This window comes from Brevundimonas sp. ALps5 (assembly GCF_058681645.1).
Genome location: NZ_CM178744.1, coordinates 2,084,122 through 2,138,898, shown reverse-complemented (window position 1 = coordinate 2,138,898; position 54,777 = coordinate 2,084,122). Strand labels below are relative to the sequence as shown.

General features: G+C 67.6%; 56 protein-coding genes and 1 tRNA gene (2 of these 57 cut by a window edge). 27 read left to right on the top strand and 30 right to left on the bottom strand.

The genetic code is table 11. From position 1 onward, the window contains the following. From ACW172_RS10385 to ACW172_RS10355, 7 genes are all read right to left on the bottom strand, one after another. On the bottom strand, nt 1–460 hold the 5' portion of the coding sequence (locus tag ACW172_RS10385) for a CC0125/CC1285 family lipoprotein (RefSeq protein WP_492031457.1). 131 nt of this gene lie to the left of the window's left edge; 460 of the gene's 591 nt are visible here — the first part of the coding sequence; it begins with the start codon at nt 458–460; the stop codon falls past the left edge of the window. An 81-nt stretch (nt 461–541) separates the two neighbouring features. After that, a complete protein-coding gene (locus tag ACW172_RS10380; protein ID WP_492031456.1) occupies nt 542–1,174 on the bottom strand; it encodes a LysE family translocator in 633 nt (210 codons plus the stop codon). Nucleotides 1,175–1,327: 153 nt separating this feature from the next. After that, on the bottom strand, nt 1,328–1,921 hold the full coding sequence (locus ACW172_RS10375; RefSeq protein WP_492031455.1) for a hypothetical protein: 594 nt from the start codon (nt 1,919–1,921) through the stop codon (nt 1,328–1,330). Nucleotides 1,922–2,014: 93 nt separating this feature from the next. Continuing rightward, entirely contained in the window at nt 2,015–2,497 is a 483-nt protein-coding gene (locus ACW172_RS10370) for a hypothetical protein (RefSeq protein WP_492031454.1), read from the bottom strand. A 9-nt stretch (nt 2,498–2,506) separates the two neighbouring features. Then, complete coding sequence (locus tag ACW172_RS10365; protein WP_492031453.1) at nt 2,507–2,974, bottom strand: translation initiation factor IF-2; 468 nt, start codon at nt 2,972–2,974, stop codon at nt 2,507–2,509. Between the two features lie 48 nt (nt 2,975–3,022). Further along, on the bottom strand, nt 3,023–4,258 hold the full coding sequence (locus ACW172_RS10360; RefSeq protein ID WP_492031452.1) for an argininosuccinate synthase: 1,236 nt from the start codon (nt 4,256–4,258) through the stop codon (nt 3,023–3,025). A gap of 97 nt (nt 4,259–4,355) precedes the next feature. Further along, nucleotides 4,356–5,264 carry a MurR/RpiR family transcriptional regulator gene (locus tag ACW172_RS10355; RefSeq protein ID WP_492031451.1) on the bottom strand — a complete coding sequence of 303 codons (909 nt, stop codon included), beginning with the start codon at nt 5,262–5,264 and terminating at the stop codon, nt 4,356–4,358. A gap of 113 nt (nt 5,265–5,377) precedes the next feature. Here ACW172_RS10355 and ACW172_RS10350 point away from each other — a divergent pair, with 113 nt between their 5' ends. Continuing rightward, on the top strand, nt 5,378–6,364 hold the full coding sequence (locus tag ACW172_RS10350; protein ID WP_492031450.1) for a DUF2268 domain-containing putative Zn-dependent protease: 987 nt from the start codon (nt 5,378–5,380) through the stop codon (nt 6,362–6,364). A gap of 7 nt (nt 6,365–6,371) precedes the next feature. On the opposite strand, the gene ACW172_RS10345 is transcribed toward ACW172_RS10350, so the two are convergent. Together ACW172_RS10345 and glmS are read right to left on the bottom strand one after the other, a co-directional pair. Further along, entirely contained in the window at nt 6,372–7,250 is an 879-nt protein-coding gene (locus ACW172_RS10345) for a UTP--glucose-1-phosphate uridylyltransferase (protein ID WP_492031449.1), read from the bottom strand. A gap of 104 nt (nt 7,251–7,354) precedes the next feature. After that, nucleotides 7,355–9,175, bottom strand: a complete 1,821-nt coding sequence (gene glmS / locus ACW172_RS10340) for a glutamine--fructose-6-phosphate transaminase (isomerizing) (RefSeq protein ID WP_492031448.1) — start codon at nt 9,173–9,175, stop codon at nt 7,355–7,357. A 130-nt stretch (nt 9,176–9,305) separates the two neighbouring features. Here glmS and glmM point away from each other — a divergent pair, with 130 nt between their 5' ends. Beyond that, nucleotides 9,306–10,655, top strand: a complete 1,350-nt coding sequence (gene glmM, locus ACW172_RS10335) for a phosphoglucosamine mutase (RefSeq protein WP_492031447.1) — start codon at nt 9,306–9,308, stop codon at nt 10,653–10,655. A gap of 16 nt (nt 10,656–10,671) precedes the next feature. On the opposite strand, the gene ACW172_RS10330 is transcribed toward glmM, so the two are convergent. Further along, nucleotides 10,672–10,929: an Lrp/AsnC family transcriptional regulator gene (locus tag ACW172_RS10330; protein ID WP_207870513.1), complete on the bottom strand. Its 258-nt coding sequence runs from the start codon at nt 10,927–10,929 to the stop codon at nt 10,672–10,674. Between the two features lie 44 nt (nt 10,930–10,973). On the opposite strand from ACW172_RS10330, the gene ACW172_RS10325 reads away from it, so the two are divergent. Together ACW172_RS10325 and ACW172_RS10320 are read left to right on the top strand one after the other, a co-directional pair. Then, entirely contained in the window at nt 10,974–11,777 is an 804-nt protein-coding gene (locus ACW172_RS10325) for an alpha/beta hydrolase (RefSeq protein ID WP_492031446.1), read from the top strand. Between the two features lie 92 nt (nt 11,778–11,869). Further along, the gene (locus ACW172_RS10320) at nt 11,870–12,547 is read left to right on the top strand and encodes a bifunctional 4-hydroxy-2-oxoglutarate aldolase/2-dehydro-3-deoxy-phosphogluconate aldolase (RefSeq protein WP_492031445.1); all 678 of its coding nucleotides are present in this window, start codon (nt 11,870–11,872) and stop codon (nt 12,545–12,547) included. A gap of 142 nt (nt 12,548–12,689) precedes the next feature. On the opposite strand, the gene ACW172_RS10315 is transcribed toward ACW172_RS10320, so the two are convergent. After that, nucleotides 12,690–13,109, bottom strand: coding sequence for a hypothetical protein (locus ACW172_RS10315; protein ID WP_492031444.1), 420 nt, complete (start codon nt 13,107–13,109; stop codon nt 12,690–12,692). A 236-nt stretch (nt 13,110–13,345) separates the two neighbouring features. On the opposite strand from ACW172_RS10315, the gene ACW172_RS10310 reads away from it, so the two are divergent. Together ACW172_RS10310 and ACW172_RS10305 are read left to right on the top strand one after the other, a co-directional pair. Beyond that, nucleotides 13,346–16,156: a M16 family metallopeptidase gene (locus ACW172_RS10310; protein ID WP_492031443.1), complete on the top strand. Its 2,811-nt coding sequence runs from the start codon at nt 13,346–13,348 to the stop codon at nt 16,154–16,156. 6 nt (nt 16,157–16,162) lie between these two features. Further along, nucleotides 16,163–16,387: a hypothetical protein gene (locus ACW172_RS10305; protein ID WP_492031442.1), complete on the top strand. Its 225-nt coding sequence runs from the start codon at nt 16,163–16,165 to the stop codon at nt 16,385–16,387. Between the two features lie 28 nt (nt 16,388–16,415). Here ACW172_RS10305 and ACW172_RS10300 read toward each other — a convergent pair whose 3' ends face one another. Genes ACW172_RS10300 through ACW172_RS10290 form a run of 3 tightly spaced genes read right to left on the bottom strand, consistent with a single transcriptional unit; the run spans nt 16,416 to nt 18,608 of the window. Next, complete coding sequence (locus ACW172_RS10300; RefSeq protein ID WP_492031441.1) at nt 16,416–16,766, bottom strand: DUF6559 family protein; 351 nt, start codon at nt 16,764–16,766, stop codon at nt 16,416–16,418. Between the two features lie 14 nt (nt 16,767–16,780). Next, on the bottom strand, nt 16,781–17,563 hold the full coding sequence (locus ACW172_RS10295) for an SseB family protein (RefSeq protein WP_492031440.1): 783 nt from the start codon (nt 17,561–17,563) through the stop codon (nt 16,781–16,783). Between the two features lie 52 nt (nt 17,564–17,615). Next, a complete protein-coding gene (locus tag ACW172_RS10290) occupies nt 17,616–18,608 on the bottom strand; it encodes a hypothetical protein (RefSeq protein ID WP_492031439.1) in 993 nt (330 codons plus the stop codon). Between the two features lie 94 nt (nt 18,609–18,702). Between ACW172_RS10290 and ACW172_RS10285 the strand changes: the two genes are divergently transcribed. From ACW172_RS10285 to ACW172_RS10275, 3 genes are all read left to right on the top strand, one after another. Beyond that, nucleotides 18,703–19,047, top strand: coding sequence for an ArsR/SmtB family transcription factor (locus ACW172_RS10285; protein WP_492031438.1), 345 nt, complete (start codon nt 18,703–18,705; stop codon nt 19,045–19,047). Between the two features lie 89 nt (nt 19,048–19,136). Next, nucleotides 19,137–19,748: an aquaporin gene (locus ACW172_RS10280; protein ID WP_492034972.1), complete on the top strand. Its 612-nt coding sequence runs from the start codon at nt 19,137–19,139 to the stop codon at nt 19,746–19,748. Further along, complete coding sequence (locus ACW172_RS10275; RefSeq protein WP_492031437.1) at nt 19,745–20,170, top strand: arsenate reductase family protein; 426 nt, start codon at nt 19,745–19,747, stop codon at nt 20,168–20,170. Before ACW172_RS10280 ends, ACW172_RS10275 begins: the two co-directional genes overlap by 4 nt. Nucleotides 20,171–20,222: 52 nt before the next feature. Here ACW172_RS10275 and ACW172_RS10270 read toward each other — a convergent pair whose 3' ends face one another. After that, nucleotides 20,223–20,765, bottom strand: coding sequence for an OmpA family protein (locus ACW172_RS10270; protein WP_492034971.1), 543 nt, complete (start codon nt 20,763–20,765; stop codon nt 20,223–20,225). 360 nt (nt 20,766–21,125) lie between these two features. Between ACW172_RS10270 and ACW172_RS10265 the strand changes: the two genes are divergently transcribed. From ACW172_RS10265 to ACW172_RS10250, 4 genes are all read left to right on the top strand, one after another. Next, nucleotides 21,126–21,914, top strand: coding sequence for a hypothetical protein (locus ACW172_RS10265; RefSeq protein WP_492031436.1), 789 nt, complete (start codon nt 21,126–21,128; stop codon nt 21,912–21,914). A 211-nt stretch (nt 21,915–22,125) separates the two neighbouring features. Beyond that, on the top strand, nt 22,126–22,956 hold the full coding sequence (locus ACW172_RS10260; protein WP_492031435.1) for an alpha/beta fold hydrolase: 831 nt from the start codon (nt 22,126–22,128) through the stop codon (nt 22,954–22,956). 63 nt (nt 22,957–23,019) lie between these two features. Further along, nucleotides 23,020–23,331 (top strand): GNAT family N-acetyltransferase, encoded by a 312-nt coding sequence (locus ACW172_RS10255; RefSeq protein WP_492031434.1) that lies wholly within the window; start codon nt 23,020–23,022, stop codon nt 23,329–23,331. Nucleotides 23,332–23,424: 93 nt separating this feature from the next. Beyond that, complete coding sequence (locus ACW172_RS10250) at nt 23,425–24,633, top strand: LL-diaminopimelate aminotransferase (RefSeq protein ID WP_492031433.1); 1,209 nt, start codon at nt 23,425–23,427, stop codon at nt 24,631–24,633. Nucleotides 24,634–24,708: 75 nt separating this feature from the next. Here the strand turns inward: ACW172_RS10250 and ACW172_RS10245 are convergent, their stop codons facing one another. The 4 genes from ACW172_RS10245 to ACW172_RS10230 form a co-directional block, all read right to left on the bottom strand. Continuing rightward, entirely contained in the window at nt 24,709–25,437 is a 729-nt protein-coding gene (locus ACW172_RS10245; protein WP_492031432.1) for a hypothetical protein, read from the bottom strand. 177 nt (nt 25,438–25,614) lie between these two features. Continuing rightward, nucleotides 25,615–26,235: an Eco29kI family restriction endonuclease gene (locus ACW172_RS10240; protein ID WP_492031431.1), complete on the bottom strand. Its 621-nt coding sequence runs from the start codon at nt 26,233–26,235 to the stop codon at nt 25,615–25,617. Next, nucleotides 26,232–27,398 carry a DNA cytosine methyltransferase gene (locus tag ACW172_RS10235; RefSeq protein WP_492034970.1) on the bottom strand — a complete coding sequence of 389 codons (1,167 nt, stop codon included), beginning with the start codon at nt 27,396–27,398 and terminating at the stop codon, nt 26,232–26,234. Before ACW172_RS10235 ends, ACW172_RS10240 begins: the two co-directional genes overlap by 4 nt. Before the next feature lie 11 nt (nt 27,399–27,409). Beyond that, complete coding sequence (locus ACW172_RS10230; protein WP_492031430.1) at nt 27,410–27,823, bottom strand: very short patch repair endonuclease; 414 nt, start codon at nt 27,821–27,823, stop codon at nt 27,410–27,412. 73 nt (nt 27,824–27,896) lie between these two features. On the opposite strand from ACW172_RS10230, the gene ACW172_RS10225 reads away from it, so the two are divergent. Continuing rightward, entirely contained in the window at nt 27,897–28,823 is a 927-nt protein-coding gene (locus ACW172_RS10225; RefSeq protein WP_492031429.1) for an HNH endonuclease, read from the top strand. Between the two features lie 3 nt (nt 28,824–28,826). On the opposite strand, the gene lepA is transcribed toward ACW172_RS10225, so the two are convergent. Next, nucleotides 28,827–30,635, bottom strand: a complete 1,809-nt coding sequence (gene lepA, locus ACW172_RS10220) for a translation elongation factor 4 (protein ID WP_492031428.1) — start codon at nt 30,633–30,635, stop codon at nt 28,827–28,829. A 231-nt stretch (nt 30,636–30,866) separates the two neighbouring features. Here lepA and ACW172_RS10215 point away from each other — a divergent pair, with 231 nt between their 5' ends. Continuing rightward, complete coding sequence (locus ACW172_RS10215) at nt 30,867–32,009, top strand: efflux RND transporter periplasmic adaptor subunit (RefSeq protein ID WP_492031427.1); 1,143 nt, start codon at nt 30,867–30,869, stop codon at nt 32,007–32,009. 11 nt (nt 32,010–32,020) lie between these two features. Further along, nucleotides 32,021–35,275: an efflux RND transporter permease subunit gene (locus tag ACW172_RS10210; protein WP_492031426.1), complete on the top strand. Its 3,255-nt coding sequence runs from the start codon at nt 32,021–32,023 to the stop codon at nt 35,273–35,275. A 309-nt stretch (nt 35,276–35,584) separates the two neighbouring features. On the opposite strand, the gene ACW172_RS10205 is transcribed toward ACW172_RS10210, so the two are convergent. Together ACW172_RS10205 and nhaA are read right to left on the bottom strand one after the other, a co-directional pair. Beyond that, entirely contained in the window at nt 35,585–38,197 is a 2,613-nt protein-coding gene (locus ACW172_RS10205; RefSeq protein ID WP_492031425.1) for a TonB-dependent receptor, read from the bottom strand. A 249-nt stretch (nt 38,198–38,446) separates the two neighbouring features. Beyond that, complete coding sequence (gene nhaA / locus ACW172_RS10200) at nt 38,447–39,658, bottom strand: Na+/H+ antiporter NhaA (protein ID WP_492031424.1); 1,212 nt, start codon at nt 39,656–39,658, stop codon at nt 38,447–38,449. 222 nt (nt 39,659–39,880) lie between these two features. Here nhaA and ACW172_RS10195 point away from each other — a divergent pair, with 222 nt between their 5' ends. The 4 genes from ACW172_RS10195 (at nt 39,881) to ACW172_RS10180 (ending at nt 42,979) form a co-directional block, all read left to right on the top strand. Then, nucleotides 39,881–40,228: an ArsR/SmtB family transcription factor gene (locus ACW172_RS10195; protein ID WP_492031423.1), complete on the top strand. Its 348-nt coding sequence runs from the start codon at nt 39,881–39,883 to the stop codon at nt 40,226–40,228. After that, entirely contained in the window at nt 40,225–40,707 is a 483-nt protein-coding gene (locus tag ACW172_RS10190) for an SRPBCC family protein (RefSeq protein ID WP_492031422.1), read from the top strand. Before ACW172_RS10195 ends, ACW172_RS10190 begins: the two co-directional genes overlap by 4 nt. 45 nt (nt 40,708–40,752) lie before the next feature. Then, nucleotides 40,753–42,228: a protein adenylyltransferase SelO family protein gene (locus ACW172_RS10185; RefSeq protein WP_492031421.1), complete on the top strand. Its 1,476-nt coding sequence runs from the start codon at nt 40,753–40,755 to the stop codon at nt 42,226–42,228. A 313-nt stretch (nt 42,229–42,541) separates the two neighbouring features. Continuing rightward, nucleotides 42,542–42,979: a DoxX family protein gene (locus ACW172_RS10180; RefSeq protein ID WP_492031420.1), complete on the top strand. Its 438-nt coding sequence runs from the start codon at nt 42,542–42,544 to the stop codon at nt 42,977–42,979. Here the strand turns inward: ACW172_RS10180 and ACW172_RS10175 are convergent. Then, nucleotides 42,942–43,136, bottom strand: coding sequence for a DUF2256 domain-containing protein (locus ACW172_RS10175; protein ID WP_492031419.1), 195 nt, complete (start codon nt 43,134–43,136; stop codon nt 42,942–42,944). The two genes, ACW172_RS10180 and ACW172_RS10175, sit on opposite strands and share 38 nt — an antisense overlap. Before the next feature lie 50 nt (nt 43,137–43,186). On the opposite strand from ACW172_RS10175, the gene ACW172_RS10170 reads away from it, so the two are divergent. From ACW172_RS10170 to ACW172_RS10160, 3 genes are all read left to right on the top strand, one after another. Next, on the top strand, nt 43,187–43,699 hold the full coding sequence (locus ACW172_RS10170; protein WP_207870485.1) for a MerR family transcriptional regulator: 513 nt from the start codon (nt 43,187–43,189) through the stop codon (nt 43,697–43,699). A 3-nt stretch (nt 43,700–43,702) separates the two neighbouring features. Next, nucleotides 43,703–45,484: an acyl-CoA dehydrogenase C-terminal domain-containing protein gene (locus ACW172_RS10165; RefSeq protein ID WP_492031418.1), complete on the top strand. Its 1,782-nt coding sequence runs from the start codon at nt 43,703–43,705 to the stop codon at nt 45,482–45,484. Nucleotides 45,485–45,653: 169 nt separating this feature from the next. Beyond that, complete coding sequence (locus tag ACW172_RS10160; RefSeq protein WP_492031417.1) at nt 45,654–46,817, top strand: acyl-CoA dehydrogenase family protein; 1,164 nt, start codon at nt 45,654–45,656, stop codon at nt 46,815–46,817. Here ACW172_RS10160 and ACW172_RS10155 read toward each other — a convergent pair. After that, nucleotides 46,814–47,461, bottom strand: a complete 648-nt coding sequence (locus tag ACW172_RS10155) for a DUF3885 domain-containing protein (RefSeq protein ID WP_492031416.1) — start codon at nt 47,459–47,461, stop codon at nt 46,814–46,816. The two genes, ACW172_RS10160 and ACW172_RS10155, sit on opposite strands and share 4 nt — an antisense overlap. A gap of 74 nt (nt 47,462–47,535) precedes the next feature. Here ACW172_RS10155 and ACW172_RS10150 point away from each other — a divergent pair, with 74 nt between their 5' ends. Together ACW172_RS10150 and ACW172_RS10145 are read left to right on the top strand one after the other, a co-directional pair. Beyond that, nucleotides 47,536–47,958, top strand: a complete 423-nt coding sequence (locus tag ACW172_RS10150) for a hypothetical protein (RefSeq protein ID WP_492031415.1) — start codon at nt 47,536–47,538, stop codon at nt 47,956–47,958. A 19-nt stretch (nt 47,959–47,977) separates the two neighbouring features. Next, nucleotides 47,978–48,697, top strand: a complete 720-nt coding sequence (locus ACW172_RS10145) for a 16S rRNA (uracil(1498)-N(3))-methyltransferase (RefSeq protein WP_492031414.1) — start codon at nt 47,978–47,980, stop codon at nt 48,695–48,697. Here ACW172_RS10145 and ACW172_RS10140 read toward each other — a convergent pair whose 3' ends face one another. Next, entirely contained in the window at nt 48,698–49,285 is a 588-nt protein-coding gene (locus ACW172_RS10140) for a hypothetical protein (protein ID WP_492031413.1), read from the bottom strand. A 188-nt stretch (nt 49,286–49,473) separates the two neighbouring features. Between ACW172_RS10140 and ACW172_RS10135 the strand changes: the two genes are divergently transcribed. Further along, nucleotides 49,474–50,835 carry a glutamate--cysteine ligase gene (locus ACW172_RS10135; RefSeq protein ID WP_492031412.1) on the top strand — a complete coding sequence of 454 codons (1,362 nt, stop codon included), beginning with the start codon at nt 49,474–49,476 and terminating at the stop codon, nt 50,833–50,835. A 54-nt stretch (nt 50,836–50,889) separates the two neighbouring features. Then, nucleotides 50,890–50,963, top strand: a tRNA-Gly gene (locus ACW172_RS10130). Nucleotides 50,964–50,978: 15 nt separating this feature from the next. Here ACW172_RS10130 and ACW172_RS10125 read toward each other — a convergent pair. The 5 genes from ACW172_RS10125 to ACW172_RS10105 form a co-directional block, all read right to left on the bottom strand. After that, nucleotides 50,979–52,628, bottom strand: a complete 1,650-nt coding sequence (locus ACW172_RS10125) for an FAD-dependent oxidoreductase (protein ID WP_492034919.1) — start codon at nt 52,626–52,628, stop codon at nt 50,979–50,981. Between the two features lie 292 nt (nt 52,629–52,920). Next, nucleotides 52,921–53,943, bottom strand: coding sequence for a TraB/GumN family protein (locus ACW172_RS10120; RefSeq protein ID WP_492034918.1), 1,023 nt, complete (start codon nt 53,941–53,943; stop codon nt 52,921–52,923). Nucleotides 53,944–53,987: 44 nt separating this feature from the next. After that, nucleotides 53,988–54,575 (bottom strand): hypothetical protein, encoded by a 588-nt coding sequence (locus ACW172_RS10115; RefSeq protein WP_492034917.1) that lies wholly within the window; start codon nt 54,573–54,575, stop codon nt 53,988–53,990. 4 nt (nt 54,576–54,579) lie between these two features. Beyond that, complete coding sequence (locus tag ACW172_RS10110; protein ID WP_492034916.1) at nt 54,580–54,768, bottom strand: helix-turn-helix transcriptional regulator; 189 nt, start codon at nt 54,766–54,768, stop codon at nt 54,580–54,582. Nucleotide 54,769: 1 nt separating this feature from the next. Beyond that, on the bottom strand, nt 54,770–54,777 hold the final stretch of the coding sequence (locus tag ACW172_RS10105; protein WP_492034915.1) for a hypothetical protein. Its footprint extends 451 nt past the window's final position; 8 of the gene's 459 nt are visible here — the last part of the coding sequence; the start codon falls outside the window, past its right edge; it ends in the stop codon at nt 54,770–54,772.

Sequence of the window (54,777 nt, the reverse complement as noted above, 5' to 3'; positions counted from 1 at the left end):
TCTGGCGGACGTCCCAGTCATTGAAGCCCGGACCCCAGCCACGGCCCCACGGGCTGCCCCAGGGGCTCCAGCCGCCGTTGCCGTAGAAGCGCCAGGACGGGCCCCAGTAGCCGCCGTAGCGGCTGCCGTAGAACGGATCACTGTAGGGACCGGCGCCGAGCGTCGAATAGCGGGTGTCGCGGTCGGTGGCGCGGTTGACCGTGGCGAACCAGTCGAAGCCGTTCTGCCTGGTCAGTTCGGCCGAGCGCAGCAGCAGCCCCATCTCGACCTGTTCGCGCGAGGTCACGGAGTTGCCCGCGAAGCTGACCCGGAAGCGATCGTTCTCCAGCCGCTGCTCGGCATAGCCGCCACGCGCGCCGGCGGTGCCGACGGGCTGGTAGGGCGTCGATGTGGCGCAGGCGGCGAGCGCCAGGCTGGCGGCCGCGGCCAGCAGAACCGGTTTGAGGAAACGCGTCTTCATCACTGAACTCCCATGACGGCCGCGCGGCCGCCTTTTCTGCTCAACGGGTGATAACCGTATCCGTTCCGGACCGGTAACCCATTACAATCGTGAAACAATCAGAACCGCGGCAAGCAAAAGCAGGACGCCGACGAAAATCCCGAACCCGCGCCGAAACCGGGGCTCCGACAGGCGGCGGGCCAGTGCGGCTCCACCTAGACCGTAAGCGCTCATGGCCAGCACGTCCATGCTGATGGTGGCCATCGCGAACAACAACAGTTGCGGAACGATCGGCCGGTTCACATCCAGGAATGGGGGCAGGACGGCGGTGAAGAAGAGGATGGCCTTGGGGTTGGCGATCTGGACCATGAAGCCGTTCACGATGGCGCTGCGGTCGCGCACCGTGACGATGGCTTTCGGCTGGCCTTCATTGGCGAAGGCGCCGCGCAGGGCCTTGATCCCCAGCCAGGCGACGTAGAGGGCGCCGCCGATGGCGACCAGTTTGAACACCTGCGGAAAGGCCGCCACCAGAGCGCCGAGGCCCAGGGCCGCCGCCCCGAACCAGACCAGGGTCGCCGCATTCATTCCGACCACGCTCTGCAGGGCCGCCGCCCTGCCCCGCTCCACCCCGACGGCGACCTGGAAGACGTTGGCCGGGCCGGGCGTGATCGCCATCACCGCCATGACGCCCAGAAAGGCGCCGTACAGATGCGGATCGACAGGAAGGCTGGTCATCCGCGGGCTTTCGGCCACGCAGGGTCCTCAGGTCAAGCTTCCCAACGAAAAGGGCCGGCCTTTCGGCCGGCCCTTACCCCGGGTCGAGGTGGGGGAACCTCTTGGCGACCCGGAGGACTGATCCCGTTCCAGTTCTGGGGAGAGTGGGCGGGCTCAGCGGTGCGAATGCGGCGTGTGATGGGCATTCGCGTCAGCGGCGGCGGCTTCTGCGTCCGCCTCCGCATCCCGGGCGGCCTCTGCGGCCTCGGCCTTGTCGTCGTCACCGGCGTCGGCGATCGCGTCCATGGCCTGGTCGACGCCGTACTGGGCCATCAGCCCGTAGGTGACCATCTGCTCCGGATCGTTCTGGGCCCAGGCGCCGTTGCGGGCCATGCCCGCCGCACCGGTCAGGGCGGCCTGAACCTCGGGAGTGTCCAGGGCCTCATGGACCAGGGCGTCGACGTCGATATTGGCCAGGGCTTCCGAGGCGATCTGGCCCGCGTGCTGGCTGACCACGGCGGTGAAGACGGCGACCTCGGGCTGGTACTCCGACCACAGGGTGGCGATCTTCATTTCGCGCTGGGCGTCGGTCAGGGACTTGTCGTCATTGATAGCCTCGGCGCGCGCGCCGAAGGCTTCCATCCGGGCCTCGAAGGCGTTGGCGGCCTCTTCGATGGCGGCTTCGGACGGGGTCTTGCGCTCGTCGGCGACCGCCTGCGTCAGGGGCAGGACGGCCAGGGCGGCGGCGAGGCTCAGGATCTTGATCATGGCGCGGCTTCCTTGCGGGGACCCAGGCGGGGGCCCGAGCGGGGTGTGGGGGCAAAATCCTCCCCGAACCCCGCTACCGCAAGTTACTTCGCGTTAAGGCGCCGGAGGGGTCGTCGCGGGCGCGACGGACGGCGCCGCCAGATGGTGGTCGCGGATCAGCCCGGGCATGTCGCGGATCTGCTGGACCGCCTCGCGCGCCCGGACACCGTCTTCAGGGGCGACGGGGCGGCTGGCGATCAGGGCGGCGACCATCTCGGCGAAGGCGTCGGCGCCGGGCTGGTATCTGGCGACGATGGCGTTGGTGGCGGTCTTCAGGGCGGCGGGGTCGGCGCCCGAGACGATCTTCGCCGTCTCGAGTTCCTTGGCCATCTCGTCCATCCGGGTCTCGAAGGCGGCGGCGGCGGCCTCGACCGCCGCCTCGTCCGGAACCGGCGTCGTCGCGGGTGCGGCCGCGGACGGGGCGGTCCGCACAGGGCCGTCGTCAGTCTGCCTGGCGTCCTGGGCGGTCGCCGCCGACGCCGCGAACACGGCGACGGCGACGGCGACGGCGATGCTCAGAGCCGGAACGAGGCGCACGCGGAGGCCTTACTGGACCGGAGCCGGAGCCGGGGCGGCGGCCGGGGCGGCAGCGGCGCCTTCGAACTGGGCGCGCATCATGGCCGGCAGGTTGCGCATCTGCGGCAGGCCCTGGTCGAGCTCGGCCTGCATCTGGGCCTTCTTGTCCGCCGGCGCGGCCGCGATTTCCTTGTCGGCGAAAGCCTGGACGGCGTCGACGAAGGCGTCGACCTCGGGCTGGTACTTGGCCTGAATGGCGTCCAGATCGGTCTTCTTCTTGGCGGCGTCGGCGCCGTCGGCGGTCGCGGCGGCCTGCATTTCCTGCATCATAGCCTGCATGCGCGCGCCGAAGGCGTCGGCCTTGGCCTCGAAGGCGGCCTCTTCCGGCGACGGCGCCGCTTCGGCCGGTGCGGCCTGCGGGGCCGGAGCGGTCTGGGCAAAGGCTGGAGCCGAGAAAGCCAGGGCCGCAGCGGCCGCCAGCAGGGTCAGTTTACGCATCGCATGTCTCTCGAATGGAGATGAAAGGAGCAGGCACTTGGGTCGGCGTCAGCCCCGCGCGTTGCGCTTGGCCAGCACCCGCAGACGCAGGGCGTTCAACTTGATGAAGCCTGCGGCGTCATTATGGTCATAGGCCTGAACGCCCTCTTCGAAGGTCACCAGGTCCTGGTCGTAGAGGCTGTAGGGGCTCTCGCGGCCGATGATCGTGACATTGCCCTTGTAGAGCTTGACCGTCACCGTCCCCGACACCTTCTGCTGGGAATAGTCGATGGCCGCCTGCAGCATCTCACGCTCCGGGGCGAACCAGAAGCCGTTGTAGATCAGCTCGGCGTATTTGGGCATCAGCTGGTCCTTCAGGTGCATCGAGCCCCCGTCCAGCGTGATGGATTCCATACCGCGGTGGGCGGCCAGAAGGATGGTGCCGCCCGGGGTCTCATAGACGCCGCGCGACTTCATCCCGACGTAGCGGTTCTCGACCAGGTCCAGACGGCCGACGCCGTTATCGTGGCCCAGACGGTTCAGCTCGGTCAGCAGGGTCGCCGGCGACATGGCCACGCCGTCGATGGCGACCGGGTCGCCCTTCTCGAAGGTCATGGTGAAGACGTGCGGCTTGTCGGGCGCGTCTTCCGGCGAAATGGTGCGCTGGTGGACGAACTCGGGGGCCTCGACCGCCGGGTCTTCCAGCACCTTGCCCTCGGACGAGGAGTGCAGAAGGTTGGCGTCGACCGAGAACGGGGCCTCGCCGCGCTTGTCCTTGGCGATCGGGATCTGGTTCTTTTCGGCGAAGTCCAGCAGGGCTTCGCGGCTGCGGTATTCCCACTCGCGCCAGGGGGCGATGACGCGGATGTCGGGCTCCAGGGCGTAATAGCCGATCTCGAAGCGGACCTGGTCGTTGCCCTTGCCGGTCGCGCCGTGACAGACGGCGTCGGCGCCGACCTGACGGGCGATCTCGATCTGGCGCTTGGCGATCAGCGGCCGGGCGATCGAGGTGCCCAGCAGATACTGGCCCTCATAGACGGCGTTGGCGCGGAACATCGGGAAGACGAAGTCGCGCACGAACTCCTCGCGCAGGTCGTCGATGAAGATGTTCTCGGGCTTGATGCCCATCTTCAGCGCCTTCTCGCGCGCCGGGCCCAGCTCTTCGCCCTGGCCCAGGTCGGCGGTGAAGGTCACGACCTCGGCGTTATATTCGGTCTGCAGCCACTTCAGGATGATCGAGGTGTCCAGACCGCCGGAATAGGCGAGGACGACCTTCTTGACGGGCTTGTCGGAAGCTTTGGACATGGCGGAAGACCTTGGGAGCGGCGCGGACGGGTGTTGGGCGCGCTTAAACGGCCTCACGCCCCGCGATGCAAGGGCCGGAATGTGACGGGCCCGGCTTCTACTGCGCCTGCCCCTCCCCCCGGGAAGCCGGCGTGATCACCGATGGGCCCAACAGGGATGTCAGCCGCGCCGACCGCCGCATCACCGCGTCGTCGCCCAGGACGTCCGCCGTTCCCCTGAGAAGGGCGTCGATGGCCGCCATGGCGCCGGCGCCCGCTCCGGTCAGGACGAAGCCGGGCTTGCGCGGCACGATGATACTGATGTCGTTGAATGGAACCAGCGGCGAGTCCGGGCTGTCGGTAATGCCGATGATCGGGACTTTCTGGGCGTTCAGGTCGGCGGCGACCGTCAGCCCGGCCCCGGAATAGCGGGCGAAGGCGATCTGCAGCGCCACATCCTCCGGACCGGCGTCCAGCAGCCGGCGCTGCGCCCCTTCGCCGCCGCCGCTGTCGACGAGGACGCGGCAACCCGGCCTCAGGGCGGAAAGGCAGAATTCCGCATACTGGGCCAGAAACGCGCTGCTTCCGAAGCCCACGAGCCAGACCGTCCGCGCCGTCGCCAGTTTCGACGAAGCCATGGCGAATCGGCCCCAGCCGCCCAAGGGCGCGATCTCCCGCAGCCGGGCGGCGTCGTCCTCGAGCGACATCCGCCAAGGGTCGCCGGAAACGCGCGCCTGGGCCATCACCTCGCCGAATGTCTCGATCGACCGCAGGGTGTCGCGAAGTTCCTCATGCAGCATCCGTTTGAGTTCGGGATGGCCGGACAGGCCGAGACGGCCGCTGAACCGGTTGGCGGTCGCTTCCGAGACACCTGCCGCCCGGGCGAGGTCCTTCAGCGTCATTAGCGCCGCCTCGTGCGGCGACGACAGGATGAACTCTGCGACGCTCCGGTGCCCGGCGCTCAGGTCGGCGAAGCGGGCGGCGATGACGCCGAGGATCAGCGAAGGCGGCGGGGCGGCATCGGTCATCGGGCTGCCTATGAAATTTAAAATTCATTCATTTGTACATCATGCAATTTTAGTTGCATACGCGTTTTCGCAGGCCGGTGGCCGCCCCTTAAAGTCCAGTGTGGAGAGACCTCATGGCCAGATCCCTTTTGCTGTCGCTGCTGATCTGCATTGCCGCGGCCTCCGGTTCGGCCCGGGCCCAGAACGCCGGCGCGCTCGACCCGGCCACGATCGCGGTCGTCGGCGATGACGTGCCCCGCTTCTGGGCCGCCTATGACGCGGTGCGCGCCGAACCGGACGTCGTCCGACAACGGGCCCTGTTCGAAAGCCTCTATGTCGCGCCCGGCACCGACGGCCTGCATGCCTTCATGGAGGCCAAGGGCTATACGGTCGACACCTACCTCGACGCGATCCGAAACTACCCGGCCTACTGGGACACGATCCGCCCTCGTACGGCTCTGGCGGCGCCCGCCCTGACCCGGCTGGAAGGCCATCTGGCCCGCTTTCGCCAACTCTATCCGGACCTGCGCCCGGCCGGGGTCTATTTCGAGATCGGCGCCCTGCGCTCGGGCGGCACGACCCTCGAGGACAAGGTGCTGATCGGAGTGGAAATGGCCACTGGCGACGACAGCGTGGACACCTCCGAAATGCCGGACCGGCTGCGGCGGTTCTTCGCCGGCTATTTCGCCAGCAAGCCGCTGGACAACCTCGACCTGCTTGCGGTCCATGAGTTCGTACACACTCAGGAGCGCGGCGAGCGGCACACCCTGCTGGCCCAGGCCGTCTATGAAGGCGTCGCCGATTTCGTCGCCGAACAGGTCACGGGCCGTCTGCCCGACCTGCCCTATGTCGCCTACGGTCCGGCCAATGACGCGGCCGTGAAGGCGGCCTTCCGGCAGGACATGATGGCCAATGACTATGACCGCTGGCTCTACAACAACACCGACAACGCCTTCGGAACCCGTGATCTCGGCTATTACGTCGGCTACGCTATCGTCTCGCGCTGGTACGACCGGGCGATGGACAAGAGCGCCGCGTTGAAGGCGATGATCGAACTCGATTTCAGCGACACGACCGCGATCCGGAGGCTGGTGGACGCCTCAGGCTATTTCGACGACTGAGCCCGCGTCAGAGCAGGTCCGCGATCGCCGCGCGGGCCGCGTCGCCGAGGGTCTGGTGCTTCAGCGCATAGGCGACATTGGCGCGCAGCAGACCGACCGCGTCGCCGCAGTCATAGGTCGTTCCCTCGTATTCCAGGGCGTGGAAGTCCCTGACCTTCATCAGCCGGGCCATGGCGTCGGTCAGCTGGATCTCGCCGCCCGCGCCGGTCTGCTGATCGGCCAGCAGGGGGAAGATGTCGGGGGTCAGGACATAGCGGCCCGAGATGAACAGGTTCGACGGCTCGGTGCCCAGCGGGGGCTTCTCGACCATGCCGGTCATGCGGTTCAGCCGGCCGTCCTGACCGTCCAGAGCCACGATGCCGTACTTATAGGTCTCGCCCTCGGGGGCGGGCTCGACCACGACGATGTTGCCGCCGGTCTTTTCATGGGCGGCGATGGCCTGACCGAGCGCCGGCGTGTCGGCCATCATCAGCATGTCGGGCAGGATGACCGCGAAGGGCTCGTCGCCGATCAGGTCGCGGGCGCAGAAGACGGCGTGACCGAGACCCAACGGGGCCATCTGGCGCACGAAGCTCATCTCACCGGGCTTGGGCAGGTCGGCCTGGACCAGCTGCAGGATGTCATCCTTGCCCTTGGCCTTCAGGATGGCCTCGATCTCATAGGCGTGGTCGAAATAGTCCTCGACCGCCGTCTGGCCGCGCCCGACCACGAAGATGAAATGCTCGATCCCCGCCGCGCGGGCTTCCTCGACGATGTGCGACAGGATCGGCCGGTCGAAGACATTGAGCATATTCTTCGGCGTGGTCTTGGCGGCGGGCAGGACCCGCGTCCCCAGACCGGCGACAGGAAGCACGGCCTTGCGCACGCGAGGAGTAGCAGACGACATCAAGATCCAGCCCGGGGAGTTCTTCTGACAGCCGAACGATCATAGGCCGGTTTGCGTTGCCGGTGGAACCCGGCCTGCGCCCCGACGTGTTCGGTCAAGCGTCGTTACTCGACCGTGACGGACTTGGCGAGGTTTCTCGGCTGATCGACGTCGGCGCCCTTCACCACGGCCACATGATAGGCCAGCAGCTGGATAGGGGCGGACATCACCAGGGCCGAGACCAGCGGATCGCTGGCCGGGGCCGTGACCACGACGCGGGCGCCTGCGGGTGCGTGTTTCGCCCCTTCCGGATCAGTGATGAAGACCACCTGGCCACCGCGCGCCATGACCTCGCTCATGTTCGAGGCCGACTTCTCGAACCAGCTGTCGTAGGGCGCCAGGATGATGATCGGCGTCTTGTCGTCGACCAGGGCGATCGGGCCGTGCTTCAGCTCGCCCGCGGCATAGCCCTCGGCGTGGATATAGCTGATTTCCTTCAGCTTCAGCGCCCCCTCCAGCGCCAGGGCCGACATCGGACCCCGACCCAGGAACAGGACGTCGCGGGCCTTGGCGATGTCGACGGCGATCTCCTTGAGCGCATCTTCCAGGCCGATGGCCTCGGCGATCAGGCGCGGCGCTTCCAGCATCACCTTGACCATCCGCTCTTCCTCGGCGGCGTCGATCATGCCGCGCGACTTGGCGGCGGCGACGGCCAGGGCGATCATCACCGAAACCTGGGCGGTGAAGGCCTTGGTCGAGGCGACGCCGATCTCGGGGCCACAGTGGATCGGCCAGACCACGTCGACCTCGCGGGCCATGGTCGATTCCTGGGCGTTCACGACGACCGCGCTCTTCATCCCCCTGGCCTTGCAGTAGCGCAGGGCGGCCAGGGTGTCGGCGGTCTCGCCCGACTGGGACATGGCGATGACCAGCGAGCTCGGGCGCAGAGCCGGCTGGCGATAGCGGAACTCCGACGCGATCTCGACGTCGACCGGCAGGTCGGCCAGCTGTTCGATCAGATATTTGCCGATGACGCCGGCGATATAGGAGGTGCCGCAGGCGACGATCTGGATCCGCTCCAGCGCCTTGAAGTCGAGGTCGCCGGGCATGGCGGCGCGCGAGGTCAGGGCGTCGACATAGGCCGAGATGGTGCGCTGGCAGCCCTCGGGCTGATCATGGATCTCCTTTTCCATGAAGTGCCGGTAGTTGCCCTTCTCCATCATGACGGCGGAGGTCGGCACGACCTTCACGGGCCGGGCGACGGCCGCGCCCGAGGCGTCGAAGATGCGGGCGCTGTCGTGGTCGATGGCGACGTAGTCGCCCTCTTCCAGATAGATGACGCGGTTGGTGAAGGGGCCGACGGCCAGGGCGTCCGAGCCCAGGAACATCTCGCCCTGCCCCTCGCCGACCACCAGCGGACTGCCGCGGCGGGCGCCGAGGATCAGATCGTCCGCGCCCTCGATCAGCACGGCCAGGGCATAGGCGCCCGTCAGCCGGTCCAGCGTCGCCTTGAAGGCGTCCAGCGGCGCCAGACCCGTCGCCAGCTCGGCGTCGATCAGCTGGGCGATCACCTCGGTATCGGTATCGCTTTCGAAGGTGCGTCCAGCCGATGCAAGCTCAGCCTTCAGCTCGGCGAAATTCTCGATGATGCCGTTGTGGACCAGGGTCACACGGCCGGCGGTGTGGGGGTGGGCGTTCTTGACGTTCGGTGCGCCGTGGGTCGCCCAGCGCACATGGCCGATCCCATTCTGGGCGACCAGGGGCTGTTCAGCCAGCACGGCCTCCAGGTTCTTGATCTTGCCCTGGGCCCGGCGGCGCTCGACCTTACCGTCCACGACGGCCGCGACGCCGGCCGAGTCATAGCCGCGGTACTCGAGCCGCTTGAGGCTGTCGATCAGCCGGTCCGCGACGGGTTGCGTTCCGACGATGCCGATGATGCCGCACATGATATTCGCTCCACGGGGAATGAACCCAGCTCGCCTCTATGGGATATTAGGACTCCACGCTGCTAAAATGGCGTTTCGGATGATTTCCGGACCCGGATAAGAAGCGGGCGCGACTGCAGGGAGACCCGTCATGGGCGACAGGAAATATTTCGGCACCGACGGCATTCGCGGCAAGGCCAATGTCTCGCCGATGACCGCAGAGGTCGCCCTGCGCGTCGGTCTGGCCGCCGGACGCCTGTTCATGTCGGGCGACGACCGCCGCCATCTGGTGGTCATCGGCAAGGACACCCGGCTGTCGGGCTATATGCTGGAGCCCGCCCTGGTCGCCGGCTTCGCCTCGGTCGGCATGGACGTGCGCACCTTCGGCCCCCTGCCGACGCCGGGCGTGGCCATGATGACCCGCTCGATGCGCGCCGACCTCGGCGTCATGATCTCGGCCAGCCACAACGACTATGCCGACAACGGCATCAAGCTGTTCGGTCCCGACGGCTACAAGCTGTCCGACGAGATCGAGCTCAAGATCGAGGCCCTGATGGACGCCAGCCTCGACGCGGGCCTCGCCCCGTCCAACCGCCTTGGCCGGGTCAAGCGTCACGACGAGGTGCCGGCCCGCTATATCGAGATCGCCAAGTCCGCCTTCCCCAAACGCCTCAGCCTCAAGGGCCTGCGCGTCGCCATCGATTGCGCCAACGGCGCCGGTTACAAGGTCGCGCCCACCACCCTCTATGAACTGGGCGCCGAGGTCTTCCCCGTGGGCGTCGAGCCCAACGGCACCAATATCAACGCCGACTGCGGCTCGACACATCCCCAGACCCTGGCCGACGCGGTCAAACGCTACCGCGCCGACATCGGCATCGCGCTCGACGGCGACGCCGACCGGGTCATCATCTGCGACGAGAAGGGCCAGGTCGTCGACGGCGACCAGATCATGGCCCTGGTCGGCCTCGACTTCGCGCGGCGCGGCCGCCTCAGCGGCGGCGGCGTGGTCGCCACCGTCATGTCCAATCTCGGTCTCGAACGCCGTCTGAAGGCCGAGGGCCTGACGCTGGAGCGGACCAAGGTCGGCGACCGCTATGTCATGGAGCGGATGCGCGAGGGCGGCTTCAACATCGGCGGCGAACAGTCGGGCCACATCATCCTGCACGACCACGCCACCACCGGCGACGGCCTGATGGCGGCGCTTCAGGTCCTGGCCGTGCTGGTCGAGAGCGGCAAGCCGATGAGCGAACTGGCCCGCCAGTTCGACCCCGTCCCGCAACTGCTCGAAAACGTCCGCTTCACCGCCGGCAAGCCGCTGGAGAGCGCCGGCGTCAAGGCCGCCATCGCCGAGGCCGAAAGCGCCCTGAACGGCACGGGCCGCCTTCTGGTCCGCCCCTCGGGCACCGAAAAACTGATCCGCGTCATGGCCGAGGGCGACGACGAGGCCCTGGTCAAACGGGTGGTGTCGGACGTGTCTGCGGCGGTGCGTTCGGCGGGTTAACCCCCGCCCGCGCGCGCTACTTCCCGCTGGGCAGGAATGGCGAGAAGGTAATCACCGTGAAGGTGTCGCGGATGTGCGGCCGGGTCTGGACGGATTTCGTGACGAAGGTCCCGATGTCCATTTCCTTCGGCAGTTGGAACTTGGCCAGCAGGTCGTACTGGCCCGAGGTCGAATAGACCTCCGAGACATTCTCGACATTGTCCACGATGTCGGCGGCGACGTCGTTGGCGTGCCCCAGCTCGCATTTGATGAAGACGAAGATGGCGGTCATCATGGCGGCGGCTCCCGGGTGTTTCGGGTTCTCTAGCGGATGGTTGCGTGACAGACGAGATCGATCTGGAGGCGGAGTACAACAACCGCGCCCGCGTCCCCGACCACATGGAGGCCATGGGGCGGTGGAAGGCGACGGCCGAGGCCGCGCGCGCTGACCATCCGCCCGAGACGATCGCCTATGGCCCGGGGCCGCGGGAGGTCATGGACCTCTTCTCCGCCGGCCCTGACGCGCCGGTCGCCGTCTTCCTGCACGGCGGCTACTGGCAGGCGCTGGACAAGGACTGGTTCAGCGGCCTCGCTCCGGCCCTGCTGCAGCACGGCGTCAGCCTCGCCGTCCCCTCCTATGACCTCGCTCCCAACGTGCGGCTGTCGAAGATCCTCGAACAGGTCCGCGCGGCCGTCGACCTGATCCGCGCCCGGACCGGCAAACGCCCGCTCGTCTTCGGCCATTCGGCGGGCGGCCATATGTCGGCGGGCATGCTGTCCGAGGGCCGCGCCTCGGCCGCCCTGGCCATCTCCGGCGTCTTCGACCTGCGGCCTCTGGTCGGGACCTCGATCAACACGGCGCTGGACCTCAACCTCAACGAGGCCGCCGCCCTGTCGCCGGTCTTCTGGCCCATCCCCAACGGCTCGACCCCCGGCGGCACCGTGCTGGACTGCGTCGTCGGCGGCGAGGAGAGCCCGGAGTTCCTGCGCCAGTCGCGGATGATGGCCGACCACTGGGGCGCCAACGGCGTCCAGACCCGCTACGAGGCCCTGCCGGGCCTGAACCATTTCACCGTCCTGGGCCCGCTGCTCGATGCGGACAGCGCCCTGGTGAAGCGGATCGTCGAACTGGCGAAACAATAAGTTCCGCTTCCCAACCTTCCCCGCAGACCACCGGTTGCGATAGGACACCCCCAGCCCGGACCGACACCGGTCCCACCAGCCAGAGCCTCCCGATGCGCCACAACCGTCTGACCGTCCTGACCGCCCTCGAAGCGCAAGGCGTCGCTCCGGTCTTCTACCATCCGGATCCCGAGGTCTGCCTGAACATCATCCGCGCCTGCGCGCGCGGCGGCGCCCCGGCGGTCGAGTTCACCAACCGGGGCGATTTCGCCGCCGACCTGTTCGGCGAGATCCACCGCGAACTGATCCGCACCGACCCGGAAGTCGTGCTCGGCATCGGCTCCATCGTCGACGCCCCGACGGCCGCTCTTTACATGTCGCGCGGCGCCCGCTTCGTGGTCTCCCCCTGCCTGGTTCCGGAAGTGGCCAAGGTCTGCAACCGCCACATGGTCGCCTATTTCCCGGGCTGTGGCTCGGTGACCGACATCGGCGAGGCCCAGGAACTGGGCTGCGAGATCGTCAAGCTGTTCCCGGGCTCCAGCGTCGGCGGCGCCGACTTCGTCAAGGCGGTGCTCGGCCCGATGCCCTGGACCAAGATCATGCCGACCGGCGGCGTCGACCCGGATGAGGCCTCCATCGCCAAATGGTTCGGCGCCGGCATCGTCGCGGCGGGCATGGGCTCCAAGCTGATCACCGATGCCGCGATCAAGGCCAAGGACTGGGCCGGCATCGAGGCCAATGTGAAGATGGCCGTCGACAACATCGCAGCGTTCCGGGCCAGCAAGAAATAATCACCGTCATCCTCGGGCTCGTCCCGAGGACCCATGGTTCGGCATTTCGGAAGATCGGTTGAGCCGCGGCTTGCAAGCATCGACGTCCCGCGCGCTGGCGTCTGGGTCCTCGGGACGAGCCCGAGGATGACGGATCGTGTGGTCAGCGCTTCCTGAACCGGCTGGCCTCCGCCGCCAGGTTCGAGCCCCAGTCCGTCTCCTTGACGTCCGGCTCGGCCACGAACGGCAGTTCGCCCGCGACACCACGCATCGCCAGCGCCAGCGGCAGGGCCAGATGCGGCAGCAGGCGCAGGGGTTTGCGCTTCTTGTCCGTGACGTCCCAGCCCTCGGCCTCGAACAGTTCGACCATGTCGGACGGCGCCAGCCGTTCGATCCGGTCCCAGTCGGAGGGGCGTTCCGTCTCCTCGGCCGCCTCCAGCGACAGGCCGAACAGGGCGACCGAAAGCGCGTCGATCTCCTCCAACCCCTCGGGCATGTCGGGATCGGCGAAGCGCGGCTTCATCAGCGCCTTCAGCTCCAGGGCGTCGACGCCGGGCAGGTCTCTGAGGGTTCGCGAGGTCATGGCCGACGGTTTAGCGCTTGCCCCCCGCCCCGAACAGGCCCCCGGGCTGTTGAGGCGTCCTGTCGCAGTCGCTGTTACCGTAAATTACAGTCTCGTAACTTCCGCCCCACCGACAGGCTGATACGGTCCCGCATCCCCTGACGCGTCCCGGAGTTCCGCCCATGTCCCGCCTCGCCCCCCTTCGCGGACTCGTTTTCGGTTGTTCACTGCTGGCGCTCGCCGCCGGAGCCCCCGCGATGGCGCAGACCGCGCCCTCCGCCGCCAGTCTGGAGGCCCTGACTCCGCCGCCCCTGAACTTCACCCACCGGACCCTGGCCAACGGGCTGAACGTCTACGCCATGCCTGATGCGACCGCCGGCACGGTGACGGTGCAGGTCTGGTACGACGTCGGCGGCAAGGACGATCCGGAGGGCCGTTCGGGCTTCGCCCACCTGTTCGAACACATCCTGTCGCGCAAGACCGTCAACCTGCCCTACGGCCAGATCTCGACCATGGTCGAGAACGCCGGCGGCGCCCGCAACGCCTCCACCGGTCAGGACACCACCAACTATTACGAGACCGTCCCGCCGCAATATCTGCAGCAGATGCTGTGGACCCACGCCGAGCGGATGGCCCGGCCCGTGGTCGATCAGGCGGTGTTCGACGCCGAACGCTCCATCGTCAAGGAAGAGCTGCGCCAGCGCGTCTACGCCCCGCCCTATGGCCGCCTCGGCGTCTTCATCATCGGCGATAACGCCTATGACGACCACATCTATCGCCGTCAGGTGATCGGCTCGATCGAACAGCTGGACACCGCCACCCTGCCCGACGCCCTGGCCTTCCACGAAGCCTACTATCGCCCGGCGACCGCGACCCTGATCGTCTCCGGCAACTTTGATCCGGCCCAGCTGGACCAGTGGGTCGACCAGTATTTCGCGGGCATCGAGAACCCCGACCGCCCCGTCCCCCATTTCGAACGCCCGGCCTTCGTCAAGCGGACCCAGCCGCGTTCGATCGTGGCCTATGCTCCCAACGTCCCCCTGCCCGCCGTCGCCGCCATCTGGCAGGGCGTCGATGCCTCCAGCGCGGACGGTCCGGCCCTGGACGTCCTGAGCGCCATCCTGTCGCGCGGCGAATCCAGCCGCCTCTACCAGTCGCTGGTCTATTCGAAACAGCTGGCCTCCTCGGCCTTCCTGCGCGCCTCGACCGACGACGAGGAAGGCGGCTCCATCACCGCCCAGGTCACGGTCGCCCAGGGCAAGTCCATCGACGAGGCCGAGGCCGCGCTCAACATTGAACTGGACCGCGTCCGCAACGAGCCGGTGACCGCCGCCGAACTGCTGGAGGCCCAGACCGAGATTCTGGCCCAGGAGCTGCGCGGCCGCGAGACCGCCTCGGGCCGCGCCTTCTCGCTCGGTTCGGCCGTCATCGCCGAACATGATCCGTCCGGCCCCGACAAGCGCATCGCCGCGGTCAAGGCCGTGACCATCGCCGACGTTCAGCGCGTCGCCCGCCAGTATCTCGACGACAGCGGCCGGGTCTCGATCCGCTATCTCGACGACAGCCAGCGCCCCGCCGGCACCCCCGACTTCGACCATCAGACCGGCTGGAAGAACCCGGCCCCGGTCCCGACCTTCCTGACCGTGCCGCCCGCCATCCTGCCGCCCAATGCGTTGAAGCCCGAGGGCGAGCGCGAGGCCCCGCCGCCGCTGGGCGCCGCCCGCCCGGCCGTCGCCCCGGTGATCGCTGAACGCACCCTGTCGAACGGTCTGCGCGTCATCGTGGCGAAATCGACCGACCTGCCGATCATGAACGCCCAGCTGGTCATCGCCGGCGGCGCCGCGGCCGATCCGACCGCCCGTCCGGGTCTGGCCTCCATGACCGCGAACCTCGCCACCCAGGGCGCCGGCGGCCGCACCGCGCCCGAGATCGCCCGCACCCTCGAGGCGCTCGGCGCCAATATCGGCGGCGGGGCCGGGGCGGATTCGACCACCCTGTTCGTCTCGGCGCCCAAGGCTTCGGCCGAGGCCGTCGGGGCGGTCCTTTCCGACGTCGTACAGAAGCCGACCTATTCGCCGGAAGAGCTGGAGAGGTCGCGCGTCCAGTCGGTCAATGCCCTGCGCGTCGCCCTGCGTCAGCCGGGCCCGCTGGCCACCCAGGTTCTCAACCGCATCGCCTATGGCGCCGCCCCCTATGGCGCGCCCTCGGGCGGCACCGTGGTCTCGCTCGGCGCCATCTCGCGCGACGAGATCGTCGACTTCCACGACCAGTGGTGGCGTCCGGACAACGCCGCCCTGATCATCACCGGCGGCATGACGGCCGAAGAGGGCTTCGCCTTCGCCGAACGCACCCTGGGCGGCTGGGCCAGGCCCGCCAACGCCGCCCCGACCATCGGCGCCCGCGCCGGTGACGTTCAGGCGCCGCGCGTGGTGGTCATCGACCTGCCCGGCTCGGGTCAGGCCGCCGTCTCCGCCGCCGTACGCGGTCCGAACCGCTCCGATCCGTCCTTCTATCCGCTGGCGGTCGCCAACGCCGTCATCGGCGGCGGCCAGAACGGCCATCTGTTCCAGGAAGTCCGGGCCAAGCGCGGCCTCAGCTACGGCGCCTATTCGGCCCTCGGCTCGCGCGTCGACAGCGCCCTGCTGACCGCCTCGACCCAGACCAAGAACGAGAGCGCGGCCGACGTCGTCGAACTGGTCCTGACCGAGCTGGACCGGCTGAAGACCGAGACCGTCACCTCGACAGCCGCCACCGACCGCGAGACCTTCCTGACCGGCGGCTTCTCGCGCTCGATCGAGACCACGGGCGGCCTCGGCGGCTTCCTCGCCGACGCCGTGACCCTGGGCCTGCCGCTGGACGAGAGCACGGCCTATGCGACGAAGATCGACGCCGTGACGCCCGAGACGATCCAGGCCGCCGCCGTCGCCACCCTGGGCGCCGACCGGGCCTATGTCGTGGTGGTCGGGGACTCGGCCCAGTTCCTGCCGGCCCTGCGCGAGAAACATCCCGATCTGGTCGTCATCCCGGCCGCGTCGCTCGACCTCGGCAGCCCGACGCTGGGGCTGTAGGGCGCGATGCGGCTGAGGATCGCCGCGCCCGGCTGGATGGCCACGGCGGTCCTCTGGCCGGTCGCGATCCTCATCGCCGTTGGAAACCTCTTGGGCGATTGCGTCCCCGAGGCCGCGTGCCCGACGGAAGCCTCACGCCGCCTGACGGTGCTCGCCATCCTCGCGGGTGCGGCCCTGCTCAACGCGGCCTTGATCGTGCTGATCGCCCTGCCGGGGCGCGACGGGCGCTAGCGCCGCAAGAGGGTCACTCCGCTCCCTCTCAGTGGGGCGCCGATGCGCCCTGGCTCGCCGCATCGGCATTGCTGATGGGCGTGAAGGCATAGGGGCTCGGGCCGCTCCACGGCACGAGGCCGAAGAATTTCCGTCGGGCGGCGTCGTAGAAAATCGGCGACCGCCCCTCGGTGACCGCGTCGAAATCCGTTTCGGTGAGATAGGCGGCGTAGGCGATCGCCCGATAGGGACCTTTGACCTTCAACGCGGCCAATCCCGCGTCGATCTGGCCGACGGTATAGAACTCGGACCCGCCCCATCCCTTTTGGAGAAGCTGCGGCAGCCGGCGGGCCAGACGCCACGCCACCACATTGGCACTCAGCTCGCCCAGCCAGGTCATGTCCGATGTCTCCCTCAGACCACCCGCACCCCGACGCCGTCTTCCTTCGCCGGGCCGACCGCCACGTCCAGGGTGTCGTCGCCGAAGCTGACGCCGTGGACGGCGCGTTGGACCATGGCGCGGATCTCGTCCATCGGCCTCTGGGTGCGGACGTCCAGATACCAGCCAGAGCGCCCGACCTCGCTCCAGTGGGCGCGGGCCAGCCAGGCGGCGGTGATCCCGGTGCCGCCCACGGGGCCGAAGGCGGCGGCCAGTTTCTCGACCAGCACGGCGGGCACGGAGTCCGGAACGCTCAGGCTGACCTTGCCCGACGGCTTGCCGCCCGGCGACATCGTAGCCTCGGCCTGACGCGCGGCGGCGGCCAGAAGGGCGGCGATGTCGTCCTGCTGGAACAGCATCACCCGGGTCGAGCCGGGATTGAGAATGATCGGCCCCTCGCGGAACAGGTGCAGGACCTGACGCCCATTCATGGCGATGAAGGTGGTGTCCTCGCCCCACATCGCCTGCAGCCGGCGCGGATCGGTGAAAACCCCGGCGGCGACGCGGCCGTCATCCAGGGTCACGCCCTTGACGTCCATCCCCTCGTCGGGGCGCAGGGTGCGCATGCCGGTGGCGCCGGGCTGGATGCCGGCCAGGGTCGCCCCGTCGGGCGCCAGGAACAGGTCGACGGTCGGCAGGATGTCCTCGAACGCCCGCCAGTGCTTGGGATCGGCGAAGGCGGCGTCGATCACCTGCTCCAGTCCGTTCAGGGGTTTGTCGAGCGGGGCGGGCGAAGGCGCGGTCAGAAAATCGGTCATTCCCGATCCTTCACCGCCGGACAGGCGCGCGTCAATCGGGTGCGACCGATCTTCAGGCCGCGAGGCGGTCGATCAGCGGCGTCAACATCGAATCGCTCTCGGGCGCCAGTTCCTTCAGGAAGGCGATCAGGGCGCGCTCATTGTCGTCGAACGCCCCGTCGCGGCCGATGCGGTCGACCAGCCACAGCGCCTCCTCCCGATCAACCGGGGCGGCGGTCGTGGCGGCGCGGGCCTTCGCCTCCCAGTGATCCTCGATCAGGGTTTCCGCCTCGGGCTGCTTCAGACCCCAGGCCAGATAGCCGCTGAGCCAGTCGCCCATGCGGCCGAGGGTCGTCGGCAGGGGGCCATGGTCGCGCTCGTACTCGCCGAACGACCAGGCCTTCGGATCGGCCAGCCAGCGTTCGCGACGCAGGGCCTCCTCGCGGCCCACGGGCGCCCAGCCGGCGGCGGCGGTGACGGCGTTGGCCACGGCGCGCTTGAAGAAGTCGGTCCAGACCGGATCGTTGGCCGCGCCGCGCGTGGCGTCGTTCAGGGCGAACAGGGCCTCGGCCTCGACGCGGGAAATGGCCAGCCGGCCGGGGCCGGAGGGGGCGAACATCAGCCGGCGCATCCGCTCGACCTCGTCGGCGGTGATCACCCCGTCATTCTCGACCACGGCGCGGGTCACCAGCGACAGGCCGAAGGCGGACAGGCTGTCCGGCGCGGCGTCGGCCAGTTCCAGCACCCGCACGACCGTCTCCAGCTCGGTGCCGTTGCGGATCCGGCCGTCACGGCCGATGCGGGCGATCAACCAGTCGGCCTGGGCCTCGGTCACATAGCCGACGGGCGCCTGCTGACGCACCAGCCAGTCGGTCAGGGCCTCGACGAAGAACTCGCGCCATTCCTTGACCCGACGCTCGGTGCCCTCGTCGATCGTAAACAGGGCCTCGACCTCTTCGGCGGTCACGGTGATCTCGCCGAACACCTCGCGGCGCAGAGCCAGGACGTCATCGGTGGTCACTTCGCCGCGCGCGACGATGGCGGCGCAGAGGTCAGGCAGGGCCATGGCAATCTCCCGTTTCCCGGGAACCCTAGCCGGGACGCGGTTACGTCCGGACTAACGACATTGACGGCCTCGTTATTTCTATATTACTGGAAATATGGAATCGAATTCCGCCGCCGACATGCTGTCCGCCTTGGGCCATCCTGGGCGGCTCGCCGTCTTCCGCCTTCTGGTCAAGGCGGGGCCGGACGGGATGGCGGCCGGAGAGATCGCACGCACGCTCGAGGTCCTGCCCAACACCCTTTCGGCCAATCTGAACATCCTGTCCCAGGCTGGACTGACCGCGTCCCGCCGCGATGGCCGCTCGATCATCCACACGGCCCGTTTCGACCGGATGCAGGCGCTGCTGGGATGGCTGGTTGAGGACTGCTGCAACGGCCGCCCCGAGATATGCGCGCCTCTGGCCGAGACGGCGCGGGCCTGTGGCGAGCCAATGGCGTGACCGCCCAGACGCTCGCCCGCGCAACGCCGCTCGAGTTCGGTTTGTCCCGGCGGCTGACGGCCGAGGCCCTCGGCTCGGCCCTGTTGCTGATGATCGTGGTCGGCTCGGGGATCATGGGAGAACGGTTGTCCGGCGGGAACACAGGCCTCGCGCTTCTGGCCAACAGCCTCGCCACCGGCTGCGGTCTCGTCGTCCTGATCTGGATCTTCGGCCCGGTTTCCGGCGCCCATTTCAACCCGGTCGTGACCCTGATCGAGGCCCTGCGTCGCGACCTGCCGTGGCGCACGGCCCTGACCTATGTCCCGGCCCAGATCGCGGGCGCGGTGCTCGGCGTCTGGGCTGCCCACCTGATGTTCGGCCTGCCGGTGGTTCAGGTATCGACTCACGTCCGCGCGAGCGACGGCCAGATCGTCGCCGAGAGCGTCGCGACCTTCGGCCTGCTGGCGACCATCCTGGGAACCTCGCGCTTTCGCCCCGAGGCGACACCGGTCGCGGTCGGCCTCTACATCACCGCCGCCTACTGGTTCACCGCCTCGACGTCCTTCGCCAATCCGGCAGTCACTTTGGCCCGATCCCTGACCGACACCTTCGCCGGCATCGCCCCCGGCGGGGTTCCGGCCTTCATCCTCGCCCAGACTGTCGGGGCCCTTGCGGCGCTGGCGGTGTTCGGCTGGCTTCTCGACCCACGGAAAACGTCATGAGCGCCCCGGCCTCCCCGCCCGACTTCCCGATCGTCATCTTTCACAATCCTGACTGCGGCACCTCGCGCAACGTCGTCGCCATGGTGCAGGCGGCGGGCTATGCGCCGACCATCGTCGAGTATATGCAAACGGGGTGGTCGCAGGAGCAGCTGCTCGGCCTCGCGGCGCGGACGGGGCTCGGCCTGAAGGCCCTGCTGCGGACAAAGGGAACGCCCGCCGAAGCGCTCGGCCTGCTCGCCGACGATGTGACCGCCGCACAGATGGTGGAGGCCATGCTGGCCCACCCCATCCTCGTCAACCGGCCCCTCGTGGAGACGCCGAAGGGCGTGAAGCTGTGCCGTCCATCTGAGGTCGTGTTCGACCTGCTGGAACGGCGGCCGGACGTCTTCGTCAAGGAGGACGGCGAGATCGTCCGGGCCTGAAGTCAAAACGGGCGGCGGCCCTCGTACAAAAGCTCCGGGCCGCCGCCGTCGATTACGTCAGGACGACGATGGCCACCCGGCGGTTCTGGGCGCGGCCCTCGCGGGTGGTGTTCGGCGCGACCGGGGTCTCGGCGCCGTAGGAGATGGTCGACATCCGGTTCAGGGCGATGCCCTGACGGCTCAGCGACCGGCGAACCGCCTCGGCGCGCTGGGCGCCCAGTTCCTCGTTGTATTCCGGGCTGCCGGTGGAATCAGTGAAGCCCTGGATTTCGAGATAGACGTTGCGGTTCTCGCCCTTCAGACGCGTGGCCAGTTCGGCCAGACGCTGTTCGGCCTCCGGCGAAAGGTCGTGGGCGTCGGTCGGGAATTTGACCGAGTCGTCCGACAGCACGACCTGATAGAGGAACTTGCCCTCGGCCAGCTTGTGCGCGTCATTGGCGCGTTGAAGCGCCTGCCCCGCCGTGCCCTCGACCTGGGCCAGATGCTGGTCGGTGGCGTCGACGCGGGCGTCGACCACCGCGACATTGTCCCGTACGAAGCGATGTGAGGCGCAACCGCTCGCGGTGACGCCGACCATCATCACGACACCGGCCATGGCCACCGCGCGGGAGCTGAAACGCCCCTTGAAGGTGGTGCTGGGCGCGGCGCCCATGAATGTCGATCTGATCAAGATCAGTCTCCTTATTCCGGCGGAGCGCGACTCCCGCGTGAATGCGCAAGGCTCAGGTGCGGAGTCGGAATCGGCGGCAGAATGACCGGTAAAGGGCGGGATTACGTCAGCTTGACCATTGGATTTATTGGCCTTCATGACCTTTCGCGAAGCGAAAACGTCTGAACTCGCCGCCACGTTCCTGACGCGGGCGAATGATCTTTTTTTCGCGTGAGGACACCAACTTCATCGACACGCTCCGGAACCCGACGCCGACGCCTGGTCGCGATCGTCGCCAGTGTCGCCGTGCACGGTCTGGTCCTCGCCCTCCTCCTGCCCTTTGCCGCCGACGCCCCGACGCTCGAGGTCGAGCCGCCCGTCGTCGTCACCCTGACCCGCCCCGAGCCGCCCCCAATCGCCCCGCCCGCCCCCACGCCCGGCGCCGAAGCGGGCGGCGGCGCTCCCGCCGAAAAGGCCGAAAAGCCTACGCCGCCCAAGGCGCCTGAACCTGCCGCGCCCCTGCCGGCGCCCAAACCCGTCCCGGCTCCCGTCCGCCATCGCCCGGCCCGAACCCCGCCGCCCAGCGTCCCCACCGTCGTCGCGGCCGCCGCTCCCGCCTCGACCGAGGGCCAGATCTCCGTCGTCGGCGAGGCCCAGCTGGCCGGCGCCCTGACCGCCGGATCGGGTCAGGGCGCGGGTCCCGGCGACGGGTCCGGCCTCGGCTCCGGAAACGGCTCAGGCCCCGGCAGCGGAACCGGCGGCGGCCGCTGTGACATGGTCGAACGCCTCCAGACCGTGCTGCGTCGCGACGCCAACATCCGAGCCGTCGCCGCCGGTGCCCACGCCAGCCTCTCAGGCGGTCGCGGGGCTTTGCTCGTCTGGAACGGCGACTGGCTCAGAAATCCCGGGCAGGAGGGCAAGGGCCTGGCCGGCCTGCGTCAGGCCATCGCCGTCGAGGTCGCCTTCGCCCCTGCCGCCTGCCGCGCCCAGGTCGTCAACGGCCTGGTCCTGATCCGCCTCGGCGACGCCCCCGGCGACCCCCGTCTGGCGCTGGGCGCCGGCCGCTGGCGCTGGTCCGACCTGCTGGGCCTCTGACAACCAGGATCACCGTTCGATGACGGTCGCGGAATCCGAAACGGTCGTTTCGGAAACTGCGCCTTTCAGAAACAATGTGTTTCGACCGTTTCTATTTCCGATCCTCAGGGTTCGGGTAGCTTGACGTCACACCGGTCGCGGCGGCGACGAAAGCCCCCACCGGTGAGTGCCCAAGCTTTCGTTCCCCAACCCCACAGTCAGGACCAGAACCATGCCCTTCGTGAACGCCGCCGACGGTACACCCATCTTCTACAAGGACTGGGGCCCCAAGGACGCCCAGCCCATCGTCTTCCACCACGGCTGGCCCCTCAGCGCCGACGACTGGGACGCCCAGATGATGTTCTTCCTGGCCAAGGGCTATCGGGTCGTCGCCCACGACCGCCGCGGCCACGGCCGCTCGGGCCAGGCCTCCGAAGGCCACGACATGGACACCTACGCCGCCGACGCCGCGGCCGTCTATGAAGCCCTCGACCTCAGGAACGCCGTCCACATCGGTCACTCCACCGGCGGCGGCGAGGTCGTCCGCTATGTGGTCAAGCACGGCGCCGGCCGCGTCGCCAAGGCGGTCCTCGTCAGCGCCGTCCCGCCCCTGATGCTCAAGACCGAGGCCAACCCCGGCGGCCTGCCCATCGAGGTCTTCGACAGCTTCCGCGCCGGCACCGCCGCCAACCGCGCCCAGTTCTTCCGCGACGTCGCCGCCGGCCCCTTCTACGGCTTCAACCGCGAAGGCGTCGAACCCCAGGAAGGCGTCATCCAGAACTGGTGGCGTCAGGGCATGATGGGCTCGGTCAAGGCCCACTATGAAGGCATCAAGGCCTTCTCCGAGACCGACTTCACCGAGGACCTGAAGGCCATCACCGTCCCGACCCTGGTGATGCACGGCGACGACGACCAGGTGGTGCCGATCGCGGACTCCGCCCCCCTCTCCGCCGCCCTGGTGAAGGGCAGCCAGCTGAAGATCTACCCGGGCTATCCGCACGGCATGCTGACCACCCACGCCGACGTCATCAACCCCGACCTGCTGGCCTTCATCCAGGCCTGACGCCGACCCCGCGCCCGCTTCCTCAGAGAGGCGGGCGCGCCCTTCCCTTCGAAAGACCGAGCCATGTCCGACCTCGACCCCGAAATCACCGACAACCGCGAGACCCACCGCTATGAGCTGGTCGTCGACGGCCAGACCGCCGTGGTCCAGTACAATGAGGTCGCCGGCGGCCTGCTGATCTCCGAGACCCTGGTCCCGGTCCCGCTCGAGGGCCGCGGCATCGCCAGCCGTCTGGCGAAGCACGTCCTCACCGACATCCGCAATCGCGGCCTCGTCGTCCTGCCGACCTGCCCCTTCTTCGCCGGCTATATCCAGAAGCACCGCGAATGGGCCGACATCGTCCATCCCCACTACCGCACGGCGCTGGGCCTCTGAGCCCCCATCTTTCTGCACGCGGAAGGCGCAATCCCCTTGCGTCTTCCGCCCCATCGCTTCACCTCGGCGGCAAGCCTTCCCTGTGAGCCGACGATGTCCGAAGAATTCTACCGCATGCGGCGCCTGCCGCCCTATGTGATCGCCGAAGTCAACAATATGCGTCACGCCGCCCGCACCGCCGGCGAGGACGTCATCGACCTCGGCATGGGCAATCCGGACCTGCCCCCGCCCGCCCACGTCATCGACAAGCTCATCGAGGTCGCCCGCAACCCCGACGCCCACGGCTATTCCCAGTCGCGCGGCATCCCCGGCCTGCGCCGCGCCCAGGCCAACTACTACGCCCGCCGCTTCGGCGTCGACCTCGACCCCGAGACCGAGGTCATCGTCACCATGGGCTCCAAGGAGGGTCTGGCCAGCCTCGCCACCGCCATCACCGAGCCCGGCGACGTGGTCCTGGCCCCCAACCCCTCCTACCCGATCCACACCTTCGGCTTCATCATCGCCGGCGCCGCCATCCGCAGCGTCCCGACCACGCCCGACGAGAAGTATTTCGAGGCGCTCGAGCGGGCCATGGCCTACACCGTGCCGCGCCCCAAGGTGCTGGTGATGAACTATCCGTCCAACCCCACGGCCGAGACGGTGGACCTGGCCTTCTATGAGCGCGTCGTCGCCTTTGCGAAGGCCAACGACCTCTGGATCATCTCCGACCTCGCCTATTCCGAGCTCTATTACGACGGCAAGCCGACCGTCTCGATCCTTCAGGTCCCGGGCGCCAAGGACGTGGCCATCGAGTTCACCTCCCTCAGCAAGACCTATTCCATGGCCGGCTGGCGCATGGGCTTCGCGGTGGGGAACAAGCGGCTGATCGCGGCCATGGCCAGAGTAAAGTCCTACCTCGACTACGGCGCCTTCACCCCCATCCAGGCCGCCGCCGTCGCCGCCCTGAACGGGCCCCAGGACATCGTCGAGAAGAACCGCGCCCTCTACCACAAGCGCCGCGACGTGCTGGTCAAGAGCTTCGGCGCCGCCGGCTGGGAGATCCCCAAGCCCGCCGCCTCCATGTTCGCCTGGGCCCCCCTGCCCCCGGCTCTGGCCCACCTCGGCAGTCTGGAGTTCTCCAAACAGCTCCTGACCCACGCCAAGGTCGCCGTCGCCGCCGGCGTCGGCTACGGCGAAAACGGCGAGGGCTATGTCCGCATCGCCATGGTCGAGAACGAACAGCGCATCCGTCAGGCCGCCCGCAACATCAAGGCCTTCCTGAAAGCCCGCGGCGTCAACGGCCCGTTCGGCGACGAAGCCTAGGCGGCGGAACCGTCACCTCCCCATCGCCGCAGGGCGATGGGGAGGACAGACCGCGCAGCGGTCAGGAGGGGCTCTTCACCCCCCGCCGCCCTTCCCCACCGCTGGCGGCCACGGCGTCGGCTGAGGCGGCCCGGCGTCCATCATGTCGCGCACGATGGCCTCGACCACGAACTCGGAATAGCCCGCGTCCCGGTACGACTGGACCTTGTGCCGGATGTGCTGCTTCTTCATCTCGGTCTCGGCGTCATAGGGGCCGAGCGGATCGAAATTGACCCGCCTACTGATCACCCCGTCGCGGTTTTCCAGCACGCCCAGCAGCGTATCCAGCGGCAGCTTGTCCGGAGAGATGTTCGTCCCGCCCATCCGGTCGGCCAGCCGCGCATAGCTCTCGGCCAGAGAGGCCAGCGCCTTGGCCTCGTTCCACAGACGTCCCTTCATCGCCCGGCCCGAGGCCAGCAGGGCGGCCTTCGACAGGGCCGCCGCATCCCCGGCGTCCGGGTCCTCGACCGGCGCCGGCAGGAACAACCCCTTCAGCGCCCGTGAGCCGACCGGCCGCATCGACCTGTCGGCGGCCTCCTCCTCGTCGACCATCCGCGCGTGGGCCCTCGCCCGGGCGTCGCCCGAGCCCTTCTTGGTCCAGCCGTCGCGGCAGGCGTAGCGATAGACCGAGGATGGAGCCACCATCCACTTGGCCGCCAGATCCTTGGCGGTCGCGCCGTTGCGGTATTCCTCGGCGATTTCAGCCCATGTCTCGGGCTTCAGCCGGAAATGGGTGGCGGGGGCTTCGACATAGGCTCGGGTCATGCCGCAAGCATAAGGCGCCCCGCAGCTAGGGCGGGGAAATCGCCCCGACCGACCCGCAAACCCAAGCCCCGCCACGAGTCCCGGCGCCAATCCAGAAAATTCGGACGCACCTATTCTCCCGTCGCTTCGCGATGGGGTGCGGTGGAGGGAACTACGCGGTGTTGGGCGCTTCTGAGATCAGTCCGCGTCTTCTCCCGCCTCGATCAAAGGCACCGCCGCGCCTTTGAAGAAGTCGGAAACGCGCTGACTGAAGACTTCAGACTCAGTGGGATGCCTAGCCAGCATTTCGGCGAAGCTCCGACCGGGATGCAACACGTCCCATGGCGATCGATATTGCGTTGCCCGCCGAGCCCCCGGCGTCTTGTTGCCAAACCCATCGATGACCACGTTCCAGACCGGCTGAAAACTCTCGATCAGCATGTTCTCGCCGAGAGGGATCCAAATGTCGTCGACCACGAGAGCGCGGACTTGAAAATCCGCCAGATCCAGATTGGCGGCCTGATCGATGGAACTCGCATGCTGCCGCAGTCGGTCCTGAAGCGAGCGCCCCACGGCGGCGTTGGCCGACAGGCCGCCCTTGCGGCCTCCTTTCGGGATGGCCTTGCCAACGTAGATCGGACGCCCGCCATCGGCGATCGGCGCGTAGGCGGGGAACGAACCTGTGTAGTAGATCGCATAGACGCCGGCGCCGTGGAGCCCCGACAGGTCCCCGAAAGACTGCTTGGGTCGGCTTAGCAGCTCGACCTCGATGCTTCTTGCGAGATTCAGCTTGTCGAGCGGGTTGTAAGGTTCCGTCACGCAGCGAACCTCAGCCGCCGCGCCACGTCCTTGCCCACCATCTCCGCCAACCGCACCGGCACAGCGTTCCCCAACTGACGCATCGTCTCGCTCCAGGAGCCGTGGAACACATAGTCGTCGGGGAAGGTCTGCAGCCGCGCGCTTTCCCGAACCGTGAAATAGCGCACTTCGCCGTTGGGCGCTCGCAGCATGTTCTCTCCGCCCGGCACGCCGTGCACGCCCGCTTTCAACGTCTTGGCCGGCTCATCCAGCGGGCTTCCCGTGTGCCCCGGATAGCTCCGCGCTCCCGGTTGCTGGCGGTGATTACTGACCGACCGCGCCTTCATCGGCTCCCGCTGGGGATCGGGCAGATCATGGATCGCGTCGCGCACCGTCTTCCAGGCCTCGCCGATCGGTCGAGACTCCATCCGCGCCGCGCGTGCAACCAGCATCTCGTTTTCGGGCCGGTCCTTCCTCGCCACCTTATGCCGATCCCAATAGGACCCGTCGCGATACTGATCCCAGATCAGGGCCTCGGCAGAGTGGGTGTTGATCGGGAAGGACCATTCTAGGTCCAGGTCGTCACGGAAGCCGACGAACAGGACGCGTTCGCGCTTCTGCGGCACGCCGTGGTCTGCGGCGTTCAGCAGCCGCGTCACCAAACGGTAGTTCAGCCCGCTCTTAGCGCCAGTCGAGGTGTGATGCTGCTCCAACCGCGAAAGGTGATCCGCCCAATCCTCGTCGAGACGCGCGACGACCTCGGGGTGGCGCATCTGCAGTTGGATATACTCGAAATAGTTCTGGAAGCTGGCCCGCGTCAGCCCCTTGACGTTCTCGAACACGAAAGCCTTCGGCTGAGCCTCACGCACCGCCCGAATGGCCTGGGGGAACATGTCGCGCGCGTCGTCATAGGCCTTGTGCTTGCCGCCCATGCTGAAGGGCTGGCACGGCGGTCCACCGGAGATCAGATCCAGCTTCCCCGAGAAGGCGCCGAAATCCACTGAACGCACATCGGCCTGATCCAAGGCCCAGTCGGCCACGACTGACCCCGTGCGTCGCTGATTTTCCCGAATGGTGTCGCAGCAATAGGTGTCGCGCTCCACCACCTTTAGCGGATGGAATCCGGCGCGATGCAGGCCGATGCCCAGCCCTCCCGCGCCCGCGAAAAGCTCGATTGAATGCATGGAATCTTGGGTCATGAGTCCAAGAATGTTCTAATTTTGTTCCGCAGGAAAGCCAAATCCCGCAGCTCACATTCCCAAACCGTCATCACGCCCCATCCGGCCTCGACCAACGCCGTCTCCTGTCGAAGATCGCGCGCGCGATTTCCCTCAAGTTTCGGCCGCCAGAATTCCTGCCGTGATTTGGGCATGCGCGCCAGCTTGCAGTCCGGATCGGGATGCCGATGCCAGAAGCAGCCATGCACGAAGATCACCTTGCGGCGGCCGGGAAAGACCAGATCGGGTGTACCGGGCAGATCGCGTCGATGCAGACGGAAGCGATAGCCAAGCGCGTGAACAAGGCGGCGAACCGTCAGTTCAGTAGCGGTGTCTTTTCCCCTGACGCGGGACATGCGTTCGGAGCGGGCAGCGGTAGACAACGAGTCCATGGACCTTTGTCCAAACAGCATTAAAAGTTGCGACGACAGTCATTTGTCGAGACCGTAGAGGGCTTCGCACGCAGTGAAGGGCGTTTTCGATACGAAGCCAGGCTCGGGTTACGATGACAGCCTTGCGGAACGTTATCACTTCCCCGCCCGGCGAAACTATCTGGAGGTCGCGAACTCGGTGATCGGCGACTGGATTTTGTACCGGGAGCCTCAACGCAATAGGGGGCGTAGAGCCTATATCGGTGCGGCCATGGTGGTTTCGATCGAACCAGACCCTCGACAACCCGACCACGCGTACGCCCGCATGGCGAACTACTTCCCGTTCGAACCGCTCGTTCCGTTTTCGGGAACACACGATGGCACGTACTGGGAGTCTCCGCTGCGGGCGATCACCGAAAGAGGCCGCGTGGGCCAATCTCTTCAGGGCAAGTCAATGCGACTGTTGTCCGATCGCGACTTTGCGAACATCGTCTCCGCAGGGATCGGAGAAACGCTAACCACCGAAAACAACATTCGATACGGCCCCGGTGTCAGCGAGCCTTCTGTCCAACCGCTTACCGGTTATGTTGACCTGCCAGACGAAACTTTCGTCCGACGCGTCGAGCAAACGTTGCTCAACCGGAAAGTCCGCGACGCCAATTTCCGGCGGCTTGTCTGTGAAGCCTACAATGATACCTGCGCCGTGACCGGATTGAGAATCATAAATGGCGGCGGACGATCGGAAGTTCAGGCGGCTCACATATGGCCAGTAGAAAAGGGGGGGCCTGACATCGTTCAAAACGGCATCGCCTTGTCGGGCACCGTGCATTGGCTATTCGACCGGCATCTTATGTCGCTGACCGATGACTACCGAATTCTAGTCGCACACAACCGAGTGCCAGCCGAGCTTAGAAGCCTATTCGAGCGTCAGATGGATCGAATCCGCTTGCCATCCGACCCCACCCTTTGGCCTCACCCCAAATACCTTCAGCGACATCGCGAGGCATATGGGGCGGCTTAACCCTCAATCCTCATCCATCTTCAGGGCCGCGATGAACGCCTCCTGCGGGATCTCGACCTTGCCGAACTGGCGCATCTTCTTCTTGCCGGCCTTCTGCTTCTCGAGCAGCTTCTTCTTGCGGGTGGCGTCGCCGCCGTAGCACTTCGAGGTCACGTCCTTGCGCAGGGCGCGGACGGTTTCGCGGGCGATGATCTTGCCGCCGATGGCCGCCTGGATCGGGATGACGAACAGGTGGGGCGGGATCAGCTCCTTCATCTTCTCGACCATGCCGCGGCCGCGGGTCTCGGCGCGGGCGCGGTGGACCAGCATGCTGAGGGCGTCGACGGGCTCGGCGTTGACGAGGATCGACATCTTGACCAGGTCGCCGACCTTGTAGTCGGTCAGTTCGTAGTCGAACGAGGCATAGCCCTTGGAGATGGATTTCAGCCGGTCGTAGAAGTCGAAGACCACTTCGTTGAGCGGCAGTTCGTAGACGACGAGGGCGCGGCTGCCGACGTAGCTGAGTTCGACCTGTGAGCCGCGGCGGTCCTGACACAGTTTGATGACGCCGCCGAGGTAGTCGTCGGGGGTCAGGATGGTGGCCTTGATCCACGGCTCGGCGATGGATTCGATGGCCATGACGTCGGGCAGGTCGGCCGGGTTGTGCAGGTCGATCTCGGTCCCGTCGCGCAGCTGGATCTTGTAGACGACCGAGGGGGCGGTCGCGATCAGGTCGAGGTTGAACTCGCGGGAGAGGCGCTCCTGGATGATCTCCAGATGAAGCAGACCGAGGAAGCCGCAGCGGAAGCCGAAGCCGAGGGCGGCGCTGGATTCCATCTCATAGGTGAAGGAGGCGTCGTTCAGGCGCAGCTTGCCGATGGCGGCGCGCAGGTCCTCGAAGTCGGCGGCGTCGACCGGGAAGAGGCCGCAGAAGACCACCGACTGGACTTCCTTGAAGCCCTTGAGCGGTTCGGAGGTGGGCTTCTTCTCGTCGGTGATGGTGTCGCCGACGGCGGCGTGGGCGACTTCCTTGATCTGGGCGGTGATGAAGCCGACCTCGCCCGGGCCCAGCTGGTCGACCGGGGTGTTCTTGGGCAGGAAGACGCCCACGCGGTCGACGAGGTGGGTCGAGCCGGACTGCATCATCTTGATGCGCTGGCCGGCCTTGAGCACGCCGTCGAAGACGCGGACCAGAAGCACGACGCCGAGGTAGGGGTCGTACCAGGCGTCGACCAGCATGGCCTTGAGCGGGGCGTCGATGTCGCCCTTCGGCGCCGGCAGGCGGGTGACGATGGCCTCCAGCACATCCTCGATGCCGATGCCCGACTTGGCCGAGGCCATGACGGCGTCCGAGGCGTCGATGCCGATGACGTCCTCGATCTGTTGCCGCACGCGGTCAGGCTCGGCCGCCGGCAGGTCGATCTTGTTCAGGACCGGAACGATTTCGTGATTATTATCAATGGCTTGATAGACGTTCGCGAGGGTTTGCGCCTCCACGCCCTGCGACGCGTCCACGACCAGCAGCGAGCCCTCGCACGCCGCCAGCGACCTTGAAACTTCGTAGGCGAAGTCCACATGTCCGGGCGTGTCCATCAGGTTCAGGACATAGTCGAGCCCGTCCTGGGCCTTGTAGTTCAGACGCACCGTCTGCGCCTTGATCGTGATCCCCCGCTCCTTCTCGATGTCCATATTATCGAGAACCTGAGCCGACATTTCCCGCGCGCTCAGGCCGCCGGTGAACTGGATCAGGCGGTCGGACAGGGTGGATTTGCCGTGGTCGATGTGGGCGACCACGGAGAAGTTGCGGATTCGGGAAATCGGGGGCGTCGTCATTGTGCGGCGCGGTTAGCATGGAGGGCGTCGGAACGCCAATCTCCGGCTGCACGGCGGGCTTCGAGGCCGCAATCTGGAACCGGTTCCGGCACGGATTACAATCCGTTAATGGCGAAGCTGTCGTTTGAGAACGGGCCGCGAACGCGGTATGGCGAGTGAACCCGGAACGTCAGCTCGACGTTCTCGCCTCGCTTCCCCCGGGCGGGCGCTTATCGACAGGACGACTGACCCATGGCCCTCACGACCATGACCCGGACCCGCAGCGCCTATGCGGGCGTGGCCCTGACGGCGGTGCTGACGCTTTTGGCGGCCTGCGGCGGCGGCAAGGAAGACGCGGCCAAGAAGGCGCAGCAGGCGCAGTCGGCGGCCGGCCAGACGGTGACGGCGGCGACCGCGACCCTGACCAGTTTGCGCCGCAAGGTCTCGGCCTCGGGGAGCGTCTCGGCCTGGGAAGAGGTGCCGGTCGGCGCCGAGACCGGGGGCCTGACGGCGGTCGGCCTCTATGTCGATGAGGGATCGTACGTCCGGCAGGGCCAGCCCCTGGTGCAGATGAACGACGTCCTGCTGCGCGCCCAGCTGCGCCAGCAGCAGGCCCAGGTCCAGACCGCCGAGGCCAACAAGGCGCGTGATGACGCCGCCCTGTCGCGCGCCCAGCAGCTCAAGGACAAGGGCTTCCTCAGCCAGGCGTCGCTCGACACGGCGACCGCCAACCAGAGATCCTCGGCGGCCAGCCTGGCCTCGGCCCAGGCGGCCCTGTCGGAGACCCAGACCCGGGTCAATCAGGCCACCATCCGCGCGCCCGTCTCGGGCCTGATCATCAGCCGCAGCGTAACCAAGGGCCAGATCATTTCCGCCGGCAGCGAACTGTTCCGCATGGTCCGCGACGGCCGCCTCGAACTCGACGCCCAGGTGCCCGAGACCGAACTGCCGCTGGTCCGGGCTGGCCAGGGCGCGGTCGTCACCTCCGAACAGGCCAACGGCCCGGTCAGCGGCAGCGTGCGCATCGTCACGCCGCAGGTCGACGCCCAGACCCGCCTCGGCGTCGCCCGCGTCACCCTGAGCCCCGGCAGCGGGCTGCGTCCGGGCATGTTCGCCCGCGCCGAGATCGACGTCGGCGACAACCCGGCCCTGACCATCCCGGCGTCGGCCGTGGTGTTCCGCGAAGGCAAGCCCGGCGTGTATCTGATCGCGGCCAACAACACCGTCCGCTTCACTCCGGTGACCACCGGCGAACGCTCCGGCCAGACGGTGGTGATCACCGCCGGGCTGCAGGCCGGCGCGCGCGTCGTGGTCCAGGGCGCCGGCTTCCTCGGCGACGGCGACCATGTGACGGTCAGCGCGGCGCCTGCCGCCGCTCCCGCCGCCGCCCGCTAAGGACTCCGGCCATGGGCTTCCAGAACATCTCTTCCTGGGCGATCAAGAACCCGATCCCCATCGTGCTCATGTTCATCGTCCTGACGGTGGCGGGGCTGACCAGCTACTTCAAGCTCAGGACCAACAACTTTCCCGACATCGACCTGCCGGTCGTGGCGGTGACGGTGATCCAGTCAGGCGCGGCCCCGACCGAGATGGAGACCCAGGTCACACGGCTGGTCGAGGACTCGGTCGCGGGCCTCGGCCAGGTCAAGCACATCCAGTCGGTGGTCAATGAGGGCGTCTCCACGACCTCGATCGAATTCCAGCTGGGCGTGAACCTGGAGAAGGCCACCAACGACGTGCGCAACGCCGTCGCCGGGGTGCGCCAGAACCTGCCCGCCGACGTGCTGGAACCCATCGTCCAGCGCATCGAATTCAGCGCCATTCCCTTCGCCAACTATGTCGTCCGCGCGCCGGGGATGAGTCCCGAGGAGCTCAGCTGGTTCGTCGACAACACCGTGGCCAAACGCCTGTTGTCGGTGAAGGGCGTCAGCCAGATCAGCCGTGACGGCGGCGTCAGCCGCGAGATCCGCATCAAGCTGGATCCCGACCGCCTTGAGGCCGCCGGCGTCACCGCCGCCGCCGTCTCCAACCAGCTGCGCGCCCAGAACATCAACCTGCCCGGCGGGCGGGGCGAGCTGGGCGGCGCCGAACAGGCCATCCGGACCGTGGGTTCGGCCAAGACCGTCGAGCAACTGCGTGAGACCCTGATCCCTGTCGGAAGCCGCTCCGTGCGTTTGGGCGATCTGGGCGAGATCACCGACGAATGGTCCGAACAGCGCGGTCGCGCCCGGTTCAACGGCAAGGAAGTCGTCGGCTTCGGCATCGCCCGCGCCATCGGCTCGTCCGAAGTCGATGTCTATCAGCGCACGATGAAGGAGATCGAAGCGCTCGATAAGGAGCGGGACGATGTCACCATTGAACAGGTGGCCAACACCACCGACGATGTGATCAACAATTTCCACGCCTCGGTCGAGGCCCTGCTGCTGGGCGCGCTGCTGGCCATCGCCGTGGTCTTCGTCTTCCTGCGTGACTGGCGTGCGACCCTGATCGCCGCCATCGCCATGCCGCTGTCGCTGATCCCGACCTTCTGGGTCATGGATCTGGCCGGACAGTCGCTGAACGTCGTCTCCCTGCTGGCCCTGTCGCTGACCGTGGGCATCCTCGTCGACGACGCCATCGTCGAGATCGAGAACATCGTCCGCCACATCCGCGACGGCAAACCGCCCTACCCGGCCGCCATCGAGGCCGCTGACGAGATCGGCCTGGCCGTCATGGCCACGACCGCGACCCTGGTGGCGGTGTTCGCCCCGACCGGCTTCATGCCCGGCATCGTCGGCCAGTTTTTCGTCAGCTTCGCCATCGCCGCCTGCGTGAGCGTCCTGTTCTCCCTGCTGGTCGCCCGGACCCTGACGCCACTGATGGGCGCCTATCTGCTCAAGCGCGACCAGGGCAAGGAGCACAAGGATCCGTTCTGGATGGGCCCCTATCTGCACGCCCTGGAATGGGCGCTGGGCGACCGTGGCAAGACGGTTCCCGAGCACGGCGCGCCGAGCGTCGCGGGCCGTTCGACCAGCCCCGACTTCGACCTCGGCCGTTCCGCGCGCAAACCGCCCTTCCTGAAGCGGGTTCGCGCCCGCTTCTGCGATCACCGCCTGTGGGTGATGGGGATGGGCTTCGCCTTCTTCATCCTGTCCCTCTTCCTGGCCGCCAGCCTGCCCGGCGAGTTCATCCCGGTCGAGGACCAGTCGCGCTCCAGCCTGACCATCCAGCTGCCGCCCGGCACGACGCTGGACGAAACCGACGCCGCCGTTCAGCGGATCAACACCGAGCTCATGAAGCGGCCCGAGGTCGAGTCCGTCTATTCGTCCATTGGCTCGGCGACCACCAGCTTCGGTCCCGGCGGCGGGTCCGGCGCCGGCGAGGTCCGCAAGGCCAATCTGACGGTCAATCTGGTCCCGCGCGGCAAGCGCAAGATGAGCCAGCAGGAGTTCGAGAAGGACTTCGGCCCGACCCTGCGTCAGACGCCCGGCGCCCGGGTGCAGTTCGGCGGCTCCGGCAACGGCGGCGCGGGCATCATGCAGGTGGCGCTGGTCAGCGATAATCCCGCCGCCCTGGAGCCCGCCGCCGCCCGGCTGGAGCGCGAGATGCGCGGCGTGGAGGGCCTGTCCAACGTCGTGTCGTCCTCCGCCCTGGTCCGGCCCGAGCTGCTGATCACGCCCAAGGCCGACGTCGCCGCCCTGCAGGGCGTCTCGACCCAGGACATCAGCCAGGTGGCGCGCGTCGCCACCCTGGGCGACGCCGACCAGCTGCTGCCCAAGTTCAACCTCGGCGACCGTCAGGTGCCGATCCGGGTCATGCTGGCCGAAGAATCCCGCACCAAACTCGGCGTGCTGGAGAACCTGAAGGTGCCGACGGCCTCGGGCGCCGTGGTGCCCCTGTCCGCCGTCGCCGACATCAGCTTCGGCGCCGGTCCCAACCAGATCGACCGTCTGGACCGGCTGCGCGTCGCCAACATCTCGGCCGAGACCTCGGGCACGACGCTCAGCGTCGCGACCAAGGCGATCAATGAGCTGCCGGCGATGAAGGAGCTGCCTCAAGGGGTCCGCCAGCAGCTGACCGGCGACGCCGAAAGCAACGCCGAACTGGGCGCGGGCTTCGCCTTCGCCATCTTCACCGGCATCCTGCTGATGTACGTCGTGCTGGTGCTGCTGTTCGGCAGCTTCTTCCACCCGGTCACCATCCTGGCGGCCCTGCCGGTGTCGTTCGGCGGCGCCTTCTTCGCCCTGCTGATCACCGGCAAGTCGATGTCCATGCCCGCCCTGATCGGCATCATCATGCTGACCGGGATCGCGGCCAAGAACTCCATCCTGCTGGTCGACTACGCCATCATGGCCATGCGCGGCGGCATGCCCAAGCGCGAGGCCTTGATCGACGCCGCCCACAAGCGGGCCCGGCCAATCATCATGACCACCTTCGCCATGGGTCTGGGGATGCTGCCCATCGCCGCCGCCGTCGGCGAGGGCACGGCCTTCCGCTCGCCCATGGCCATCGCGGTCATCGGCGGCCTGATCACCTCGACCGCGCTGAGCCTGCTCTTCGTGCCGGTGGTGTTCAGCCTGATCGACGGGGTCAAGACCCGGCTGGAGCGCCGCATGGACCGCTGGTTCGGCGGTCAACACCACCACCATCCGGCCGAAGAGGCCGAGACGCCGGCGGAGTAGGCAAACGGACCTTCTCCCCTAGGGAGAAGGGGGGGCCGCGCCGTCAGGCGTGGGAGGATTAAGGGTTGCGGCGTGGACGATCGGACGCCGCGCTCCCTCACCCTTTCGCGCGAGGACGACGGCTTCGCCGCCATGCGCTCAAGCCCTCTCCCGCAAGGAAAGGGATGTCATCAGCTTCCGCCCCCTCCCCCACCCGCGAAGACGCGGGCGGTCGATGGCTCCCCGTCGCGAAGCAATGGAGAGGATATAAAAAAGCCGGCCGGGGCTTCCCCCGGCCGGCCTCTGAGTTCCGTCCTCTTTTCGGGACGATCAGTATTTGACTTTGAAGGTCAGGCCGTAGGTGCGGGGCTGGCCGAGGTAGGCGTCGTAGGTCGCCGTATCGAGGGCCGGGTTGTAGTAGGTGCCCGCATAGGCGCCCGTGGTCTGGACCGACGACTGGAAGGCGGTGCCCTGCAGCGGCGCGGCGTAACCGACCTGGATGTACTCCTTGTCGGTCAGGTTCTGACCCCACAGTTCGAAGGTCCAGCGATCGTCTTCCGAACCGAAGGTGATGCGGCCGTTGACCAGGGTCATTGCGTCCTGCTGCTTGTAGGGAAGCAGGTCGGAGCCGGTGTTGTACTCGCTGGTGTATTTGGCGGTCAGGCTGGCGCCCAGACGCAGGCCATGACCGATCGAGCGCTCGAAGTTGGCCGAGGCCGTGCCCGACCATTCCGGCGCGAACGAGGGGGTGCGGCCCGGCAGCAGCGACAGCTGCGGGAAGTTGGCCGAGTTGGCCAGATCCGCGGCGACGAAGTTGCCGTACTGGGCATCGGTGTAGGTCAGGCCGCTCGACAGGCTCAGGCCCTCGATCGGGGTGAACCACAGGAAGTCGGCGTCGAAGCCGCGGCTCTTCAGCTCGGGGATGGATTCCACCACGAAGGCGGTGCCGAGGAAGGTGTTGAGCTGGAAGTCCGAAACCTTCTGATCGAAGTAGCTGACGTTGAACAGGACCTTGCGGTCGAACAGGGTCGCCTTGAAGCCGGCTTCATAGTTGTCGACCAGTTCCGAGGGGAAGAAGGTCGAGGCCAGCGGAGTGACGCCGCTCTGCACGCGGTCGAGGTTGTAGCCGAAGCTCTTGTAACCGCGCGCATAGGACACATAGGTCATCAGCGAGGGGTTGAAGCGATAGGCGGCCTTGACCGTGCCGCTGAACTGGCCGTCGTTCTCTTCCTGATGGGTGATGCGGTCGTTGAACGCGCTGTTGGCCCAGGGCAGGCACATGGTGCCGAGGATCGACGAACCCGAGGCGCCCAGGACGCCGACGATGGCCGCCGAGTTGGCCAGGGCCGCGTTACAGGTGTTGGAGTTGCCGTTGATGTTCGTCTGGTGCGCGTCCATCGACTTGGAGTCGTAGGTGTAGCGCAGGCCCAGGGTGATATCGAACTTGTCGGTGACGTGGAACGTATTGTTGGTGAACAGGGCGACGGAGTCGGAGCCCTGGCTGTAGACGTCGCGGACGCCCTGGCCGACGATATAGCCGATGCCGCCGCCCGAGACCGCGCCGCCGGTGCCCAGGCACTGCTGCAGGCCCAGGGCCGTCTGGGCGGTGCGGGTGAAGCAGCCGATGTCATTGGGGCTGACCGGGAAGGCCGGAACCGCACGGTTCAGGTTGGCCGACAGCAGGAAGGACAGGAAGGGCGTGTAGTCGGCGCCGAAGCTGTAGCTGTCGGTGCGGTCGATGTTCTCACGCGTGGCGAAGAGGCCGACGAGCCAGTCCAGCTTCTCGTTCTGGCCGGCCAGACGGATTTCCTGGGTCACGTTCTCGACGGAATAGCCGTAGTCGCCGTCCGGGTTGCGGTACAGGATGTCGGCGCCGGTGTAGTCGATGTCCTGGCCGTTGACCGAGTCCCACTTGCGCCACGAGGTGACGGTGGTCAGGGTCGCGCCGCCCAGGGCGTTGAGGTCGAAATTGCCCTCGGCCGAGATGCCGCGGTCGGTGATCTGCTGTTCGGTGCCGCGGTTGGCGAAGCCGGTGCGCGAGAAGGGCAGGGCCGAATAGGTCGCGTTCGGCGGACGCTGGCCCGTCCCGTTCGAGAGGCCGTCGATGAAGGGATAGGTCTGGCCGGTACGGACCTGGGTGCCGGTGCAGCAGTATTCATCGCGGCTGGAGTAGTCGGCGATCAGGCGGATCGACGCGTTGTCGCTGGGCAGGAACAGCAGTTGGCCGCGGGCGGTCCAGAAGTCCTGATTCTGGTCGTCGGTCTGGGCGCGCGGGCCGTCGCCGGTGTCCACCGGGTTGAAGCCGTCGCGGACGCGGCGGGCGGCGTACAGGCGGAAGGCGACCTGGTCGTTGATCGGGCCGGTGACCGAACCCGAGGCGCCCAGGGCGTTGTAGTTGCCCCAGGTCAGTTCGGCGTTGTAGCCGGGGGTGAAGGACGGGGCCTCGGTGATGATGTTGACGACGCCGGCCGAGGTGTTCTTGCCGAACAGGGTGCCCTGCGGCCCCTTCAGGACCTCGATGCGCTCCAGCTCGCCCAGGTCGCCGAAGCCGACGCCGTTGCGCGAACGATAGACGCCGTCGATCACGACGCCGACCGAGCTTTCCAGACCGGGGTTGTCGCCGACGGTGCCGACGCCGCGGATGCGGACCGTGGTCGAGGCTTCCGAGGTGGTCGAGGTGACGGTCATGCCGGGCGTCAGGATCTGCAGATCCTTGATGTCCTTCACGCCCGCGTTGTTCAGGGCTTCCTGGTTCAGCGACGTGACCACGATCGGCACGTCCTGCAGGCTCTGCTCGCGCTTCTGGGCGGTGACGATGATGTCGTCGACCGAGGAGGCGGGGCCGTCCTGGTCCTGGGCGTGGGCGACCCCGGCGAGGCCGAAGACGGCGGCGCCGACGACGGCGGCGGACGTGGTGGTGCGAAGAATCTGCGTCAGACGCATGTGGCGGCTCCCGGCTCAATGGCGCGACAACCCGCTTTGGGGACAGCCGCGGCGTTTCCTGTTCCCGATCCTCGTCCTCTTTGTGGGGCGATGGAGTCTTGAACCCTTGGCCTAGTCCAAGCCGGGTAAAGCAACAAGAAGCTGTGGCCCCGCCGCGCCGCCTTTCAGGCGAATTTCATCTCGCAAGCCAGTGTCGTGTGACGCAAAAGCGACAAATATCCATGACGCTAGGTCAATATTCGGATCGCCTCATGCAGTATCCCCGTCGGTTTCGGCCAAAACCTTGCGCGACGTAAGGTTGGCGATCGACAATACGACGGCGCCGGCCAGGGCCGAGAGCAGCGAGCCGCCGAGAACGCCCAGCTTGACCTCGACCTGTTCGGGGGAATCAACCGCGCCGGGAAAGGCCAGGGCGCCGATGAACAGGCTCATGGTGAAGCCGACGCCGCACAGCAGGCTGACGCCGTAGATCTGTAGCCAGGTCGCGTCGGTCGGCCGGGCGCCGACCCTGAGTTTTGCCGCCAGCCAGGCCGCGCCGAAGACGCCGATCTGCTTGCCGAGGAACAGGCCCAGCGCAATCCCGAGCACCAGAGGCGCCGCCGCCTGTTCCAGCGACAGGCCGGCGAAGGAGACCCCCGCCTTGGCGAAGGCGAACAGGGGCAGGACCAGCCAGGAGACGTAGGGATGCAGGTCGTGCATGGCCTCCTTGAGCGGGCTCTGATGATCCTCGCTGCGCGGCTTGATCGGCACGATGACGGCGAAGGCCACGGCGGTCAGGGAGGTGCTGATCCCCGCCTCGACCGTGAGCAGCCAGACGCCGAAGAAGCCCATGACCCAGTAGGGCGCAGGGATGCGGCCCACGCCTGACCAGATCGCGCCGGCGACAAGCAGGCCGAGCACGCCCAGAAGGGGGATCAACTGCACGCCCGAACTGAACAGGGCCGCGATCAGGGCGATGGCGCCGAGGTCGTCGACGATGGCCAGGGTCAGGAGGAAGACCCTGAGCGACGGCGGCAGCCCCTTGCCGACCAGGGCGAAGACGGCGAGCGCGAAGGCGATGTCCGTGGCCAGCGGCACGGGCCAGCCCGCGTGCGGCCCGCCCAGAAGCCCCGCGACGGCCAGATAGACGAGGGCCGGGGCGACCATGCCGCCCAGCGCCGCCAGCACCGGTGTCGCCAGCTTGCGGGGATCGCTGAGCTCGCCCTTCAGGATCTCGTATTTGATCTCCAGCCCGACCACGAGGAAGAAGATCGCCATCAGACCTTCCTTGATCCAGTCCGAGACCGTCTCCTCCAGGCGCAGCGGACCGAGCTGGAGGACCTGATAACTCTTCAGCCAGTGGAAGTAGTCCGCCGCCCAGGGCGAGTTGGCGACGATCAGGGCCGCCACGGCGGCGAGGCCGAGGGCCACGCCCGAGGCGGTCTCGGTCTTGAGGAAATCGAGTGTCAGTTTGCTCGCCACGGGGGCCTCCTGCGAAGGGGTCTGTTCCGTGGCGCCAGGTTATCGACGGGCGCCGGACCGGATGCTTCCGTCCCTCCGATAGTGAAGTGGGGCGGCGCCGGCCTGACCCGCGCGGCGGGCCTGATCTCTGGGAACAGGAATACCCACGGCAGCGGTTCGGTTCAACGCAAACCGTAAGACGCCGCTTGCAGCCCGGCCGATCAGCCGCTAACACTGAACCAAATGGTGCAATATTCCACATCCCGCCTCGACGCCTCGTTCGCCGCCCTCTCGGACGCCACCCGCCGCGGCGTGCTGGAGCAGCTCGGGCGCTCGGACGCCTCGATCACGGAGCTGGCCGACAGGTTCCACATGACCCTCACCGGCATGAAGAAGCATGTCGGCGTTCTGGAGCAGGCGGGGCTGGTCACGACCGAGAAGGTCGGGCGCGTGCGGACCTGCAGGCTGGGCCGGCGCCGCCTCGAGGAGGAGGCAGCCTGGATCGAGGGGCACCACCGGCTTTGGGACGCCCGCTTCGACGCCCTGGATCAGGTCGTCGAGGATTTGAAACGGAAGGAAGAAGACAGATGACCAGCCGCACGACCGTCGAACGGACCTCCGACCGGGAGCTCGTGGTGACACGAACCCTCGACGCCCCCGCGCGCCTGGTGTTCGAGGCGTGGACGACGCCCGAGCTGATCATGCGATGGTGGGCGCCAGAGTCGGTCGGGATCACCTTCCTGTCCTGCGAGACCGATGTCCGGACGGGGGGCTCGTACCGCTATGTGTTCGGCCACCCGGCCTCGGAACAGCCCATGGCCTTTTTTGGCCGCTACCTCGAGGTCGTACCGCCCTCCCGCCTTGTCTGGACCAATGAGGAAGGCGAGGACGGCGCCGTGACCACGGCAACCTTCGAGGAGAAGGACGGCAGGACGCGGGTCGTCGTGCACGACCTCTATCCCTCGAAGGAAGCCCTGGACGAAGCCCTCGCCTCCGGCAGCACCGGCGCCTGGCCCGAGCAGTTCGAGGCGCTCGACGGCCTGCTCGAGGCCGGAGTCGCGAGCGCCTGACGCCCCGGCATTGCGCCCCACGCCGGCAGCGTCCATCTGGGCGCCATGCCCGTGACCTCCGCCTATCGCCCCGAACCGCGCTTCTTCGATCTGGGCGCCGAGTTTGGCGATCCGGTTCAGGCGGCGGACTTTCCCGAGACCCGGCTGCGCTATCGCAACGACCGGGCGGCGGCCTCGGTCGGGCTGGAGGGTCTGAGCGACCCCGAATGGATCGCCGCCTTCGGGCGGTTCCAGCCCCTGCCCGGCCAGCCCGGGCCGCTGGCCATGCGCTATCACGGCCATCAGTTCCGCACCTACAATCCCGACCTCGGCGACGGGCGCGGGTTTCTGGCGGGGCAGCTGCGCGACGACCGCGACCGCTTGCTGGATCTCGGGACCAAGGGCTCGGGCACGACCCCCTGGTCGCGCGCAGGGGACGGGCGGCTGACGCTCAAGGGCGGGGTGCGCGAGGTGCTGGCGGCGACCATGCTGGAAAGCCTCGGCGTCCCGACCTCGAAGGCGCTGAGCCTGATCGAGACCGGGGAGGCGCTGGAGCGCGGCGACGAGCCCTCCCCCACCCGGTCTGCGGTTCTGGTCCGGCTGCAGCACAGCCACGTCCGCTTCGGGACCTTCCAGCGCGCGGCCTGGTTCCAGCGCACCGACCTGATCGAACAGCTGGTCGAGCATGTCCGCGCCCTCTACCACCCGGAGGTCGCGCAAGGGGACGCGCCGGGCCTGCTGGCCGCCATCGTGGAGGCCTCGGCCCGGCTGACGGCGCGCTGGATCGCCGCCGGCTTCGTCCATGGGGTGCTCAACACCGATAATCTGAACGTCACGGGCGAGAGCTTCGACTACGGCCCCTGGCGGTTCCTGCCCTCGTACCAGCCGGGCTTCACCGCCGCCTATTTCGACCAGACGGGTCTTTATGCCTTCGCGCGCCAGCCGGAGGCGGTGTTCTGGAACCTGACCCAGTTGGCCGGCTGCCTGAAGCTGGTCGCCGACGCCGGGCCGCTGACGGACGTGCTGAACGGCTTCGGCCCCGCCTATATCCGCCACCTGCGCGCCGCCTTCCTGATGCGACTGGGGGTGAAGTCGCTGGGCGAGGCGGCGGACCAGCGCCTGACCGACTGCACCCTGGCCCTGCTGCGCGAGGGCGCCCAGCAGCCGGGCGCGCCCCTGCGCTGGGAGCCGCTCTTCTTCGACTGGTTCACCGGCTTCAGTTCCTCGGCCCGGGCCTTGGCCGGACCACGCGCCGCGATCTATCAGGGCGAGGCCTTCGACGCCTTCCGCTTCGCCCTGTTCGAGCACGAGCCGGACCGACCCGAGCGGCTGGAACATCCGATGTTCGCCGCCGCCGAACCGGAAGAGATGCTGATCGACGAGGTCGAGACCCTGTGGGCCGACATCGCCATGGGCGACGACTGGTCGGGGTTCGAGACGAAACTGGCCCGGCTGGAGACGGCGCGTCAGGCCTGGGGCTTCACAACGCCTGAGCGTCACCATATCCGGCTCCTATCCGGATCGGACCGTAGGCCAGCGTAAAGCCTACATTACGAATCCTTATGCATACTGTCACGGTTCGGCCCCGGAGAAGGTCGATGAAGCCGCCTGTTCAGTAAGCGTACGACCGGATCGAGACCGCGTCTCTGGCCCCCGATCTGTCGCCTGAAACACACGTTGATCGGCTAAGTCATCAGCTGATGTCTACGGCTGATGACATTTCTCGGTATCTGCGCCATATACCCCTTGCGCAAGCAGGACGGCGATCCGATATCGCGACTGTTGCAGATTACCAGTTCGCTTTCGCGTACGCATTCCTCCCCCCGTTACCTCTCTCTCCACACCAGGTCCCGCTATGGCCGCCACCTTCACGACCGCCTCCGTTTCGCGCCCGCTGACCGCGCGCGAACGCACCGCAGCCACCTACCGTAACCTCGCGCTCTGGACGCTGCAGGGCTGGATCGCGATGTTCTTCATCGCCGCCGGCTACGCCAAGATCACCGAACCGATGGACAACCTCGTCGCCCTGATGAACTGGCCGGCTTTCGTCAGCGAGAGCTTCGTGCGGGGCCTCGGCCTCGCCGAGATCGTCCTGGCGATCGGCGTCCTTGCCCCCCTGGCCTCGTGGAAGATCGGCCGCCCGATCCTGATGGTCGCCACGGCCGGTCTGGTCGCGCTGGAGACCGTCATGCTGGGCGTCCACGCCTTCGGCATGGATATCGGCCTGGCCCTGGTCAACGTCTTCCTGCTGGCCATCACCGTGCCGGTGCTGCTGGGTCGTCGCGCCCGCTGATCCCTGTCGATCGGCAACGGTCCGAACAGAACTTCACCTGATCCCAATCGCGCGCCCATTTTCGGCGCCAGACAAACGGTTTGCCGCAGGAGACGCAGGTCTTCTGCGGCAAATTGCGTTTGGCCACACCCGCGTCGTTGACGTGCTTTCGCGCCATCGAAACGAAAAACCTTCCCTTTACGTGCGCGTCAAGTTATGACGCTTCCCATGTCGACCGCCGACGATCATCGCACCTATTCCATTCGCCAGCTGTGCCGCGAGTTCGGGGCCACGGCGCGCGCCTTGCGCTTCTATGAAGACAAGGGCCTGCTGACCCCTGCACGCAAGGGCCAGACCCGCGTCTATGACGCACGGGACCGCGCCCGGCTCAAGCTGATCCTGAGGGGCCGCCGCATCGGCTTCACCCTTCAGGAGATCCAGGACATGCTGGATCTGTACGACCGCAACGACGGCAACATCCATCAGATGGCCATCGCCCTGCGTCGCCACCGGGCCCAGATCGAGGCCCTGAAGCAGCAGCGCGAAGACCTCGACGGCGCCATCGAGATGGCCGAGGCCGCCTGCGCGGCCATGGAGGAGCGGCTGAAGAACATCCGCCCCGACCTTCTGCCGGGCGCCGAGGAGTACGAGTCCATCGTCTCGGCGCGGATCGACCACGACCACCACCACTCCGACTTCGCGGGCCACCCCGCGCGTCACCCCTTCAAAGCAAGAGTGTAATCCATGGCCTACAAGGCGCCTGTCCGCGACCTCATGTTCATCCTGAACGAGGTCCTGGAGATCGATCGCTATACGAACCAGAACGGTTTCGAGGACATCTCCTCGGATCTGGTTCAGCAGATCCTCGAGGAAGGCGGCAAGTTCGCCGAGGAAGTCATCGCCCCGATCAACAACCCGGGCGACAAGGAAGGCTGCCACTGGAACGACGGCGTCGTCACCGGTCCGAAGGGCTGGAAGGAAGCCTATAAGGCGATGGTCGAGGCCGGCTGGCCCGCCCTGTCGGCGGATCCGGCCTACGGCGGTCAGGGCATGCCCGCCGTCGTCGGCATGGCCTTCGGCCAGTTCACCGCCGGCGCCTCGGCGGCCTTCTCGATGTATCCGGGCCTGACCGCCGGCGCCCACGCGGGCATCCACGCCAACGCCTCGGAAGAGCTGAAGGCCAAATACCTGCCCAAGATGACCACCGGCGAGTGGGGCGGCACGATGAACCTGACGGAGCCCCAGTGCGGCACCGATCTGGGCATGGTGCGCACCAAGGCCGTTCCGCAGGGCGACGGCACCTACAAGATCACCGGCCAGAAGATCTGGATCTCGGCGGGCGAGCACGACTTCGCCGACAACATCATCCACACGGTTCTGGCCCGCGTCGAAGGCGCTCCGGCCGGCATCAAGGGCCTGTCGCTCTTCCTGGTGCCCAAGATCCTCGTCAACGAGGACGGCTCGCTGGGCGAGCGCAACGGCGTCCGCTGCGGCGGCCTCGAGCACAAGATGGGCATCCACGGCAACGCCACCTGCGTCATGGACTATGACGAGGCGACCGGCTGGCTGATCGGCGAAGAAGGCCGCGGCATGAACAACATGTTCGTCGTCATGAACGAGGCCCGCCTCGGCACCGGCCTGCAGGGTCTGGCCATCGGCGCCGCCGCCTATCAGGGCGCCGTGGCCTTCGCCAAGGACCGTCTGCAGGGCCGCGCCCTGACCGGTCCGCAGAACCCGAACGGCCCGGCCGACTCGATCATGGTCCACCCCGACGTGCGCCGTATGCTGCTGGAAGCCCGCGCCTTCGTCGAAGGCGGCCAGGCCTTCATCCTGTGGACCGCGCTCCAGGCTGACCTGCAGGAATCCGCCGACGAGGCCACCGCCCAGAAAGCCAAGGACTACATGGGTCTGCTGACCCCGGTGCTGAAGGCCTATCTGACCGACAAGGGCTTCCACGTCGCCTCGCTGTCGATGCAGGTCCACGGCGGCTCGGGCTACACCGAGGAGTTCACGGCCAGCCAGTATCTGCGCGATGCGCGGATCACCATGATCTATGAGGGCACCAACGGCATCCAGGCCCTGGACCTCGTCGGCCGCAAGCTGCCGTCGCAGGGCGGTCGCGCCATCATGAGCTGGTTCGGCGACATCGACGCCTTCGTCGCCGAGAACGGCGCCGAGGGTCCGGTGAAGCCCTTCGTCGACGGCCTGGCCGACGCCAAGGCCAAGCTGCAGGACGGCACCATGTGGCTGATGCAGAACGGCCTGGCCAATCCGGACAACGCCGCCGCCGCCTCGACCGACTATCTGAACCTGTTCGGCATCACCGCCCTGGCCTTCCTCTGGGCCCAGATGGCCAAGGCCGCCCAGGCCAGGATCGACGCCGGCGACACCGACCCGTTCTACGTCACCAAGCTTCAGACCGGCCGCTACTTCGTCGAGCGCATCCTGCCCGACGCGGCGGCCCATCTGACCAAGATGAAGACCGGCGCCGACGTCCTGATGGCCATGCCGGCCGAAGCGTTCTGACGAAACACGTCTCCTCCCCGTCGCTTCGCGATGGGGAGGTGGCGCGGCGCTTCTTCAGCGCCGCGACGGAGGGGGTCTTTCCGTCACTCTGAAATCCGGCGGTGGCCAGAACCCCTCCACCGCTTCGCGGTCCCCCTCCCCATCTCAAGGGATGGGGGAGGAGATTGAAATGAACGTCATCACCACCCCCTCCCCCGACTTCATGCTGGAAGAGGAAATCACCCTCTTCTCGGACAGCGTCGGCAAGTGGATCGACGAACATGCGCCGCCCGAGAAGGTCCAGCAGTGGATCGCTGACTCCAGCGTCCCGCGCCAGCTGTGGAACGACGCCGGGGATGCGGGCCTGCTGACCCTCGCCATGCCCGAGGAAGACGGCGGCTTCGGCGGCGACTATCGCCACGAGGTCGTGCTGATGCGCCAGCTGGGCTGGAAGGGCGCGGACCACTTCGGCATCTCCCTGCACAACGCCATCGTCGCCCCCTATATCTGGCACTACGGCACCGAGGAGCAGAAGAAGCGCTGGCTGCCGCGTCTGCAGACCGGCGAACTGGTCGGCGCCATCGCCATGACCGAGCCGGGCGCGGGGTCGGACCTGCAGGGCGTCAAGACCACCGCCATCAAGTCGGGCAACGGCTATGTCGTGAACGGCTCCAAGACCTTCATCACCAACGGCCAGCTCGCCAATCTGATCATCGTCGTGGCCAAGACCGACCCGTCGCAGGGCGGCAAGGGCACCTCCCTGATCGTGGTCGAAACGGATGGGGCCGAAGGCTTTGAGCGCGGCCGCAACCTCCACAAGATCGGCATGGAGGGCAACGACACCTCCGAGCTCTTCTTCAATGATGTGAAGGTCCCGGCCGACAACATCATCGGAGGGGTCGAGGGCCAGGGCTTCATCCAGCTGATGCAGCAGCTGCCGCAGGAGCGTCTGAACATCGCCGTCCAGGGCGTCGCGGCGGCCGAGCGCGGCCTCGAACAGACCCTGGAATACGTCAAGGGCCGCAAGGCCTTCGGCAAGTCGATCCTGGAGTTCCAGAACACCCAGTTCAAACTGGCCGAGGTCAAGACCAAGCTGACCGTGGCCCGGGTCTTCGTCGACCACTGCATCGGCCTGCACCTCAAGGGTCAGCTCGACGCGACGACCGCCTCCATGGCCAAATACTGGGTCACCGACATCCAGGGCGAGGTCATCGACGAGATGCTCCAGCTCCACGGCGGCTACGGCTATATGAACGAATATCCGATCGCCCAGCTCTACAAGGACGCCCGCGTCCAGCGCATCTACGGCGGCACGAACGAGATCATGAAGGTGCTGATCGCAAGGTCGCTCTAGGGCGCGAAGGCTTTGTCCATCTGCGGCCTGTCCCAGTGGAGCAGCCAATCCCCAAAGCGCTCATATAGCGGACGGAGGACATCGCGTGTTGTCGCGATGACGTCCATGCCGCGATCATCGTAGACATGCAGGGCGGCGCCCGCATCGAAGTCGACGATGTAGGCGTCAAACAGACCCATTCCGCCCTTGGGCGAGATGGGCATCTCTGCGGCGACCACGCACCAGAGCACGGCCGCGATGAGGTTTGGATCGTTGGCGATCTCGATCTGGTGCCAGTTGTTCATGATCGGGTATTCGGGGTCGTCGTAGGGGTTCCGTAGCCTCTCGACCGGCCCCAACGGCAGCCGGAATCCCGCGCGAGCCAAGGCCAGCAGCGTCCGGCGGCGTCCGCTTCGCCATTCCATGTCTCCGGAGTAGCGGATGACTACAGTCAACCGTTCGGCGCCCTCGAACAGCGCCGCCGCAACCTGCCGGGACCGGTCCATCGCCTGCAAAAATCGAGGCGTGAGTTGATGTTGCATCGACAGATCCGCCCCCAGATCGAACCGCAGGGCGAAATCAGTCTGGTAGAAGAGGGCCTCCGGAAACTGTTCGAACCCGAAGACCTGTCTGATTCGCTCGCAGGGCGTACCCCGATCCATCATTCCACCATCACCTCAGCCAAGCAGTAGTGGCGATCACACTCGCCCACGGTCACGTTCCCGTCTAGCTTGCCGATATGGAACCGCTCTCTCCCGTCTACCTCTCCGCCATCGCCGCCCAGACCGGGGGGCTCAGCGCCTTTCTCGGCGGGTTCGCGGCGACGTTTCTGGGCACCTTGCTGGCGCTGAATGTGAAGGGGCGGACGGGGTCGCTGGCCATCGGCTTCTCCGTCACCTCTTCGGTCGCCTTCATCGTCGCCGTGGTCGGCTCGACCGCCACGGTGGCGGCCCTGCATCCGGACGGCCCGGCGGGTCGGGTGGGGTCGGCCGGGTTCGCCCAGATCGTCATGTCGATCGGTTTCGTCCTCGGCCTCTACGCCCTGCTGATCAGCCTCGGCCTCAGCGGCTGGTCGCGGTCGAAGGGCACGGGCTGGACGACCAGCATCGCCGCCGCCCTCGGCGTTGTCCTCGTCACCGGCATGGTGGTGAGCATCGGCTGAGGCGGCTAAGACACGCGACATGATCCGCCTCCACGTCACCTCTGAGCTCTCCGCAAACGCCGCCGTCGCCCCGACGCTGGATCAGTCGCGCTATCTGACCAATGTCATGCGCCTGTCCCAGGGCGACGAGCTGCTGATATTCAACGGCCGCGACGGCGAGTGGCGCGCCTCGATCGCCGAGACGCTCAAGCGCGGCGTCATCCTGAAATGCGAGGAACGGATGCGCGAGCAGACGGTCGCGCCCGACCTCGAACTGATCGTGGCCATGGTCAAGAAGGCCCGAGTCGAGACCATCGTGGAGAAGGCCGCCGAGCTGGGCGCCGCCCGGGTGCGGCTGGCGATCACCCGCCGGACCAATGTCGAGAAGGTCCGCCTCGACCGGCTGGACGCCATCGCCGAGGAGGCCGCCGAACAGACCGGGCGGCTGGACGTGCCTCCGGTCGACGATCCGATGAAGCTGGAGGCCATTCTCGACGGATGGGATCCGTCGCGCCGGCTGATGTTCTGCGACGAGACCGGCGGCGCGCCGGCCATTCCGGCCCTGACGGCGGCCGGTCCCGGTCCCTGGGCGATCCTGATAGGCCCGGAAGGCGGCTTCTCGCCGGAGGAAGGCGAGCGGCTGCGGTCCCTGCCCTTCACCACCGCCGTGTCGCTGGGGCCCCGCATCCTGCGCGCCGACACCGCCGCCATCGCCGCCATGACCCTGTGGCAGGCCGCGGTCGGCGACTGGGAGCGCTGATCAGCGTCTCGCGTACCGTGTCGCCGACAGGGTATCCGAAACGGCGCTGACCTTGGTGTCGATGAAACCCCGCGCGCGCATCAGGGCCCGCACCGGCGCCTCGCCGAAGGTGGCGGCCTTGCCCTTGCCGTGGATGATCCAGAGCGGAGCCGCCGAACCCACCGACGCCGCCAGCGCGGCGTTCAGCGCCTGTTCGTCAGCCGCGTGAAGGATCAGAAGCGCCGCCGCCTCGACCGCCGCGCGCTCGACGCCGATCAGCGCCCCGGCCAGTTCCGGCCCGCCGACGTCGCCCGCCGTCCAGACCGTCACCCCCGGCTTCATGCCCAGCTTGTCGGCCAGGGTCGGGAGGGGCTTCTCCAGCGCCGCCTTCCACTTTTCAGCTTCGGCCGCGCCCAGCACCAGTTCGAACGGCCCGCGCGGCCCCTGTCCGGTCAGGGCCTCGCCCTCGACCGCCAGCCCCGAGATTCCCTCGCGCGGAAGCGTCAGGGAGAAGGGCGCGCGCAGCAGGACGCCCTGGCTCTCCAGCAAGACCTTCGCCTCCTCGGTGCGCCCGTCATAGGTCACCGTCGTCACCGCCTCGCGTCCCATGATCCCGCTCCCGCGCCGTTTGACCGGCCAGAGCAAAGCAGCGACGGCCCCGGGTCGCAACCGGCGCCGGAAAATCGGCTTCGCATTCAATATCCCGCCATCTCGCCCTCCCCCCTTGAGCATGGCCGTATTCCCGCCCATCTAGCCGCGACAGGCGCCGCGCGATCCGGGGCGTCGAGGGGATATGCATGTCTGCTTCCGAGCCGCTGACCAAAGACCAGCTGATCGCCGTCATGGCCGACGGCGCCAAGCCCAAGGACCAGTGGCGCGTGGGCGCCGAGCACGAAAAATTCGGCTTCGACCGCTCCACCCTGCGCCGCCCGGCCTATGACGGTCCCGGCGGCATCCACGCCATGCTGACCGGCCTGCAGCGCTTCGGCTGGAGCCCCGTCGAGGAAGGCGGCCACCTGATCGCGCTCGAGCGCAAGAACGCCGAGGGCTTCTCGGCCTCGGTGTCGCTGGAGCCCGGCGGCCAGTTCGAACTGTCGGGCGCCCCTCTGCTGACCATGCACGACATCTGCAGCGAGACCGGCCAGCACCTGATGGAGGTCAAACAGGTCGCCGACCAGATCAACCTCGGCTTCCTCGGCGCCGGCTTCGACCCGATGTGGACCCGCGCGGACGTGCCGGTCATGCCCAAGGGCCGCTACGACATCATGCGCGCCTATATGCCGAAGAAGGGCAAGCTGGGCCTCGACATGATGCTGCGCACCTGCACCATCCAGGCCAATCTCGACTTCTCCGACGAAGCCGACATGGTCGCCAAATTCCGCACCTCCCTGGCGCTGCAGCCCATCGCCACCGCCCTGTTCGCCTGTTCGCCCTTCATCGAGGGCAAGCCCTCGGGCTTCCTGTCGGCCCGCGCCAATGTCTGGACCGACACCGATCCCGACCGCACCGGCATGATCGACTTCGTCTTCCAGGACGGCTTCGGCTTCGAGCGCTATGCCGACTATGCGCTGGACACCCCGATGTATTTCGCCAAGCGCGACGGGAAGTACATCGACGCCTCCGGCCAGTCGTTCCGCGACTTCCTGAAGGGCGAACTGCCCGCCCTGCCCGGCGAACTGCCGACGATCAAGGACTGGAACGACCACCTGACCACCCTCTTCCCCGAGGTGCGGCTGAAGTCCTATCTCGAGATGCGCGGCGCCGACGGCGGGCCGTGGAGCCGCATCTGCGCCCTGCCCGCGCTCTGGACCGGCATCTTCTACGACGCCCCGTCGCTGGCCGCCGCCTGGGACCTGTGCAAGGACTGGGACATTGCCGACCACGAGCGCCTGCGCCGCGACGTGACCCGTCTGGGCCTCAAGGCCGAAGTCGCGGGCCGATCGGTGCGCGACATCGCCGTCGACATGGTCGCCATCGCCTCCGCCGGCCTCAAGGCCCGCAACAAGCTGTCCGGCGGCATGGTCGACGAGCGCGGCTACCTCGCCGAACTGGAAGAGATCGCGGATTCCGGGATCACCCCTGCCGAACGCCTGCTGGCCCTTTATCACGGCGAATGGCAGGGCGACGTCAGCCGCATCTACCGCGACTTCGCCTACTGATGCGGATCAGGGCTTGAGCCCGGCGGCGTAATCGCTAGTTTGCGCCTCGCTTCCGCGGGCGTGATGTAGTGGTAGCCTGAAAGCTTCCCAAGCTTTTCGTGCGGGTTCGATTCCCGCCGCCCGCTCCAGCCTCCCCTTTCGGATCAAGCCTCCAGCGACGCCAGATACTGGTGGATCTGGCTGACCACCGCCGCCCCCTCGCCGACCGCCGCCGCGACCCGCTTGGTCGAGCCGGCGCGCACGTCGCCGATGGCGAAGATGCCCGGCCGGTCGGTCTGAAGCGGCAGGGCGACCGTGCCCCCGGTCTCGACGAAGCCCTTGTCGTCCAGCCCGACGCAGGCCTCCAGCCAGTCGGCATTGGGATCGGCGCCGACGAACAGGAACAGGTGCCGCATCGGGCAGACGTGGGTCTCGCCCGAGCGCCGGTCGCGGAAGACCGCCCCGGTCAGGCCGGTGTCGCCATCCCCCTCGAGCGCCGTGATCTCGGTGTGAACATGGATGCGCACATTGGGCAGGGCCGCGATCCGGTCGATCAGATATTTCGACATCGAGGCCTCCAGGCCCGGGCCGCGGACCACGAGGTTCAACGCCTTCACCTTCGAGGCCAGAAAGACCACCGCCTGCCCCGCCGAGTTGCCGCCGCCGACCAGCGCCACCTCCTCGCCGGCGCACAGCCGCGCCTCGACGGGCGAGGCCCAGTAGGAGACGCCCGAGCCCTCGAACGGGCTGAGGTTGTCGATCCCGGGTCGGCGATAGCGGGCGCCCGTGGCCACCACGACCGTGCGGGCCTGCACCGCCTCGCCGCTCTCCAGCTCCAGCCGGTGCGGCTTGCCCAGCCCGTCCGAGGCGCACTCCAGTCGTGCGACCTGCAGGGGAATGGCCAACTCCGCCCCGAACTTGAGCGCCTGATTATACGCCCGCCCCGCCAGGGCCTGACCCGAGATGCCGGTCGGGAAGCCGAGGTAGTTCTCGATGCGCGAGGAGGCCCCCGCCTGACCGCCGATCGCCCTCTGGTCCAGCACGATGACCGACAGTCCTTCCGAAGCCGCATAGACGGCCGTGGCCAGACCCGCGGGCCCGGCCCCGACGATGGCCACGTCATAGACCTTCGCCGGATCCAGCTCGGGCGTCATGCCGAGGCAGATCGCCGCCTCGGCCTCGCTGGGGCGCCTTAGCACCGTGCCGTTGGGGCAGACCATCAGCGGCAGGTCGGCATCAACGACGCCCAGCCGCTCGACCACGGCCCGCCCCTCCTCGTCGTTCTCGGCGTCCAGAAGGGTGTTGGGATAGCCGTTGCGGGTCAGGAAGCCCTGCAGACGCAGCAGGTTCGGATCTCCGGGATGGCCGACGAGGACCGAACCCGCCGCCCCGCCCTCGATCAGGCCGACGCGACGCAGGATCAGGGCCCGCATGACCACCTCGCCCAGTTCGGCCGCCCCGATCATCAGGGCGCGCAGGTGCGCCGTATCGATTGACAGGGCGGCGCAGCCGTCCGCGCCCGCACGACCTTCCGCTAGTGAGGCTTTGCCCGCGAGCTGGCTGACCTCGCCGGTGAACTGACCCGGCCCTTGAGTGACGACCGCCTTTTCGTGGCCGAGCCCATCACGTCTGACGATGACGATATCGCCCTCGAGGATCAGCCAGACCGGCGCCTGTTCCTCGCCGACAGCGAAGACCACCTCTCCGGGTGAGAACCGGCGCACAGGCCCGCTGGCGAAGCGCCGCGCCGTGTCCAGCTGGGCCGGCTCCAGCACCGGAAATCTCTGGGCGTAACGGGTGTCGGCTTCGGTCATCGCGTCCTCCGGGCGAAAGGACCGTTCGCGGATTTCAGCGGGGCGTCAACCGGCTGCCGTCAATGGCCGAGCTTACGACCAAAGTTAGGAAGCGATTCAGGGCGGACCAAGCTATGCCATGGGTGTCGGAACCAACCGACGCGCCGGGAGTCCCGGCACAGGGAGACGAAGCGAATGGACGGCCGCGCCGCAAAAGGGATCGCCTTCGCCATGCCGGTGTCGATCGCCGGCTGGCTGCTGATCATCGCCGTCGCCAACGCCCTCCTGCGCCTCTTCGCCCAATAGGCTTCGGCTACTCCCGCTCGACCTCGATCCCGCGGGCTTCCAGCATGGTCTGGACGCTGTCCGGGCCGGCCAGATGGGCGGCGCCGACGGCGACGAAGGCGGTGCCGGAACCGGCCAGCAGGGTCTGGATCTGGTCGGCGAAGCCCGCGTTCCGGTCGGTCAGCAGGGCCTTGTAGATGTCCGGCGCCTCATCCTTCATGTCTTCATTGGTGACCCGGTCCAGGGCCTCGACATCGCCCTTCGACCAGGCCTCGACCATGGCGTCCAGCTCGGTGCTGGCGTCGTCATAGTCCTTGAGGGTGGCGCGCAGGAACTCCAGCTGAATGTCCTGGGGCAGGTCGGCCAGAATGCGGATCTGTTTGTCCAGGGTTTCGAAACCGTGGATCGGCTTTTCCGCCGCCTCGGCCCGCGCCTTGAGCGTCAGCTCCACGCCGGAAGCCGGGTCGTAGCCCGCCTTCTTGAGCGGCGCCATCGACAGGGTCAGGCCCGCGTACCACGGACGGAAGACGTCCATCTGGGCGCCCGAGACGCCCAGCACCTGGGCCGCCGCGTCCAGACGCGTCATCTCCTCCGACGTCAGCTGGCTGGACAGGGGCGTGGCGGGCGAGACGCCGTACTGCTGGATCAGGGGAATGATGGCCGCGACGTCATCGGGGTTGGAAATCTCGAACCAGATATCCGAGGCGCTGTTGAAGGCGGCCGTGACCTTGGGCGACTCCCATTGCGTATTCGGGCGCAGGACGTGGACCGTGCCGAACAGATAGATGGTCGAATCCGCGTCCTTGATCACCCACAGGGCGGCGCCCCCCTCCGCCGCCGGCTCGGCCGCGATCGCTGCCGGGGCCGAGTTGACCGGCGCGAGGGCCGCCTCGGCGTGAGCCTTCGTGGCCCAAGGCGCCAGCAGGGCGGCGACGAGGGCGAGGCCGAGAGCGGTTCCGACCGCGAGCTTCGCCAGCCGCGCGGCGGGCTTCAGCGGCATCTGCTCCGGGAGTTTCTGCTCCAGGCGTTTCTCTGGGCGAGACAGGGTCATGGCTTATCCTTGGGGTCGCTTCGGGCGAGAGGATGGCGAAGGGATCAGTGGATGCCGCGGCGAGCGGCGGCGAGGGCCGAGGCGACGAAGTAAACGCCCATCAGGATGCCCATCATCCCCCAGGCGGTCAGGCCGTGGATCAGGCCCAGCCGTTCGGCGGCGGCGTAGAGGAACAGGGCCGACTGCAGGGCCCAGAAGGCCAGGGTCGCGGTCTCGGCCATGATCCGGCGCAGCATCTCGTCGGCGCGGCGCCAGAGCAGCAGGTTGGCGCCCGTCTGGACCGCCAGCATAACCGCCAGCCCCGCCCAGACCGCGCCGGGCGCGGCGATATGGGCGCCGACCATGGGCAGGAGCATCATCGCCCCGGCCAGCAGCATGACGAGGATCTGCAGGCCGCCACAGCCCTTCATGATGTCGGCGCCGCGCCGGGTGATCAGACCCACGGCGATGATGGCGGCCATGGCGAGGGGCGCGGCCCCGGCGCCGAGGGCCAGGGTATCCTCCCAGCCGCTGTTCATCTGGTCGGTCAGGGCGGCGATGCCGAGGCCGGCGGCCCCGCCGAGCAGGCCGAGGACGATGAAGCCGGCGATACGGACCGCGGGCGAGCGCGGAGTGGCGGGCGAAGCGGTCATGGTCTCACTCCGAAAAGATGGATTCGATGGGCTGGTCGAAGACCCGGGCGATCTTGAAGGCGAGCGGCAGGGAGGGGTCGTAGCGGCCCGTCTCCAGCGCATTGACGGTCTGGCGCGACACGCCGAGGTGCTCGGCCAGATCGGCCTGGCTCCAGTTTCGCTCGGCGCGAAGGACCTTGAGGCGATTGTTCATCTCAACCCC

What these genes read in the sequence shown, in the direction of transcription:
- ACW172_RS10355 (WP_492031451.1), bottom strand. Translation starts at nt 5,264, where the DNA reads ATGACCGATGCCGCCCCGCCGCCTTCGCTGATCCTCGGCGTCATCGCC.
- ACW172_RS10140 (WP_492031413.1), bottom strand. Translation starts at nt 49,285, where the DNA reads ATGGGACGCGAGGCGGTGACGACGGTGACCTATGACGGGCGCACCGAG.
- ACW172_RS10235 (WP_492034970.1), bottom strand. Translation starts at nt 27,398, where the DNA reads ATGCATTCAATCGAGCTTTTCGCGGGCGCGGGAGGGCTGGGCATCGGC.
- ACW172_RS10195 (WP_492031423.1), top strand. Translation starts at nt 39,881, where the DNA reads ATGGTGCAATATTCCACATCCCGCCTCGACGCCTCGTTCGCCGCCCTC.
- ACW172_RS10145 (WP_492031414.1), top strand. Translation starts at nt 47,978, where the DNA reads ATGATCCGCCTCCACGTCACCTCTGAGCTCTCCGCAAACGCCGCCGTC.
- ACW172_RS10300 (WP_492031441.1), bottom strand. Translation starts at nt 16,766, where the DNA reads ATGACCTGGCTGGGCGAGCTGAGTGCCAATGTGGTGGCGTGGCGTCTG.
- ACW172_RS10295 (WP_492031440.1), bottom strand. Translation starts at nt 17,563, where the DNA reads ATGACCGATTTTCTGACCGCGCCTTCGCCCGCCCCGCTCGACAAACCC.
- ACW172_RS10305 (WP_492031442.1), top strand. Translation starts at nt 16,163, where the DNA reads ATGCGGCTGAGGATCGCCGCGCCCGGCTGGATGGCCACGGCGGTCCTC.
- ACW172_RS10215 (WP_492031427.1), top strand. Translation starts at nt 30,867, where the DNA reads ATGGCCCTCACGACCATGACCCGGACCCGCAGCGCCTATGCGGGCGTG.
- ACW172_RS10125 (WP_492034919.1), bottom strand. Translation starts at nt 52,628, where the DNA reads ATGACCGAAGCCGACACCCGTTACGCCCAGAGATTTCCGGTGCTGGAG.
- ACW172_RS10135 (WP_492031412.1), top strand. Translation starts at nt 49,474, where the DNA reads ATGTCTGCTTCCGAGCCGCTGACCAAAGACCAGCTGATCGCCGTCATG.
- ACW172_RS10110 (WP_492034916.1), bottom strand. Translation starts at nt 54,768, where the DNA reads ATGAACAATCGCCTCAAGGTCCTTCGCGCCGAGCGAAACTGGAGCCAG.
- ACW172_RS10280 (WP_492034972.1), top strand. Translation starts at nt 19,137, where the DNA reads ATGATCGTGGTCGGCTCGGGGATCATGGGAGAACGGTTGTCCGGCGGG.
- ACW172_RS10350 (WP_492031450.1), top strand. Translation starts at nt 5,378, where the DNA reads ATGGCCAGATCCCTTTTGCTGTCGCTGCTGATCTGCATTGCCGCGGCC.
- ACW172_RS10120 (WP_492034918.1), bottom strand. Translation starts at nt 53,943, where the DNA reads ATGACCCTGTCTCGCCCAGAGAAACGCCTGGAGCAGAAACTCCCGGAG.
- ACW172_RS10205 (WP_492031425.1), bottom strand. Translation starts at nt 38,197, where the DNA reads ATGCGTCTGACGCAGATTCTTCGCACCACCACGTCCGCCGCCGTCGTC.
- ACW172_RS10170 (WP_207870485.1), top strand. Translation starts at nt 43,187, where the DNA reads ATGTCGACCGCCGACGATCATCGCACCTATTCCATTCGCCAGCTGTGC.
- ACW172_RS10115 (WP_492034917.1), bottom strand. Translation starts at nt 54,575, where the DNA reads ATGACCGCTTCGCCCGCCACTCCGCGCTCGCCCGCGGTCCGTATCGCC.
- ACW172_RS10175 (WP_492031419.1), bottom strand. Translation starts at nt 43,136, where the DNA reads ATGGCGCGAAAGCACGTCAACGACGCGGGTGTGGCCAAACGCAATTTG.
- ACW172_RS10180 (WP_492031420.1), top strand. Translation starts at nt 42,542, where the DNA reads ATGGCCGCCACCTTCACGACCGCCTCCGTTTCGCGCCCGCTGACCGCG.
- ACW172_RS10165 (WP_492031418.1), top strand. Translation starts at nt 43,703, where the DNA reads ATGGCCTACAAGGCGCCTGTCCGCGACCTCATGTTCATCCTGAACGAG.
- ACW172_RS10365 (WP_492031453.1), bottom strand. Translation starts at nt 2,974, where the DNA reads ATGCGTAAACTGACCCTGCTGGCGGCCGCTGCGGCCCTGGCTTTCTCG.
- ACW172_RS10155 (WP_492031416.1), bottom strand. Translation starts at nt 47,461, where the DNA reads ATGATGGATCGGGGTACGCCCTGCGAGCGAATCAGACAGGTCTTCGGG.
- ACW172_RS10285 (WP_492031438.1), top strand. Translation starts at nt 18,703, where the DNA reads ATGGAATCGAATTCCGCCGCCGACATGCTGTCCGCCTTGGGCCATCCT.
- ACW172_RS10150 (WP_492031415.1), top strand. Translation starts at nt 47,536, where the DNA reads ATGGAACCGCTCTCTCCCGTCTACCTCTCCGCCATCGCCGCCCAGACC.
- ACW172_RS10310 (WP_492031443.1), top strand. Translation starts at nt 13,346, where the DNA reads ATGGCGCAGACCGCGCCCTCCGCCGCCAGTCTGGAGGCCCTGACTCCG.
- lepA (WP_492031428.1), bottom strand. Translation starts at nt 30,635, where the DNA reads ATGACGACGCCCCCGATTTCCCGAATCCGCAACTTCTCCGTGGTCGCC.
- ACW172_RS10270 (WP_492034971.1), bottom strand. Translation starts at nt 20,765, where the DNA reads ATGGCCGGTGTCGTGATGATGGTCGGCGTCACCGCGAGCGGTTGCGCC.
- glmS (WP_492031448.1), bottom strand. Translation starts at nt 9,175, where the DNA reads ATGTGCGGCATCATCGGCATCGTCGGAACGCAACCCGTCGCGGACCGG.
- ACW172_RS10230 (WP_492031430.1), bottom strand. Translation starts at nt 27,823, where the DNA reads ATGGACTCGTTGTCTACCGCTGCCCGCTCCGAACGCATGTCCCGCGTC.
- ACW172_RS10320 (WP_492031445.1), top strand. Translation starts at nt 11,870, where the DNA reads ATGCGCCACAACCGTCTGACCGTCCTGACCGCCCTCGAAGCGCAAGGC.
- ACW172_RS10380 (WP_492031456.1), bottom strand. Translation starts at nt 1,174, where the DNA reads ATGACCAGCCTTCCTGTCGATCCGCATCTGTACGGCGCCTTTCTGGGC.
- ACW172_RS10260 (WP_492031435.1), top strand. Translation starts at nt 22,126, where the DNA reads ATGCCCTTCGTGAACGCCGCCGACGGTACACCCATCTTCTACAAGGAC.
- ACW172_RS10210 (WP_492031426.1), top strand. Translation starts at nt 32,021, where the DNA reads ATGGGCTTCCAGAACATCTCTTCCTGGGCGATCAAGAACCCGATCCCC.
- ACW172_RS10245 (WP_492031432.1), bottom strand. Translation starts at nt 25,437, where the DNA reads ATGACCCGAGCCTATGTCGAAGCCCCCGCCACCCATTTCCGGCTGAAG.
- ACW172_RS10375 (WP_492031455.1), bottom strand. Translation starts at nt 1,921, where the DNA reads ATGATCAAGATCCTGAGCCTCGCCGCCGCCCTGGCCGTCCTGCCCCTG.
- ACW172_RS10330 (WP_207870513.1), bottom strand. Translation starts at nt 10,929, where the DNA reads ATGATGACCGCCATCTTCGTCTTCATCAAATGCGAGCTGGGGCACGCC.
- ACW172_RS10160 (WP_492031417.1), top strand. Translation starts at nt 45,654, where the DNA reads ATGAACGTCATCACCACCCCCTCCCCCGACTTCATGCTGGAAGAGGAA.
- ACW172_RS10190 (WP_492031422.1), top strand. Translation starts at nt 40,225, where the DNA reads ATGACCAGCCGCACGACCGTCGAACGGACCTCCGACCGGGAGCTCGTG.
- glmM (WP_492031447.1), top strand. Translation starts at nt 9,306, where the DNA reads ATGGGCGACAGGAAATATTTCGGCACCGACGGCATTCGCGGCAAGGCC.
- ACW172_RS10290 (WP_492031439.1), bottom strand. Translation starts at nt 18,608, where the DNA reads ATGGCCCTGCCTGACCTCTGCGCCGCCATCGTCGCGCGCGGCGAAGTG.
- ACW172_RS10345 (WP_492031449.1), bottom strand. Translation starts at nt 7,250, where the DNA reads ATGTCGTCTGCTACTCCTCGCGTGCGCAAGGCCGTGCTTCCTGTCGCC.
- ACW172_RS10275 (WP_492031437.1), top strand. Translation starts at nt 19,745, where the DNA reads ATGAGCGCCCCGGCCTCCCCGCCCGACTTCCCGATCGTCATCTTTCAC.
- ACW172_RS10315 (WP_492031444.1), bottom strand. Translation starts at nt 13,109, where the DNA reads ATGACCTCGCGAACCCTCAGAGACCTGCCCGGCGTCGACGCCCTGGAG.
- ACW172_RS10255 (WP_492031434.1), top strand. Translation starts at nt 23,020, where the DNA reads ATGTCCGACCTCGACCCCGAAATCACCGACAACCGCGAGACCCACCGC.
- ACW172_RS10360 (WP_492031452.1), bottom strand. Translation starts at nt 4,258, where the DNA reads ATGTCCAAAGCTTCCGACAAGCCCGTCAAGAAGGTCGTCCTCGCCTAT.
- ACW172_RS10250 (WP_492031433.1), top strand. Translation starts at nt 23,425, where the DNA reads ATGTCCGAAGAATTCTACCGCATGCGGCGCCTGCCGCCCTATGTGATC.
- ACW172_RS10185 (WP_492031421.1), top strand. Translation starts at nt 40,753, where the DNA reads ATGCCCGTGACCTCCGCCTATCGCCCCGAACCGCGCTTCTTCGATCTG.